Source organism: Roseateles sp. DAIF2 (assembly GCF_015624425.1).
Taxonomy (GTDB): domain Bacteria; phylum Pseudomonadota; class Gammaproteobacteria; order Burkholderiales; family Burkholderiaceae_C; genus Kinneretia.
Genome location: NZ_CP049919.1, coordinates 1,337,770 through 1,392,877, shown reverse-complemented (window position 1 = coordinate 1,392,877; position 55,108 = coordinate 1,337,770). Strand labels below are relative to the sequence as shown.

The 55,108-nt window shown below is 68.7% G+C and carries 54 protein-coding genes and 1 tRNA gene (2 of these 55 running past the window's edge); 30 read left to right on the top strand and 25 right to left on the bottom strand.

Annotation, left to right across the window (positions count from 1 at the left end):
* The 10 genes from G8A07_RS06530 to G8A07_RS06485 all read right to left on the bottom strand — a co-directional run.
* Positions 1 to 526 carry the 5' portion of an SGNH/GDSL hydrolase family protein gene (locus tag G8A07_RS06530; protein ID WP_195796258.1) on the bottom strand. 287 nt of this gene lie to the left of the window's left edge, so 526 of the gene's 813 nt are visible here — the first part of the coding sequence; it begins with the start codon at positions 524 to 526; its stop codon lies off the left edge, out of view.
* Positions 527 to 607: 81 nt separating this feature from the next.
* Positions 608 to 1,054 (bottom strand): GFA family protein, encoded by a 447-nt coding sequence (locus G8A07_RS06525; protein ID WP_195796257.1) that lies wholly within the window; start codon positions 1,052 to 1,054, stop codon positions 608 to 610.
* Between the two features lie 57 nt (positions 1,055 to 1,111).
* A complete protein-coding gene (locus G8A07_RS06520; RefSeq protein ID WP_195796256.1) occupies positions 1,112 to 1,588 on the bottom strand; it encodes a GyrI-like domain-containing protein in 477 nt (158 codons plus the stop codon).
* A 77-nt stretch (positions 1,589 to 1,665) separates the two neighbouring features.
* A complete protein-coding gene (locus tag G8A07_RS06515) occupies positions 1,666 to 2,067 on the bottom strand; it encodes a hypothetical protein (RefSeq protein WP_195796255.1) in 402 nt (133 codons plus the stop codon).
* 263 nt (positions 2,068 to 2,330) lie between these two features.
* On the bottom strand, positions 2,331 to 2,726 hold the full coding sequence (locus tag G8A07_RS06510; protein WP_195796254.1) for a GFA family protein: 396 nt from the start codon (positions 2,724 to 2,726) through the stop codon (positions 2,331 to 2,333).
* 49 nt (positions 2,727 to 2,775) lie between these two features.
* Positions 2,776 to 3,156 (bottom strand): hypothetical protein, encoded by a 381-nt coding sequence (locus G8A07_RS06505; RefSeq protein WP_195796253.1) that lies wholly within the window; start codon positions 3,154 to 3,156, stop codon positions 2,776 to 2,778.
* 53 nt (positions 3,157 to 3,209) lie between these two features.
* Positions 3,210 to 3,740 (bottom strand): GNAT family N-acetyltransferase, encoded by a 531-nt coding sequence (locus G8A07_RS06500; protein WP_195796252.1) that lies wholly within the window; start codon positions 3,738 to 3,740, stop codon positions 3,210 to 3,212.
* 192 nt (positions 3,741 to 3,932) lie between these two features.
* Positions 3,933 to 5,474 (bottom strand): IS1182 family transposase, encoded by a 1,542-nt coding sequence (locus tag G8A07_RS06495; RefSeq protein ID WP_195794317.1) that lies wholly within the window; start codon positions 5,472 to 5,474, stop codon positions 3,933 to 3,935.
* Positions 5,475 to 5,615: 141 nt separating this feature from the next.
* Entirely contained in the window at positions 5,616 to 5,969 is a 354-nt protein-coding gene (locus G8A07_RS06490) for a DUF2185 domain-containing protein (protein ID WP_195797630.1), read from the bottom strand.
* Positions 5,970 to 6,565: 596 nt separating this feature from the next.
* Positions 6,566 to 9,223: a TonB-dependent receptor gene (locus G8A07_RS06485; protein ID WP_195796251.1), complete on the bottom strand. Its 2,658-nt coding sequence runs from the start codon at positions 9,221 to 9,223 to the stop codon at positions 6,566 to 6,568.
* A gap of 213 nt (positions 9,224 to 9,436) precedes the next feature.
* On the opposite strand from G8A07_RS06485, the gene G8A07_RS06480 reads away from it, so the two are divergent.
* Genes G8A07_RS06480 through G8A07_RS06460 form a run of 5 tightly spaced genes read left to right on the top strand, consistent with a single transcriptional unit; the run spans position 9,437 to position 15,398 of the window.
* Positions 9,437 to 10,774 carry an extracellular solute-binding protein gene (locus G8A07_RS06480; protein ID WP_195796250.1) on the top strand — a complete coding sequence of 446 codons (1,338 nt, stop codon included), beginning with the start codon at positions 9,437 to 9,439 and terminating at the stop codon, positions 10,772 to 10,774.
* A gap of 8 nt (positions 10,775 to 10,782) precedes the next feature.
* On the top strand, positions 10,783 to 11,736 hold the full coding sequence (locus G8A07_RS06475; RefSeq protein ID WP_213086242.1) for a carbohydrate ABC transporter permease: 954 nt from the start codon (positions 10,783 to 10,785) through the stop codon (positions 11,734 to 11,736).
* Positions 11,729 to 12,580 carry a carbohydrate ABC transporter permease gene (locus G8A07_RS06470; RefSeq protein WP_195796248.1) on the top strand — a complete coding sequence of 284 codons (852 nt, stop codon included), beginning with the start codon at positions 11,729 to 11,731 and terminating at the stop codon, positions 12,578 to 12,580. Before G8A07_RS06475 ends, G8A07_RS06470 begins: the two co-directional genes overlap by 8 nt.
* A gap of 6 nt (positions 12,581 to 12,586) precedes the next feature.
* Entirely contained in the window at positions 12,587 to 13,711 is a 1,125-nt protein-coding gene (locus G8A07_RS06465) for an ABC transporter ATP-binding protein (RefSeq protein ID WP_195796247.1), read from the top strand.
* 10 nt (positions 13,712 to 13,721) lie between these two features.
* Complete coding sequence (locus G8A07_RS06460; RefSeq protein WP_195796246.1) at positions 13,722 to 15,398, top strand: glycoside hydrolase family 9 protein; 1,677 nt, start codon at positions 13,722 to 13,724, stop codon at positions 15,396 to 15,398.
* Between the two features lie 15 nt (positions 15,399 to 15,413).
* On the opposite strand, the gene G8A07_RS06455 is transcribed toward G8A07_RS06460, so the two are convergent.
* From G8A07_RS06455 to G8A07_RS06445, 3 genes are read right to left on the bottom strand one after another with little or no spacing between them, the layout of a single operon-like run.
* Complete coding sequence (locus G8A07_RS06455) at positions 15,414 to 16,079, bottom strand: response regulator transcription factor (protein WP_213086241.1); 666 nt, start codon at positions 16,077 to 16,079, stop codon at positions 15,414 to 15,416.
* On the bottom strand, positions 16,055 to 18,028 hold the full coding sequence (locus tag G8A07_RS06450) for a sensor histidine kinase (protein WP_195796245.1): 1,974 nt from the start codon (positions 18,026 to 18,028) through the stop codon (positions 16,055 to 16,057). Before G8A07_RS06450 ends, G8A07_RS06455 begins: the two co-directional genes overlap by 25 nt.
* Positions 18,022 to 18,870: an ROK family protein gene (locus tag G8A07_RS06445; protein ID WP_195796244.1), complete on the bottom strand. Its 849-nt coding sequence runs from the start codon at positions 18,868 to 18,870 to the stop codon at positions 18,022 to 18,024. The genes G8A07_RS06450 and G8A07_RS06445 overlap by 7 nt, the downstream gene beginning before the upstream one ends.
* 155 nt (positions 18,871 to 19,025) lie before the next feature.
* On the opposite strand from G8A07_RS06445, the gene G8A07_RS06440 reads away from it, so the two are divergent.
* From G8A07_RS06440 to G8A07_RS06390, 11 genes are all read left to right on the top strand, one after another.
* Entirely contained in the window at positions 19,026 to 21,071 is a 2,046-nt protein-coding gene (locus tag G8A07_RS06440) for a ribonuclease catalytic domain-containing protein (RefSeq protein ID WP_195796243.1), read from the top strand.
* Positions 21,072 to 21,085: 14 nt separating this feature from the next.
* A complete protein-coding gene (locus tag G8A07_RS06435) occupies positions 21,086 to 21,943 on the top strand; it encodes a TonB family protein (RefSeq protein ID WP_195796242.1) in 858 nt (285 codons plus the stop codon).
* The gene (gene aroE, locus G8A07_RS06430) at positions 21,940 to 22,794 is read left to right on the top strand and encodes a shikimate dehydrogenase (protein WP_195796241.1); all 855 of its coding nucleotides are present in this window, start codon (positions 21,940 to 21,942) and stop codon (positions 22,792 to 22,794) included. The genes G8A07_RS06435 and aroE overlap by 4 nt, the downstream gene beginning before the upstream one ends.
* A complete protein-coding gene (gene mtgA / locus G8A07_RS06425) occupies positions 22,791 to 23,531 on the top strand; it encodes a monofunctional biosynthetic peptidoglycan transglycosylase (protein WP_195796240.1) in 741 nt (246 codons plus the stop codon). Before aroE ends, mtgA begins: the two co-directional genes overlap by 4 nt.
* A gap of 4 nt (positions 23,532 to 23,535) precedes the next feature.
* The gene (locus tag G8A07_RS06420; protein ID WP_195796239.1) at positions 23,536 to 24,156 is read left to right on the top strand and encodes a hypothetical protein; all 621 of its coding nucleotides are present in this window, start codon (positions 23,536 to 23,538) and stop codon (positions 24,154 to 24,156) included.
* Positions 24,156 to 24,677, top strand: coding sequence for a TlpA family protein disulfide reductase (locus G8A07_RS06415; RefSeq protein WP_371816436.1), 522 nt, complete (start codon positions 24,156 to 24,158; stop codon positions 24,675 to 24,677). Before G8A07_RS06420 ends, G8A07_RS06415 begins: the two co-directional genes overlap by 1 nt.
* 136 nt (positions 24,678 to 24,813) lie before the next feature.
* Positions 24,814 to 25,257: a type II 3-dehydroquinate dehydratase gene (aroQ, locus tag G8A07_RS06410; RefSeq protein WP_195796238.1), complete on the top strand. Its 444-nt coding sequence runs from the start codon at positions 24,814 to 24,816 to the stop codon at positions 25,255 to 25,257.
* A 64-nt stretch (positions 25,258 to 25,321) separates the two neighbouring features.
* Positions 25,322 to 25,789, top strand: coding sequence for an acetyl-CoA carboxylase biotin carboxyl carrier protein (accB, locus tag G8A07_RS06405; RefSeq protein WP_195796237.1), 468 nt, complete (start codon positions 25,322 to 25,324; stop codon positions 25,787 to 25,789).
* 9 nt (positions 25,790 to 25,798) lie between these two features.
* Entirely contained in the window at positions 25,799 to 27,148 is a 1,350-nt protein-coding gene (gene accC, locus G8A07_RS06400) for an acetyl-CoA carboxylase biotin carboxylase subunit (protein WP_195796236.1), read from the top strand.
* 73 nt (positions 27,149 to 27,221) lie between these two features.
* Positions 27,222 to 28,142 (top strand): 50S ribosomal protein L11 methyltransferase, encoded by a 921-nt coding sequence (gene prmA, locus G8A07_RS06395; protein WP_195796235.1) that lies wholly within the window; start codon positions 27,222 to 27,224, stop codon positions 28,140 to 28,142.
* A 40-nt stretch (positions 28,143 to 28,182) separates the two neighbouring features.
* Positions 28,183 to 29,376 carry a zinc-ribbon and DUF3426 domain-containing protein gene (locus G8A07_RS06390; protein WP_195797627.1) on the top strand — a complete coding sequence of 398 codons (1,194 nt, stop codon included), beginning with the start codon at positions 28,183 to 28,185 and terminating at the stop codon, positions 29,374 to 29,376.
* A 116-nt stretch (positions 29,377 to 29,492) separates the two neighbouring features.
* On the opposite strand, the gene G8A07_RS06385 is transcribed toward G8A07_RS06390, so the two are convergent.
* From G8A07_RS06385 to G8A07_RS06355, 7 genes are all read right to left on the bottom strand, one after another.
* Complete coding sequence (locus G8A07_RS06385; protein WP_195796234.1) at positions 29,493 to 30,110, bottom strand: histone; 618 nt, start codon at positions 30,108 to 30,110, stop codon at positions 29,493 to 29,495.
* Positions 30,111 to 30,331: 221 nt separating this feature from the next.
* Positions 30,332 to 31,495: a ribonucleotide-diphosphate reductase subunit beta gene (locus tag G8A07_RS06380; RefSeq protein ID WP_195796233.1), complete on the bottom strand. Its 1,164-nt coding sequence runs from the start codon at positions 31,493 to 31,495 to the stop codon at positions 30,332 to 30,334.
* Positions 31,496 to 31,750: 255 nt separating this feature from the next.
* Entirely contained in the window at positions 31,751 to 34,660 is a 2,910-nt protein-coding gene (locus tag G8A07_RS06375) for a ribonucleoside-diphosphate reductase subunit alpha (RefSeq protein WP_195796232.1), read from the bottom strand.
* 495 nt (positions 34,661 to 35,155) lie between these two features.
* On the bottom strand, positions 35,156 to 36,706 hold the full coding sequence (locus tag G8A07_RS06370; protein ID WP_195796231.1) for a sigma-54 dependent transcriptional regulator: 1,551 nt from the start codon (positions 36,704 to 36,706) through the stop codon (positions 35,156 to 35,158).
* Positions 36,703 to 38,601: a PAS domain-containing sensor histidine kinase gene (locus tag G8A07_RS06365; protein ID WP_195796230.1), complete on the bottom strand. Its 1,899-nt coding sequence runs from the start codon at positions 38,599 to 38,601 to the stop codon at positions 36,703 to 36,705. The genes G8A07_RS06370 and G8A07_RS06365 overlap by 4 nt, the downstream gene beginning before the upstream one ends.
* Positions 38,598 to 38,858, bottom strand: coding sequence for a PP0621 family protein (locus tag G8A07_RS06360; protein WP_195796229.1), 261 nt, complete (start codon positions 38,856 to 38,858; stop codon positions 38,598 to 38,600). Before G8A07_RS06360 ends, G8A07_RS06365 begins: the two co-directional genes overlap by 4 nt.
* Before the next feature lie 3 nt (positions 38,859 to 38,861).
* Complete coding sequence (locus G8A07_RS06355; protein WP_195796228.1) at positions 38,862 to 39,701, bottom strand: inner membrane protein YpjD; 840 nt, start codon at positions 39,699 to 39,701, stop codon at positions 38,862 to 38,864.
* 46 nt (positions 39,702 to 39,747) lie between these two features.
* Between G8A07_RS06355 and ffh the strand changes: the two genes are divergently transcribed.
* Entirely contained in the window at positions 39,748 to 41,139 is a 1,392-nt protein-coding gene (ffh, locus tag G8A07_RS06350; RefSeq protein ID WP_195796227.1) for a signal recognition particle protein, read from the top strand.
* 4 nt (positions 41,140 to 41,143) lie between these two features.
* Here the strand turns inward: ffh and G8A07_RS06345 are convergent, their stop codons facing one another.
* A complete protein-coding gene (locus G8A07_RS06345; RefSeq protein ID WP_195796226.1) occupies positions 41,144 to 41,746 on the bottom strand; it encodes a LysE family translocator in 603 nt (200 codons plus the stop codon).
* Positions 41,733 to 42,677, bottom strand: coding sequence for an NAD-dependent epimerase/dehydratase family protein (locus tag G8A07_RS06340; RefSeq protein ID WP_195796225.1), 945 nt, complete (start codon positions 42,675 to 42,677; stop codon positions 41,733 to 41,735). Before G8A07_RS06340 ends, G8A07_RS06345 begins: the two co-directional genes overlap by 14 nt.
* Before the next feature lie 97 nt (positions 42,678 to 42,774).
* On the opposite strand from G8A07_RS06340, the gene G8A07_RS06335 reads away from it, so the two are divergent.
* Positions 42,775 to 43,731: a LysR substrate-binding domain-containing protein gene (locus tag G8A07_RS06335; RefSeq protein WP_249937246.1), complete on the top strand. Its 957-nt coding sequence runs from the start codon at positions 42,775 to 42,777 to the stop codon at positions 43,729 to 43,731.
* Here G8A07_RS06335 and ftsY read toward each other — a convergent pair.
* Positions 43,694 to 44,887, bottom strand: a complete 1,194-nt coding sequence (gene ftsY / locus G8A07_RS06330; protein WP_195796224.1) for a signal recognition particle-docking protein FtsY — start codon at positions 44,885 to 44,887, stop codon at positions 43,694 to 43,696. The two genes, G8A07_RS06335 and ftsY, sit on opposite strands and share 38 nt — an antisense overlap.
* A gap of 111 nt (positions 44,888 to 44,998) precedes the next feature.
* Here ftsY and G8A07_RS06325 point away from each other — a divergent pair.
* Positions 44,999 to 45,075 (top strand) — tRNA-Met (locus G8A07_RS06325).
* Between the two features lie 125 nt (positions 45,076 to 45,200).
* On the opposite strand, the gene G8A07_RS06320 is transcribed toward G8A07_RS06325, so the two are convergent.
* Entirely contained in the window at positions 45,201 to 45,491 is a 291-nt protein-coding gene (locus G8A07_RS06320; RefSeq protein WP_195797625.1) for a tyrosine-type recombinase/integrase, read from the bottom strand.
* Here G8A07_RS06320 and G8A07_RS06315 point away from each other — a divergent pair.
* From G8A07_RS06315 to miaB, 5 genes are all read left to right on the top strand, one after another.
* Complete coding sequence (locus G8A07_RS06315; protein WP_195796223.1) at positions 45,479 to 45,976, top strand: alpha/beta fold hydrolase; 498 nt, start codon at positions 45,479 to 45,481, stop codon at positions 45,974 to 45,976. The genes G8A07_RS06320 and G8A07_RS06315 overlap by 13 nt on opposite strands.
* Positions 45,977 to 46,085: 109 nt before the next feature.
* Complete coding sequence (locus G8A07_RS06310; RefSeq protein ID WP_195796222.1) at positions 46,086 to 46,826, top strand: endonuclease/exonuclease/phosphatase family protein; 741 nt, start codon at positions 46,086 to 46,088, stop codon at positions 46,824 to 46,826.
* Entirely contained in the window at positions 46,823 to 48,070 is a 1,248-nt protein-coding gene (gene clsB, locus G8A07_RS06305; RefSeq protein ID WP_195796221.1) for a cardiolipin synthase ClsB, read from the top strand. The genes G8A07_RS06310 and clsB overlap by 4 nt, the downstream gene beginning before the upstream one ends.
* 105 nt (positions 48,071 to 48,175) lie before the next feature.
* Positions 48,176 to 48,571, top strand: coding sequence for a hypothetical protein (locus G8A07_RS06300; protein WP_195796220.1), 396 nt, complete (start codon positions 48,176 to 48,178; stop codon positions 48,569 to 48,571).
* 13 nt (positions 48,572 to 48,584) lie between these two features.
* Entirely contained in the window at positions 48,585 to 49,922 is a 1,338-nt protein-coding gene (gene miaB / locus G8A07_RS06295; RefSeq protein WP_195796219.1) for a tRNA (N6-isopentenyl adenosine(37)-C2)-methylthiotransferase MiaB, read from the top strand.
* Between the two features lie 3 nt (positions 49,923 to 49,925).
* Here the strand turns inward: miaB and G8A07_RS06290 are convergent, their stop codons facing one another.
* The gene (locus G8A07_RS06290) at positions 49,926 to 50,198 is read right to left on the bottom strand and encodes a hypothetical protein (protein ID WP_195796218.1); all 273 of its coding nucleotides are present in this window, start codon (positions 50,196 to 50,198) and stop codon (positions 49,926 to 49,928) included.
* A 124-nt stretch (positions 50,199 to 50,322) separates the two neighbouring features.
* On the opposite strand from G8A07_RS06290, the gene hemA reads away from it, so the two are divergent.
* The 6 genes from hemA to G8A07_RS06260 all read left to right on the top strand — a co-directional run.
* Entirely contained in the window at positions 50,323 to 51,612 is a 1,290-nt protein-coding gene (gene hemA, locus G8A07_RS06285; protein ID WP_195796217.1) for a glutamyl-tRNA reductase, read from the top strand.
* 69 nt (positions 51,613 to 51,681) lie between these two features.
* Positions 51,682 to 52,761 (top strand): peptide chain release factor 1, encoded by a 1,080-nt coding sequence (gene prfA / locus G8A07_RS06280; protein WP_195796216.1) that lies wholly within the window; start codon positions 51,682 to 51,684, stop codon positions 52,759 to 52,761.
* On the top strand, positions 52,761 to 53,591 hold the full coding sequence (gene prmC / locus G8A07_RS06275; RefSeq protein WP_195796215.1) for a peptide chain release factor N(5)-glutamine methyltransferase: 831 nt from the start codon (positions 52,761 to 52,763) through the stop codon (positions 53,589 to 53,591). The genes prfA and prmC overlap by 1 nt, the downstream gene beginning before the upstream one ends.
* A gap of 124 nt (positions 53,592 to 53,715) precedes the next feature.
* Positions 53,716 to 54,360, top strand: a complete 645-nt coding sequence (locus tag G8A07_RS06270) for a hypothetical protein (RefSeq protein WP_195796214.1) — start codon at positions 53,716 to 53,718, stop codon at positions 54,358 to 54,360.
* 103 nt (positions 54,361 to 54,463) lie between these two features.
* Entirely contained in the window at positions 54,464 to 54,778 is a 315-nt protein-coding gene (gene grxD / locus G8A07_RS06265) for a Grx4 family monothiol glutaredoxin (protein WP_195796213.1), read from the top strand.
* A gap of 88 nt (positions 54,779 to 54,866) precedes the next feature.
* Positions 54,867 to 55,108, top strand: the start of a protein-coding gene (locus tag G8A07_RS06260) for a UbiX family flavin prenyltransferase (RefSeq protein WP_195796212.1). It continues 328 nt past the right edge of the window; only the first 242 of its 570 coding nucleotides appear in the window; it begins with the start codon at positions 54,867 to 54,869; its stop codon lies off the right edge, out of view.

The window sequence follows — 55,108 nt, the reverse complement described above, 5'->3', positions numbered from 1 at the left end:
CAGCCGGCAAACTGCGCATTGGCGGCAGACCGGAGACGACCGCGCGGAATGCGCCCGTTCGCTCGCGCACCGCTTGCAGCAGCGAGGCGTAGTCCGCGACAAAGCGCCTCGCGCTGTGCTGCGATGTCACATCGTTCACGCCGAGTGCCGTGACAACGATATCGAACGGATGATGAAGCTCAAACTCGAGCTCGCGCTCATGCGCGCGCAAGAGCCCAGCGGCTTCCCAAGTATTGGCCCCGGACTTGGCCAGCAACTGCCAATGCACGGGGCGGTTCAGCCTGGATGCGACGATCTCCGCCGCCTGATGCGGCATCGCCTCATGCTGCCAGTCGACACCGACGCCGGCGGCCGAGGAATCGCCCACGAAGAGCAGCCTCAGCGGCGCAGCAGCGGTATCGCCAGCAGCACCAAACAATCCCGAACGCGGGCCGGCTGCCTCGGGCAAGCGGAGCGCCGTTCTACGAAGATGCGAGCCCTGCAACAGCAAGGCCGGCGCCAAGGCGATCTTGTAGAGCGTCAACATGGCATACGGCTCGAATGCGATGCCCAGCCAAGTCCAATCAAGGCACGGCCGCCCACCGGGGTAACGCCCCTCGATGGAGCGCTAGGAGGCCAGGGGTTGAACACCGGACTCTCCGCCGAACCGAGGCTGACCAACGCCGATGTCATACCAGGCGGCCTTGTGATCAACGAAGTAATGCGCGCTGGGCGGAGCCAGACTCGAACCCTCAATGGCGCCCGCAGGAACCCCAAGAATCTTTGGTAATCGACCGTCGAACGTGAAGACATGCGAGCCACAAACACGGCAGAAGTGGCGCGTGACCTTGTCGCTCACCTTGAACGCAGTCAGGGGCTCGTTGCCCGACAGGGGAATTGCCTCTCTTGCGAAGCTGGCCCAGGAGGTGAAGGCCGCGCCGCTGAGTCGGCGGCATTGCCCGCAACGGCAATTGACGAAGCTTCCCGGTGCTGCGTTTGCTTGAAGCGTGACCGCGCCGCAGTAGCAGCGGATGGAGAAGACGGTTGATGAAGTAGTAGCAGTGGAGCCGCTCATGATTCGGGGAGTTTCCGCCTATGACGCATGATTTGAGCCAAGCTGCTTGATGAAGCATCAGGTCTCGGCGATAGCCCCGAGAGGCAGATACACGTCCGTCAGCATCTCGTGCTCCTGAACGCCGGGCCCCACATTGACGTAACGAAAGAAGATCGGAAACGCTCCGGCGGTCTCGCCGCTCTGTGGCAACCACACCCGGCCCAGATAGTCGGCGGCCGTGATGTAGCGGCGGGAGCCAGTGTGCCGGGCGACCGCACAGCGAAGGCGCGGAATCACCTTGGCCACAACACCCTCGTCATTGGGTTCGATGTGGCCTGAGTAGGACACGCAGAAGTCCGCGCGGTGCAGCTCGGGCGCGATGCGGCCCGGATCGGTGTAGTGGATGCCGAAGGTACGCCCCTGCTGCGGTGAAATGCCGTTGCGCATGCGCCAGCGGATCAGGCGCTGGGAGGTCTCGTGTTCCAGCTCAGGCGGCCCGCGGTGCTCCACCGCGGCCACTGCGGCCTCCGGGAACTCGACGATCTGGATTTCCATGGAATTCCTTGTGAGGCCTGATTTTGAAACTGAGCCAAGAGCGCGGCCTGCTTATGCGACCCGGATTGAGCGACAGCTTATCCCGCATCTCGTGGCACCCGCACAGCTTGACAAAGTTGCGGCTGGCCCAGTGGACTTGATATCTGCGCATTACCCGCCTCGCTGCTTGCTCTTTTCTTCTTCGAAACGTCGCAGTCAAGCGAGACGCTCGTCGGCATATCGATAAACATCACTATCAGCGCCCCAATCTGCACATCGGCGCCCGGACGACGGATGCAAATGGCAGTGATCTTTCCAGTCTCGGACGCAGGGCTAAGTAGGGACTTGATCAGCGCCGTACGCGAACGCGCTGAAACATGAAAACTCCCATCGATGGCCGAAGTAGCCACTCGATCACCCATCTCAGCGCATGGATCGTTCGTTCCGGGCATCGCACCCAGAAAAACCTCGGCGCCGGCAATCGGCTTTCCGTCGTCCAAGAGCCGCCCCTCAGCGCTCGGTCGTAAGTACTCAATATGCGGCCAGGGCGCGCAAGCTGCCACAGGCGTGAGCGCGACAAGCAACGCTATCCGAACAATGACACTGTGCATATGATGACGACCGCCATCTATCCCCTTGCGTCGTCTCGCCGAGTAGCGAGCCAACAGCTTGTCTACTGATGTGCTGATCATTGAGATGCTTAACGAATTCAACGGCCGCCGAAGGCGGTCCACCGGGATGGCAGGTAGGCTGCTCAGCAGCCTCACGCCATGTGCTCGATGTTCACGGGAAGGCCAACCCAGCCGTGCATGCGCTCCTCGTAGACAGAGAACGTCGGCCCCGGAAAGCCTGGTTCGGCGAAGGCGCCGACAGGGATGACGACGACCCTGGGCATCTCATCGACGGTGTAATAAACGGTGGAACCGCAGTTCGGGCAAAAGCGGAACCGCGCATGCGAGCCCGCATCGCCAACCCGCAGGTACTCGCTGGCCGCGCCGTCAGCGGAAACCTGTTCTTGTGAGAACCTCGCCTGGGCACCGAAGACACTTCCGGTCCTTCGCTGACAGGCCAAGCAATGACAGATGGAGACCCTGGCGGGTTCGCCAAGAACGGTTGCGGTCAGTTGACCGCAAGAGCAAGCGGCGATGCGTGTGTTCATGTAACTTTGCCGATCAACGGCGCCGCTAGGCATCCGTTGGATCCCATGATTAGGAACCGCTCTTCTCTACGATTTCATAGACAACGATCTTTCCAGACGGCTCCCGAAGAGTGAGCTTGTTGGCGGCTACACCAATGAGCGCAATACCTTCAGTGGGTGCGAAGCCCGTCTTGAGGCGATTGTTCTCGATCTTCCAGGTCGTCAGCGGGCCGGTGCAGGTGCCTTCGGTGCAGCTGGTGATTGCCAGGTGACCGCCTTTGCCAAAAAAGAGTCCTACAGACCGATCTTTGGCCTTTGGGCTGACGAGCTGCAGGCGCATGCCTTCCAAGTGAACCGAGGACCAGGGCAGCTCCTTGCTTGAATCGGCGGCGAAGACGTTCGAACCCAATACCAGCATGGCCAGAACGAAAGAACGATTGATGTGTCGCATATTGGAACCTTGGACTTCAGCGGACGCCGGAGGCGACTCACTGGAATGACGGTTTAGACGGCACCGGTCTTCCACCCTCGAACGGCCGTACCTTCGCCGACAGTAGCCGGTGCAGTAAAGCGGAAGTGCTCGCGATCAAGCGTGGACGCGAAGCCAAGATATGTGCCGGCGCATTTGCGCAGTACCGCGAGCGACGCAGCGTTGCCGCGGTGTACGAATGCCGCGACGCTCGGCAGACCAAGCTCGTTGAAGGCAAGGTGAAGCGTAAGGCGTACAAGCTCCGTTGCGTAGCCCAGACCCCATGTCGACGGGTGCAACGCATAGATGACCTCCGGCCCCCATGCGAGGTCTTCGGGATCAACGCCAAGACCGCCCCAACCAATGACACGCTGCTCCGGACTGCGGACTACCCACGGAGCAAACCGGTCAACGGTACGCCGGTTCTCCCAGGCTTGGAGCCGCTCGGTGCATGCCGCGAGAGTCGGTGCCACATACGTGAACTCCATGGCCGCTCGGTCGCCCATAAAGGCGTAGATAGCCGCGGCGTCTTCGCGATTGAAGGGGGCAAGGTGGAGGCGCGACAAGGCGGTGACTCGAGGTGCGGCCTAACGAAGCTGTCCAATAACCCTCTGCCCACGCGTCATGGACTTTGACGAGCGGAACGGGAGCTGGTTCAGCAGAGTTTTCATTCCGGATGATTGTGGCGCCAACTGCGGGCGCCTGTGAGCGCTGCCGAACCCTGCTGATGGGGGATATCACGGCCCTGGCTGTGGCCCTCACCGCCTCCAGCCGCTGTGCGCCAACTTCTCGATGTTGTGCACCAAGCAGAACAACTGCCACTGTGCCCCCACCTTGGCCGCGCCGCGCAGCGTGAAGCGGCTCAGCCGCTTGTTGTGCCGCAGGTTGGCGAACACCGGCTCCACCGTGGCGATGCGCCGGCTGTACAACGCTCGCCCCTGCGGGCTGTCGATGGCCCGGCGCATGCGCTGACTCGGATCGTTCGGGTCGAGCTCTCTGGCGTGGAACAGCGAGACCTTGCGTGCAGCTGTGCGTTCGGGGTGGCGCAGGCACTGGGTGCGCAGCGCGCAGCCTTGGCAATCCTCGGGCCTGGCCTTGAAGTCTTCGCGCCGCTGGCCCTTGCCCACCTGGTAGATCGCCCCGCTGCTGCGCAGCGTCTGGCCGGCCGGGCAGATCGCCGTCCTGGCCTTTGGATCAAATCGGAAGTCGCTCGGCCCGAAGTGCTTGATCGATGGTTTGCCCTGCCCGGTGGCCTGCTTGTCGTAGAGCGGGTCGGGCTGGGCTTTGTGCTGAGCGTGGTCCTTGAAGCGTTCATCGCGCTGGCGCATCTGCGTGTCGGCAATCAGCGCGGGCCTGCCTTGCGCGTGCAGGGCCTGCACGTTGACATCGCTGTGGTAGCCAGCGTCTGCCGTGACGAGTGTCTGCGCGTCAGCGAAGGGCCGTGCCTGCTCCACCATGGGCAGCAGCATGGCCTGCTCCGAGCCGGAGCCAGTGATGTCCGCCGCGATGATGACCTGGTGCCGCGCGTCCACCGCGGCCTGGGCCGCATAGCCCTGGATCACGCCCTTGCTGGTGGCCATCTTGGCGCTGTCAGGATCGGTGATGTTGGTCTTGAGCTCCTGGCCCTTGCGGTTACGCCGCGGCGTCGTGGTGCGCAGGAACTCTCGCGTGCGCTGGGCCTCGCGGCGCAGGGCGTCCACACGCTGCTGGCGGCGCGCCTGCAGTGCTTCATCGCCGGGCGTCCCGGTGCGGCTGTCCTGCGCCTGGTGCAGGCTCACGATCTTCTCGGCCGCCTTCTCCAGCCGGCGCGCCCGGTGGAGCAATTCCGCATGCGTGCCGCTGCGCTCCTTGCTGGCGTTGGCCGGCAGCTTCACGCCGTCGATGGCGAACAGCTCTCGACCGATCAAGCCCTGCGCATCGCAGGTCAGCAGCACCTGATGGAACAGCGCCTTGATCTGCGGCCCCAGGCCGCTGACGAATTTGGCCAGTTGCGCATGGCTGGGGTGGCTGTCCCCGCTGATCGCGATGAACTGGATGTCATGCTCGCAGGCCCGCTCCAGTTGCCGGCTCGACACCAGGCCGCGGCTGTAGCCCAGCAGCACGATCTTGAGCAGCACGCGCGGGTCGTAGGCGCTGGCGCCCACCTCTTCGTTGCGAAAGCGCGCGTCCAGCGCCGAGAGGTCCAGCTCCTCATCCACCAGCAGGTTCAGCGCAAAGGCAAAGCTGCCCGGCACCAGCTGCTCCGACAGCACCACCGGCAGGAACATCGCACCTCGGACCTGAGGCTTGTAGCGCGGCATCCGTGGCCTCCTCTGACTCGGCCTCGATTGCAGCGCCCGGCGCCTGACCGCGCTATTCGGAGACTCCCGCACCGGGGAGATTTTTTACAGCCTCAACGATTGCGTTCAGCCGCGCCGTTGGGAGTCGGCTGGAACTGCGGGTTAGACATCATCTTCGTCATCAGAAGATTCCTGTGCAAAGTCGGCTGTGCCGAGAATGCGGCCGTAGGCCATACCAGCAGGCGCACTAAGGTACGGAATGACAGCAGGGTCGTAATTGCAGATGGTGTTCACGTCATAGATAGCGAAGTTGTCGGGCGTGTCTGCGTACTCTTCCGACTCGTCACCTGCAAAGAACCGCCAACCACTATCGGTTTCGTTGTCTGGTGGCTCACGATACATGTAGCCAACTGGCGCTCCGTCCACCGTGATTCGGTTGGACGCGAAACATCCGCCCATGCCCGAAATGAGTTGCCGAATCTCGCCCCCGATGATCTGAAATAGCTTCGGTTGCATCACGGTAGGCACAGGGCATTGAAAGCTGCAGCGGTGACGAGGTGGGTGGATTGCGCGGCCTTACGCGTCATCGGGCGACAGCCTACGCCTCTTGTCACGGCATGTGTCGCCCTACTACCGACGCTGGCGCGCCAGCCAAGTGCCTGATGGATCATGCTGTTCCGTCCCTATTGCCGTTGATCACGACAACTAAAAATCCGACGAATCCGAAAACTCGTGAACGCCGCCGGGTTCTCTTCTCTTGTTGTGTTGCTGCGCTTCTTTATTGTTGTTGTGCGCGTGCTCCCTATGTTGCCATGGCCCCAGCGCTCCGCCACGGGCCAAACCCCAGCACGTAGCTCCATAGACAGATGCACTCTCGATTTGGCACCAAGCCAACGTCGGTGCTCCTCGACCCGCTCACACCCCATCTCCCCCGACATCGCCTCACCACACAGGTGCCGCTTGTCCACCGCCCCTGTGGACAAGTCGCGGGACAAGCTGAGGTCGGGTGCCGCAAGTGCTTGCCGTGCCAGGACAAAAGCTGGCGTGCCGCAAAAAGCAGCAGCCAGCTAGCAGCATCGAGCGCAAGCCCCAGCGCCCGTTCCGCCCCGCCCTCACAGCGACGCGCGTATCCCCACGAAAATCTGCCGGCCGTTGCTGTAGAAGGCGCGGGGCTGGTCCTTGGTCTCGCCGTAGTACTTCAGGGTCGGGTTGTTCAGGTTCAGCCCGTCGATCTGCAGCGACAGATGCTCGTTGATCTTGTAGTTCAGCGAGGCCGCCAGGTTGCCGACGCCCGCCGCATGCTGGGCGTAGGAGCGGTCCAGGCCCACCAGGTAGTCGGAGCGGTGGGTATAGGCCAGGCGGGCGTTCCAGCGTTCGTTCTCGAAGTAGCCTTCAAGGTTGTAGGTGTGGCGGGACGAGCCCACCATCGCCTGCCCGTCCTGGTCGCGGCCGCGGGCATGGGTGTAGTTGGCGGAGAAGCCGAAGCCGCCGCCCAGGGCCTGCTGCAGGCTGAGCTCCAGGCCCTTGTTCTTCGCCCGCACATTGGTCGGCATCGAGATGCTGAAGGGCTCGATCGCGCCGTTGTGCGAGGGGTTGGGCAGCATCTGGATGCTGGTGCCGTAGCCGACGAAGGAGCCGATGTCCATGTAGAACAGGCCCAGCGACAGCAACGACTTGGGCGCGAAGTACCACTCCAGGGTCGCGTCGTAGTTGTTCGAGCGGATCGGCTTCAGCTCGACATTGCCGCTGTTGCCGGTGTTCGTCAGCGCGTCGATCGAGGTGATGGCGCCGGCCATCGAGCTGTAGTCGGGCCGGGTGATGGTGCGCGCCGCCGACAGGCGCGAGACCAGGTCGGGCGCTAGGTTGAAGCGCAGGCTGGCGCTGGGCAGCGCATCGGTATAGGAGCGCGCATCGGACACCGGCGTGTACTCGTCGGGCTTGCCGTCGCGATCCGGCACCAGGTTGTAGGCGACCTTCTGGCGCGTCTTCACCACCCGCAGGCCGACATTGCCGCGCCATTGCTCGCCGCCCAGATTGGCCATCGCGTAGGCGGCGTGGCTGCGCTCCTTGACCGTGAACTCGCCCCAGCGCTTGGCAAACTGCGGCGTGCCATGGCGGTAGATGTAGTCCTCGATGGTCTGGCGGCTCTGCAGCCACATCGGCGGCATGCCGTCGGCGCCCATCGCGCGGCCGTAGTTGCCGGGATAGCGCGCGCCGTCCCAGGGCGCCAGCTCGGTGCAGACCGGCACGCCGCCCCAGCCGCAGCCGCCGTTCACCGGCTGCTTCAGGTCGCGCAGATGGTCGGCCATGCGCACGCCGAACTTGACCGATTCGAGCAGGCCCAGATCCAGGCCCAGCTCGGCATCGGCCTGGGCGTAATGCTCGCGATCCACCACCTTGACCACCGACCACCAGGCGCCCAGCACCTCGGTGGCGCGGTAGTCGCCGCTGTCGAAGCCGGTGAAGCTCACGCCGGCCGGCCGCTGCAGGCCATGCGTGCGGTAGCTCAGCCCGCCGACCGGCAGCGCCGACTCCAGCCCCAGATCGCCCGGCGTGCTGCCCAGGCCGCGGGTGGTGCCCAGTTTGGCGCTGAGCAGCAGCCGGTCGTTGACGCGCAGCTTGCCGTTGAAGTCCAGGTACCAGGACTTCGAGGCGGCCCCGGGGCGCGCGATGCTGTCCACCGTGCCCGGCGAATGCCCGGCCACCGGGTCGAAGCTGGCCTCGGTCAGCATGTTCCTGACCACCTTGAACTGCGTGGGCACCGCGTTCGCATGGTCGATGTTCAGCATCTCGTCCGGGTTGGCCATGAAGCTATGGTCGAAGTTGACCGCCGACATGCGCGAGTAGAAGCCGTTCAGATCCAGGGTCAGCGCGGCGCTGGGCTTGATCTCGATGTCGAACAGGCCGCCGCGGCGGATGCGCTTCTGGGTGAACAGGTTGTTGTTGATCTGGTTCGGGTAGAGCACGCCGGCCAGCTCCGGATGGGCCTGGGCCGCCGCGCTGTGCGGGTCGATCACGCCGTAGCCGAACACCTCCTGGCCGTCGCGCCGCTCGCTGCGCGATTCGGAGAACAGCTGCACCAGCACGCCGGCATTGCCGGCCGCGTTCTTCCAGTTGAACAGCGCATTGACCTGCGGATCGGTCTTGGCGGCCAGGCTGGAGTACAGGGCCTGGGCCGAGAGCTCGGCGGTGAAGGCGTTCTTGAAGCTCAGCGGGCGGCGCGTCTCGATGTCGACCGCGCCGGCCACGCCGCCCTCCACCAGGTCGGCCTGCGCGCTCTTGTAGACCGTGATGCGGCTGACGATCTCCGAGGGCAGCAGCGAGTAGCTGACACTGCGCCCCATCGCATCGGTCTGGTTCAGCACATACCAGTCGCCGGTGCCGACCGCATGGCCGTTGATCAGGGTCTGCGTCAGGCTGGCGCTGGTGCCGCGGATGCTGACCCGATCGTTCTCCGAGAAGCCCCCCTCGCCGCCGGCGCCCGAGCTGATATTGACGCCGGGGATGCGCTGCACCGCGTCCGCCACGTTCTTGTCGGGCAGCTTGCCGATGTCCTCGGCGGTGATCACCTCGACGATGCCGTCGGCGTTGCGCTTCTGGTTCAGCGAGGCCTCGCGCGAGGCGCGGATGCCGCTGACGACCACCGTGTCCAGCGTGGTCTTGGCCTCCTCCTTGACCGCCGGAGTCTGCGCCCGGGCCTCAGCGGCCAGCAGCAAGTTGAGCGTGAGAAGCGCCGCTGCTGCGGCCACCGGCTTTCTTGTCAGGACCATGTCGGCTCCGTGAAGGTGGATGAATGGGTGGGTAGGTGGATCGGTTGCGCTGCATTGGACGGCAGCCCCGGCGGGCCGACCATTCAGAGAGTTACCTTGTCACCCCCGGAAAACTACCGGGGTGGCGGCGTAGAACCTCGGCTTGTGGCGCGGGCCGCGCTGTCCTGAAATAGCCGGCCAGAACAGCAGCAGGCATTTTTCCCGCATCCACCCATGAGCCCACAGCAGCCGCATCCCCTCCTCTTCCGTCTGGCCCAAGGCCTGCTGGCCACCGGCCTCGCGTTGGGCTCGGCCCGCGCGGCCGAGCTCAACCTCTGGGTGATGTCCACCACCGAGCAGCAGCAGGCCGATATGCGCGAGCTGCTCAAGCCGCACCTGGCCGCCAACCCGGCGCTGCGCGTCAATGTCACGGTGCTGAACTGGGAGTCCGCCTGGGCCAAGGTCACCGCCGCCGCGGCCTCGGGCCAGGGGCCCGACGTGATCGAGCTGGGCAGCACCTGGGTGCCGGCGGTCTCGTCGATGGGCGCGCTGGAAAGCATCGGCGCCCAGCAGCAGCGCGAGCTGGGCGGGGCCCAGGCCTTCATGCCGGTGATGTGGAGCACCACGCACCGCCATGACGACCCGAAGATCTATGCCGTGCCCTGGTATGCCGATGCGCGCGCCGCCTTCTACCGCACCGATGTGTTCAAGAAGGCCGGCGTCGACCCGCGCGACGCCTTCGCCAACTGGGGCAGCTTCAAGCAGGCGATGCAGAAGATCAACGGCACCGAGATCGCCGGCAAGAAGATCGCGGCCCTCGGCTACCCCGGCAAGAACGACTGGAACGTGGTGCACAACATGGCGCCCTGGATCTGGAGCGCGGGCGGCGATTTCCTCAGCGCCGACCGCAAGCGCTCCGCGCTGAACGCCACCGAGGCGGTGCAGGCCATCGTCTACTACACCAGCTTCGCGGCCGAGGGCCTGGTGCCCCGCGGCGCGCTGGAGAAGGATTCCGGCCAGATCGAGTCCGGCTTCTTCAACGGCCAGTACGCGGTGATCTTCACCGGCCCCTGGATCCTCAAGCAGATGGCCACACCCAAGGCCAAGGGCGGCCAGCTCGAGACCCTGGCCGCCAGCAACTTCGCAATCGCCCCCTACCCCGCCGGCCTGAAGGGCAACGCCACCCTGCTGTCGGGCTCCTCGCTGGCCATCATGAAATCCTCCAAGCACAAGGCCGAGGCCTGGAAGCTGCTGAGCTACCTGACCGGGCGCGAGGCGCAGCTGCGATACAGCCAGATGTCCAGCATGCTGCCGACCCGGCTGGACGCGATGGACGACCCGCAGCTCAAGCGCGACCCGCATGTCGCGCAGTTCCTGGCGCTGGCAAAGAACGGGCGCCACTACCCCAGCGTGGCCGGCTGGGGGCCGCTGGAATCGGTCTACCTGAAGAACCTCGGCAGCATGTTCGACATGGTGGGCGGCGTGCGCGGCAAGTATTCGCCGCTGGCCGTCAAGCAGGCGATGGACGCCGCCGCGCTGGAAGCCGACCAGGTGCTGAACGCCGCGCAATGAGCAGCCCCATGCCCCGCGCCGCCGCGCCGCGCCTGCCGCGCCGCCGCCCGGATCCCTTCCCCTACCTGCTGCTGCTGCCGGCCCTGCTGCTGATGGCGGCGGTCAACCTGACGCCGATCCTGCAGGGCTTCTACATGTCGCTGCTGAAACTGAACCAGTTCACGCTGGCCCAGTATCTGGACGCGCCCTTCGTCGGCCTGGACAACTACCGGCGCGTGCTGTTCGACGGCGCCAGCCCGCTGCGCGCCGGCCTCGGCCTGGCGCTGCGCAACACCCTGCTCTACACGGCGGTGGTCTCGCTGTCGGCGATCGCCATCGGCCTGGGCATGGCCCTGCTGATGAACCGCGACTTCCCCGGCCGCAACCTGGCCCGCACCCTGCTGCTGCTGCCCTGGATCGTGCCCTCCTATGTGGTGGGCTCGCTGTGGGGCTTCATGTGGCAGCGCGACGTCGGCATCATCAACACCGTGCTGGTGGACTGGCTGCACCTGCTGGACGAGCGCCCCTTCTGGCTGATCGGCGCGAACAGCTTCTGGGCCATCGTGATCCCCACCGTCTGGCGCACCTGGCCGGTGCTGATGCTGATCTTCCTGGCCGCGCTGCAGTCCATCCCCGAGGACCCCTACGAGGCCGCGACCCTGGACGGCGTCAGCCGCTGGCAGCAATTCCTGCACATCACCCTGCCGCTGCTGAAGCCGGTGATCCTGATCCAGCTGATGTTCCAGATCATCGACAACATCTATTCCTACAACCTGGTCTCGATGATGTTCGGCAACGGCGCCGGCTATCCGGGCGAATGGGCCGACCTGCTGATGCCGCTGCTGACCCGCCAGTCCTTCAGCTACTGGCTGTTCGGCCAGGGCGCGGCGGTGTCCTTCGTGATGATGGCGCTGATGCTGGTCTTCGTCGGCCTGTGGCTGCGCGCCTTCCGCCAGCAGATGAGCGATACCCCCCATGCCTAAGCCCTCGCCGCGCGCGCGCGCCCTGCTCGACCTGCTGACCTGGGCCATCGTCGGGCTCTCGCTGCTGCCGATCGCCTGGATGCTGCTGTCCTCGCTGCGCAACTACAGCGAGATCGCCAACGGCGCCCAGCTCGGCGCCGGCCTCGATCTGCGCTGGCAGAACTACCGCGAGCTCTGGATCCGGGTGGACTTCTTCGGCTTCTTCCGCAACAGCCTGATCATCTGCGGCCTCAGCACCCTGCTGTCGACCGCCTGCGCCGTCTGCGCCGCCTACGCGCTGGCGCGCCTGCGCTTTCGCGGCGGCAATGCCTTCAGCCTGGCCATCACGGTGACCCAGGTGATCCCCGGCATGCTGTTCTTCCTGCCGCTCTACATGCTGTACCGCCAGCTCGGCGAGCGCTACGGCCTGGTGCTGCTGGACAGCATGCAGGGCCTGGTCTTCCTCTATGTGGCGCTGTTCACGCCGGCCAGCATCTGGATCATGCGCGGCTTCTTCGTCGCGATCCCGCGCGAGCTGGAGGACGCCGCCATCATCGACGGCTGCTCGCGCCTGGGCGCCTTCGTGCGCATCGTGCTGCCGCTCAGCGCGCCCGGCATCATCGCCACCGCCACCTTCGTGTTCCTGCTGGCCTGGGACGAGCTGTTCTTCGCCTGGGTGCTGACCAGCAGCGCCGAGGTGCAGACCATCCCGGTCGGCATCCGCCTGTTCGTCAGCCAGTTCCAGCACCGCTACGACCTGATGATGGCCGCCGGGGCCGTCTCCACCCTGCCCGTGCTGCTGGTCTTCTTCGCCGGGCAGCGCTATTTCGTCAAGGGCCTCGCCGCCGGGGCCGTCAAGGGTTGAACCGCCATGAGCGCCGTCACATTGCATCGGATCGAGAAGGACTTCGGCCCCCAGGCTCCCGTCATCAAGGGCGTGGACCTGCAGATCGAGGCGGGCGAGTTCGTCGTCTTCGTCGGGCCCTCGGGCTCGGGCAAGTCCACCCTGCTGCGCATCATCGCCGGCCTGGCGAGCGCCAGCGCCGGCGAGCTGCGCATCGGCGAGCGGCGCGCCAACGAGCTGCCGGCCGCACAGCGCGGCATCGCGATGGTGTTCCAGTCCTACGCGCTCTACCCGCACATGAGCGTGGCCGAGAACATGGGATTTGCGCTGCGCATGGCCGGCGTGCCCAGGGCCGAGGTGCGCGTGCGCGTCGCGCGCTCGGCCGAGGTGCTGCAGATCGCGCATCTGCTGGAGCGCAAGCCCAGGACCCTGTCCGGCGGCCAGCGCCAGCGCGTCGCGATCGGCCGGGCCATCGTGCGCGAACCCCAGGTCTTCCTGTTCGACGAGCCGCTGTCCAACCTGGACGCGGCGCTGCGCCAGGACATGCGGGTCGAGCTGGCCCGGCTGCACCAGCAGCTCGGCGCGACGATGATCTATGTCACCCATGACCAGGTGGAGGCGATGACCCTGGCCAGCCGCATCGTGGTGTTCGACGGCGGCGTGGTGCAGCAGGTCGGCAGCCCGGCCGAGCTCTACGAGCACCCGGCCAATCTCTTCGTCGCCGGCTTCCTGGGCGCGCCGCGCATGAACCTGCTGCCGGGCCGGCTGCTCGCCGCCGATGCGGCGCTGGCCCAGGTCGAGGTCGAGGGCCTCGGCCGCATCGCGGTGGCCGTCGATGCACGGCGCAGCGCGCTCGGCAGCGCCGTGACCCTGGGCCTGCGGCCCGAGCATCTGCGGCTGGCGAGCGCCGATGCGCCCCCGGCAGATGCGGCGCCGACTGCCGGCCGGCTGGACCTGGTCGAGTACCTGGGCGACCACCTGCTGGCCTATGTCTCCCAGCCCGGCCTGCCGCAGCGCCTGTGCGCCAAGCTGAGCCGGCAAGACCTGCCCCCCTGCGCCACCGGCGCGGCGCTGCGCCTGCAGCTGCCGGCCCGCCATGCCCTGCTGTTCGATGCCCAGGGCCTGGCCCATCCCCGCAGCGCCAGCCACTGAGCCGCCAACGATGAAATTCCTGCACAACCACCTGGGCTACGCGCCCGCCGCGCACAAGTGCGCCCTGCTGCAAGCCACCACCTCGCCGGCGACCGAAGACTTCCGGCTGCTGGACCCCGACGGCGGGCAGGCCCGCTGGCGCGGCCGCCTGCAGCCGCTGGGCGGCGTGCCCGGCTGGCGCGACTGGCGGTACTGGGCCGCCGACTTCTCCGAGCTGCAAGCGCCGGGGCGCTACCGCCTGCAGCTGGAGGGGGCCGAGTCGCACTGCATCTCGGCGCCCTTCGCCATCGCCGATTCGATCTACGACGGCCAGCTGCTGTCGGACCTGCTGCATTACTTCAAGTCGCAGCGCTGCACCGGCCTCTTCGACCGGGCCGACCGCGACTGCCCGGTGCTCGGCGAGGCGCAGCGCCTGGACCTGCGCGGCGGCTGGTACGACGCCTCGGGCGATACCTCCAAATACCTCTCGCACCTGTCCTATGCCCAGCACATGAACCCGCAGCAGACGCCGCAGCTGGTGTGGAACCTGCTGGCGGGCCGCGACGCCGCACCCGCCGCGCCGCTGTGGATGGACGAGCGCATGGTCGACGAGGCCCTGCATGGCGCCGATTTCCTGTGCCGCATGCAGCAGCCGGACGGCAGCTTCTGCATGACGGTGTTCGACCGCTGGAGCAAGGACGTGGCGCAGCGCCAGGTCTGCAGCTACAGCACCCAGCAGGGCATCCTGTCGACGCGCTACCGGGCCGGCTTCCGCCAGGGCGCCGGCGCCAGCATCGCGGCGCTGGCGCGCGCCAGCCGGCTGCCGCGCGACGGCGAGTTCGAGCGCGCGCGCTATCTGCAGGCCGCCGAGCTGGGCTTCGCGCATCTGCAGGCGCAGGGCCTCGCCTACCTGGACGATGGCCGCGAGAACATCATCGACGACTATTGCGCGCTGCTGGCCGCCACCGAGCTGCATGCGGCCTCCGGCGCGGCCGGCCATGCCGAGGCCGCCGCGCAGCGCGCGCAGCGCCTGCTGGCGCGCCAGGACGCGGCCGGCTTCTTCTGGGCCGACGACGCGCGCACGCGCAGTTTTTTCCATGCCGCCGAGGCCGGCCTGCCCTATGTGGCGCTGCTGCGCTGGCTGGAAATCTGCCCCGAGGCGCCCGGCGCACCGGCGGCGCGGGCCGGGCTGAGGCGCGGCCTGGCGCAAGAGTTGACCCTGACCCATGAGCAGGGCGTCAATCCTTTCGGCTACCCGCGCCAGTGGGTGCAAATGCCGCAACAGCCCGGCCGGGTGCAGTTCTTCTTCCCGCACGAGAACGAGAGCGGCTATTGGTGGCAGGGCGAGAACGCGCGCCTCGCCTCGCTGGCCGCGGCTGCCCGCTGGGCCGGCAAGACCCTGGATCTGCCGGCGCCGCTGGATGCGCAGGCCGAGCGCTATGCCCAGGATGCGCTGCACTGGATCTTCGGCCGCAACCCCTTCGATGCCTGCATGATGCAGGGCCAGGGCCACAACAACCCGCGCTACGAACCGGGCTACTGGAACGCGCCGGGGGGCGTCTGCAACGGCATCACCGCCGGCCTGGACGACGAGGCCGGCATCGACTTCCGCATGCCCTGGGAGACCGAGCCGCGCCATTCCTGGCGCTGGAGCGAGCAATGGCTGCCGCATGGCGCCTGGCTGTTCCTGGCGCTGGCGCTGCAGTAAGGCGGAGCAAGCAACTCAGACCCGTCGCTGCCACAGGCTGGGCGGGATCTCGCGCAGCTTGGCGGCCAGCTCCATGCCGGTGCGCACATTGAACTTGTGGCAGATGCGCAGGCGGTGCGCCTCCACCGTCTTGGTGCTGATCTGCAGATGGTCGGCGATCTGCTTGCTGAGGTAGCCGGCCACCATCTCGGTCAGCACCTCGCGTTCGCGCGCGGTCAGACCCGCGATCTCGCCGAGCAGGCCGGCGCGCGCCGCATGTTCCTCGCGCGCGCCGCGGTCGACCAGCAGGGCCTTGCCGACCGCGTCGAGCAGGGTGCGCGGATCGGCCGGCTTCTCGAGGAAGTCGCGCGCACCCTGCTGCAGCGCATGCACCACCATCGGGATGTCGCCATGGCCGGTCAGGAACAGCACCGGCGGCAGGTAGGCGCCCAGCTCGCGCGTCTGGCGGCCCAGCTCGGCGAACAGCTCCAGGCCGCTCATGCCGGGGATGCGCACATCGATCACCAGGCAGTGGAAATCCGCGGCCCGGGCCTGCTGCAGGAAATCGCCGGCGCGCTCGAAGGGCTGGGCGCGCCAGCCGCGCGTCTCCAGCAGCAGGCCCAGCGAATGGCGCACCGCCGGATCGTCGTCGATGACGGCCACGCGCGGGTTCATCATCAGGTCGGCAGGGTCGCTGTGCATGTGAGTGGCTCGCTTAAAAGGATGTCGCCCTGCCGCGCCGAGCGCGGCAGCCGGAAGCAAAAGCGCGCGCCGCCGCCGGGATTGGGCTCGGCCCACAGGCGGCCGCCATGGCCCTCGATCACGGTGCGGCAGATCGCCAGGCCCAGGCCCATGCCCTCGCCCTTGGTGGTGTAGAAGGCCTGGAACAGCTGGTCGGGCCGGCTCACGCCCGGGCCGCGGTCGGCCACGCTGACCTGCAGCTCGGGCTCGCCCGGCTCGGCACGGATCTCCAGCACCAGCGCATCGGCGGCCGGCATCTGCTCCAGCGTCGCCAGCGCCTCCAGCGCATTGCGCAGCAGATTGAACAGCACCTGCTCCATCATCACGCCGTCGCAGTCCAGCCGGGCCGGCTCGGCTGGGGGCAGCACGCGCGGCACCACCTGCAGGCGCTGGGCCAGCGGTGCCAGCAGGGCCAGCGGCTCGGCCAGCAGCGCGCTTAACTCATGCGAGCGCACCTCGACCCGGCGCTTGTGGATGAAGTTGCGCAGGCTCTGGATGATCTGGCCGGCGCGGCGCGCCTCCTCGCCGGCGCGGCGCACCGCGTCCTCGATGCGCGGCAGCGGTGCCGGCGACTGGGTCAGCAGGCTGTCCGCCACCGCCACATAGTTGGCCAGCGCGGCCAGCGGCTGGTTCAGCTCATGCGCGATGCCGGAGGCGAACTCCGCCAGGCTGCTCAGCCGCGCGGTGTGCTGCAGCAGATCGTCGCGCTCGCGCGCCGTGTCGGCGGCCTGGCGCTCGGCGCTGATGTCGGTGGCGATGTCCAGCAGCACGGTGGAGCCGTCCACCCATTGCATACTGCGCCGCTCCAGGTGGTACCAGCGCTGCAGCGCCGGGTCGAAGCAGTCCAGCGCGCGCAGCTCCGCGTCCAGCGGCCGCCCCCAGGGCGGCAGCAGGCAGCAGGGCGCCTCGGCGGCGCAGGCGAACACCGTCTCGTGATGCCGGTTGCGAAACAGCAGCCGGCCATCGGCCAGCGCGCTGACCGACACCGCCGACTCCAGGCCCGCCAGCACCGCACGCAGCTGCTCGCGCGAGGCCGACAGCGCGCGCTGCGCGGCCTGGCGCTCGCGCAGCCAGCGGTACAGCACCCACAGCAGCCACAGCACCGCCAGCGCGAACAGCAGGGCCGCGCCGGCCAGCAGGGCCAGCAGGCGCTGACCCTGGCCCGGCTCATGCGGCGCCACCCACAGCGCCAGCCCGCCGGCCTCGGGCCCGAAGCCGATCCGGTGCACCGCCTCCTGCGAGGCGGGCGCATGGCCGTCGCGCGGCGCCAGCCGCTTGTAATGACGGTCGACCAGGCTGAGGTCGTAGCGCTGCACGAACCACCAGGGCACCTCCTGCTCCAGCAGCCGGTCCAGGTCGTAGGTCGCCAGCAGCGCGGCCGGCGCGGCGCCCGGCTCGCCCGGCACCGGCACCGCCAGCACCCACAGCGCCCCGCCCTGCTCGATCACCTGGCTGTAGACCGGCTGCTCCAGGGTCAGGGCCCGCACCACCGCCGATTGAATCAGCGGATCGCTCAGCGGCGGCAGCTGGGCCGGGCGCTCGCGGTACAGCGGCAGCCCGCCCTGGCGCGCGCCCTGCCGGTCGATCGGCTCCACCGCCAGCAGCGCCGGGTTGTCCTTCATCAGCCCGGCGATGCGGGTCTGGAACTCGGCCGCGGCCGCCTCGGACGGCGTGCCCAGGTCATGGGCCCAGTTGCTGAGCATGCGCTCATTGATCTGCAGGGTCTGGGCCAGCGACTGTTCCAGCCAGGTGCGATCCAGCGCGGCGCGGCGCGCCTCGTCCTCGCGCTGCTCGGCCAGCCACCACCAGGCGCCCACCGACAGCAGCAGCAGGCTCGCGGCCACGCCCAGGGCCAGCAGCCAGGCGGGGCGGCGCGGGCCGGCGGCCAGGTCCGCCCCCGGGTTCAGCATCGCGCCAGCTCGGCCGCGCCCACCAGCCCGGCGTCGCCGCCCAGCTCGGCGCGCCGCAGCTCCTGCCGGTACAGCGCCGGCAGCCCATCCAGCGCGCGCTGCAGGCGTTCCAGATAGCCGGGGCGCAGGCCGACCCCGCCACCGAGCGCGGTGCGGGCGATGCCCAGCAGCACCGCCAGATCGCCCAGCTTGCGGGCCAGCTGCGCGATGCCCGCGGCCAGCAGGGCCTCGGCGGCGGCATCGCCGGCATCGGCCGCGTCGAACAGGGCCCGCGCATCGGCGCGGCCGGCCGCGCGCGCCAGCCCGTTCAGGGCCGTGCCGCTGGCCAGGTTCTCCAGGGTCCGGCCGTCCGGCAGCAGGGTCTCGCCCAGCTCGGCGTCCATGCCGTTGCGCGCCTGGTGCAGGCGCCCACCCAGCACCAGGCCGGCGCCAACGCCGGTCGACACGGTGACGAACAGGAACTCGTCGCAGCCCCGGCCGGCGCCATGGCGGTACTCGGCCCAGGCCGCGGCGCGCGCATCGTTGCAGACCCGGACCACGCGGCCCCAGCGCCGCGCCAGCCGCGCCTGCAGCGGATAGTCCGTCCAGCCCGGCAGCAGGGCCGGGTTGTGTGCGCTGACCCGGCCCTCAGCGACCTGGCCGGCGATCGCCACGCCCACCGCGGCATCGGCCGCCGCCGCCGCGGGGGCCTCGCGCAGCAGTTCGTCCATCGTCTCCAGCATCGCCTCGGGGCCGGCCCGGGCAGGCGTCGACCGCTGGGCGCGCCAGTGGATGTCGGTCCCGCTGATGAGGGCGGCACGGCTGACCGTGCCGCCGATGTCCATGGCAATGACGGGCTTCATCAAGAAGGAGGTCCTGTGCTGGAGGCTGCTGCGCGGCCCGCAGGGTGGCACAGAACCATCGGCGCATCACCCCGGGAAAACTACCACAGCCCGTAGCGGTGGCCCCGCGAACCGGCCGGGCGGAAGCGGCCGCGGCTTCGGCGACAATCCGTCCCATGTTTGCCCTGTTCGATGACGCCGGGAAGTTCCTCGCCGGCCGTGTGATGTCCGAAGCCGAAAGCTCGCTGCAGATCGAGCTGGAGTCGGGCAAGCGCGTCAAAGTGAAGGCGGCCAATGTGCTGCTGAAGTTCGACAAGCCCGCGCCCGCCGAGCTGATCGCGGAGGGCCAGCGCCTGGCCCAGGAGATCGACCTGGACCTGGCCTGGGAGTTCGCCCCCGAGACCGAGTTCGGTTTCGCCGAGCTGGCGCGCGACTATTTCGACGCCAAGGCCGGCCTGACGCATCAGGCGGCCGCGCTGTTCCGCCTGTTCGAGGCGCCGCATTACTTCCGCCGCGCCGGCAAGGGCCAGTTCAAGAAGGCGCCGGAGGAGATCGTCAAGGCCGCGCTGCTGGGCATCGAGCGCAAGCGCCAGCAGGCGCTGCAGATCGAGGCCTGGGCCGAGGAACTGGCCCGGGGCGAATGCCCGGCCGCGATCAAGGAGCAGATCTACAAGATCCTGTTCAAGCCGGACAAGAACGGCCCCGAGTACAAGGCCGTGGTCGAGGCGACCAAGCGCGCGCAGAAGGCGCCGCTGGAGCTGCTGCAGGGCGCCGGCGCGATCGGCAGCCCCTACCAGTTCCACTGGAAGCGCTTCCTGTTCGAGAACTTCCCCAAGGGCACCGGCTTCCCCGCGCTGACCGCGCCGGAGATCAAGGACGAGCTGCCGCTGGCCGCGGTGGCCGCCTTCTCGATCGACGATTCGGCCACGACCGAGATCGACGATGCGTTGTCGGTGCAGGGCCTGGGTTCGGGCACCGTCACCTTCGGCGTGCATATCGCCGCGCCGGGCCTCGCGATCCAGCCGGACTCGGCCGTCGACAAGGTCGCGCGCGAGCGCTATTCCACCGTCTACATGCCGGGCTGGAAGCTGACCATGCTGCCGGACGAGGTGGTGCAGACCTACACGCTGATCGAGGGCCGCGACTGCCCGGCCGTGTCGATCTACTTCACGCTCGACGAGGCCACGCTGGAGATCAAGGCCAGCGAGACGAAACTGGAGCGCGTGCCGATCAAGAGCAATCTGCGCCACGACAAGCTGGACGCGGTGATCACCGAGGCCTCGCTGACCGGCGCGGCGCCGGCCGACTATGCCTTCGCCGCCGAGCTGGCCTTCTGCCACCGCCTGGCCCGCGACCTGAAGGCCAAGCGCGAGGTGGTGCGCGGCAAGCCCGAGACCTTCAACCGGCCTGACTACAACTTCCGCCTCGACAACGGAGGCGGCACGCAGGAGCCGGACGGCAGCGAGCAGGTCAGCATCACGACGCGCCAGCGCGGCTCGGCGCTGGACCTGATCGTCGCCGAGGCGATGATCCTGGCCAACTCGACCTGGGGCGGCTGGCTGCACAGCCTGGGCCTGCCCGGCATCTACCGCAGCCAGGCCAGCCTGGCGCCGGGCGTCAAGGTGCGCATGGGCACCAAGGCCCAGCCGCATGCCGGCATGGGCGTGGCGCAATACACCTGGGCCACCTCGCCGCTGCGCCGCTATGTGGACCTGGTGAACCAGTGGCAGATCATCGCCTGCGCGCGCCATGGCCGCACCGCGGCGCTGGTGGCGCCGTTCAAGCCCAAGGACGCGCAGCTGTTCTCGATCATCTCCGGCTTCGACGCCGCCTACTCGGCCTACAACGGCTTCCAGAACGGCATCGAGCGCTTCTGGACCCTACGCTATCTGCAGCAGCAGGGCATCACCGAGCTGGATGCCGCGGTGATGAAGGAGGGCCTGGTGCGCGCCGACACCCTCCCGCTGGTGTTCAAGGCCCTGGGCTGCGAGAGCCTGCCGCGCGGCGCGCATGTAAAAGTGCGCATCACCGGCATCGACGAGATGACCCTGGACCTGCACGCCAGCCTGGTCGCCCGCCTGGATGACCAGCCGGTGGCCGCCGCCGAGGCAACGGAAGAGGACGAGGAGGAGGAGCCGACCGGCGCCCTCACCCTGGCCATCGATCTGTCGCCCGAGGGCGAGGCCGGCGGCACGCCCGCCGCCGACGCGCCGCAGGCCTGACGACCGACGCCACGATGCTGGGCCGGCTCTCCACGCTGCAGATCGCCTTGCTTGCATCGGTGGGCCTGCATGGCGGCCTGCTGATGCTGCGCATCGCCGATCCGGAGGGCTTCAACCGCATCTTCCAGGACACGCCGCTGGAGGTGGTGCTGGTCAACACCAAGGGCAACGAGGCGCCGGCCAAGGCCCAGGCCCTGGCCCAGGCGAACCTGGCCGGCGGTGGCGAGGCCGAGCGCGGCCGCGCCACCTCGCCGCTGCCGCCGGCCCCGCATATCGAGCTGGGCGACACCGCGGAATCTCAGCGCGCCCACATCGCGCAGCTGATGGAGCAGCAGCAGCAACTGCTGGCCCGGGTGCGGCGCGAGCTGGCCCTGCTGCCGCCGCCCGACCCGCGGCGCGACAAGGGCGAGCCCGATGCCCGCGAGCAGGCCGAGAAGCGCCGCCGCCTGGTGCAGCTGATGGCCGAGATCGAGAAGCGCGTCAACGAGGAGAACGCGCGCCCGAAGAAGCGCTACATCAGCCCGGCCACCCGCGAGGTGGTCTATGCCCAGTACTACGACCAGCTGCGCCGTCGCATCGAGGCGCGCGGCACGCGCGACTTCCCCGAATACCAGGGCAAGAAGCTCTATGGCGAGCTGACCCTGAACATCCATGTCGACCACCGCGGCCGCGTGGTCGAGACCGATATCGTGGCCGGCTCCGGCAACACCATCCTGGACCGCCGCGCGATCGCAATCGTGCGCGCCTCCGCCCCCTTCGGCCCCTTCAGCACCGCGATGCGCCAGGGTGCCGAGGTGCTGGTGATCACCTCGCGCTTCCGCTTCACGCGCGAGGACGGGCTCGAAACCACCTTGAGCGCGCAGCAGCCATGACCGATACCTACGTGATCGCCGGCAATCCGGTGGCGCACAGCCGCTCGCCCGAGATCCATGCGATGTTCGCGGCGCAGACCGGCGAGGACCTGGTCTACGAGCGCCTGCTGTGCCCGCTGGACGCCTTCGAGGCCACCTTGCGCGGCTTCGCCGCCGCGGGCGGGCGCGGCTGCAACATCACCGTGCCCTTCAAGTTCGAGGCCCATGCGCTGGCCGCCCGGCTCTCGCCGCGCGCGCGTCTGGCCGGCGCCTGCAATGTGCTGCGCTTCGATACCGAAGCCCAGGGCGGCTGGTTCGGCGACAACAGCGACGGCATCGGCCTGCGGCGCGACATCGAGCGCGTGCGCTCGCTGGGCGGCCAGCGCCTGCTGCTGCTGGGCGCGGGCGGCGCCTCGGCCGGCGTGCTGGGCAGCCTGATCGAGGGCCGGCCGGCCGAGATCACGCTGGCCAACCGCAGCGTCGACAAGGCCCAGGCCCTGGTGGCCGGCCATGCCGCCTTGGCCGCCGAGCAGGGCGTGCGGCTGCGCGCCAGCGCGCTGGACGGCTGCGGCGAGGGCTTCGACATCCTGGTCAACGGCACCAGCGCCAGCCTCGGCGGCGCGGCGGTGCCGGTGGCGGCCAGCGCGCTGCGGCCCGGCGCGCTGGCGCTGGACATGATGTACGGCCCGGCCGCCCAGGGTTTCCTGGACTGGGCCACGGCCCATGGCTTCGAGGGCCGCGACGGCCTGGGCATGCTGGTCGAGCAGGCGGCCGAGGCCTTCTATATATGGCGCGGGGTTCGCCCCGACAGCGCGCCGGTGCTGGCGGCGCTGCGCGCGTCGATCGCGCAGAAGGCGGCGGCGACACCATGATCGGCAAGCTGATGCGCCTGCTGGCCCTGCTGCTGCTGGGCCTGGTGGCGCTGCAACTCTATTTCGCCGGCCGCATCGCGCTGATGAATCTGCTGGCGCCGCAGTCCACCACCTTCCAGCGCTCCGAGATCTGGCGCCTGGCGACCGAGAAGGGCCTGGTCGCCTGGAGCCAGCAATGGGTGGACGAGGATCGCCTTTCAAAGAACCTGCAGCGCGCGGTGATCGCCAGCGAGGACGCCGCCTTCGCCGACCATGGCGGGGTGGACTGGGACGCGATCGAGAAGGCCTGGGAGAAGAACCAGAAGGCCGAGGCGCGCGCCGAGAAGCAGGCCGCGAACCTGCGCCCGGGCCGCGCGGCACCGGTGGCCAAGATCGTCGGCGGCTCGACCATCACCCAGCAGCTGGCCAAGAACCTGTTCCTGTCCGGCGAGCGCAATCTGCTGCGCAAAGGCCAGGAGTTCGCGCTGACCTTTATGCTGGAGGCGCTGCTGGACAAGCGCCGCATCCTGGAGATCTATCTGAACAACGTCGAATGGGGCGAAGGCCTGTTCGGCGCCCAGGCCGCGGCGCGCCATTACTTCCGGATCGACGCCGCGCGCCTGTCGCCCAACCAGGCGGCGCGCCTGGCGGTGATGCTGCCGGCGCCCAAGCGCTTCGAGAAGCGCCCGGCCTCGGGCTATGTGCTGTCGCGCGCCGGCACGATCGAGGCGCGCATGGGTGCGGTCGAGCTACCCTGAACCCATGGACGACACCGACGACCTGAGCCTGGAGATCGCCGCCGCCGCCGCCCGCATCGTGGTGGAGGAAGGCATGGAATACGGCCCGGCCAAGCAGCGCGCGCTGAAGAGCCTGGGCCTGCCCAGGCGCACCGCCCTGCCCGACAACGAGCTGCTGGAGGAACAGGTGCGCGAGTACCTGGCGATCTTCTGCGCCGACACCCAGCCGGGCGAATTACGCACATTGCGCGAACTGGCGGCGCTGTGGATGGAGCGGCTGGCCGAATTCCGCCCGCACCTGTGCGGCGCGGTCTGGCGCGGCACCGCCACCCGGCTCTCGCCGATCCATCTGCAGCTCTACTGCGACGACAGCAAGGCCGCCGAGATCGCGCTGCTGAACTGGCGCATCGACTACGACGTCGGCAGCGCCCCCGGTCCGCGCGGCCAACTGGTCGACCAGCTGCTGCTGGCCGCCCCCAGCCGGGAGTTGGGCGAGACGGTAACGATCGCGCTGACCATCCTGGACCATGACGATCTGCGCGGCGCGCTGAAACCCGATACCCGCGGCCGCAGCGAGCGCGGTGACCTGGCGGCGCTGCGCCGCCTGCTGGACGACAAGACCCCGGCCGAGGGAGGAGAAGCCTGATGATGAAACGCAGAACCTGGGTGATCACGGCCGGCGCTGGCGCGGCGCTGCTGGGCGGCGGCCTGGCCTGGCGGCAACACCGCCCGGCGGCCCTGTCGGAGCCGGCCCAGGCCTTCTGGTCGGCCGCCTTCGAGCGCCCCGAGGGCGGCCAGTTGTCGATGCGCGAGCTGGCCGGCCGGCCGCTGCTGCTGAATTTCTGGGCCACCTGGTGCGCGCCCTGCGTCAAGGAAATGCCCGAACTGGACCAGTTCCAGCGCGAATTCCAGGCCAAGGGCTGGTCGGTGCTGGGCCTGGCGGTGGACTCGGCGGCGCCGGTGCGGGAGTTCCTGAAGAAGCTGCCGGTCGGCTTTCCGATCGCGCTGGCCGGCCTCACCGGACTGGAACTGACGCGAAAATTGGGTAATCTCCAGGGAGGCTTGCCCTTCAGCGTCGCCTTCGACCGCAGCGGAGAGATCAGCTGGCGCAAACTGGGGCCGACCAATCTGGCCGAGTTGCGCCTGCTGGGCGGCACCGGCGGCTGATCCGGCCAGCCCGAAATCACCGGACGGGTCAAGAGATAAATTTTTTGGCAAGTAGCGGGAACTGACCTCAAAAAGCGTAAAGTGCGCCCTTTATCGCTTCTAGTGGCCGCGCTCTAATGAGCCGGGCACGCTGCCGATGCAGATTCTTGTCATTCACGGACCCAACCTCAACCTTCTCGGCACAAGAGAACCCGGGGTCTATGGTTCGCGAACTTTGGCCCAGATCGACGCCGATCTCTCAGAGATGGCGGCAAAAGCCGGTGCCAAGCTGGAATCCTTCCAGAGCAACCATGAAGGTGCCCTGGTCGACCGCATCCAGGCCGCGGGCCGCGACGGCAGCCGCTTCATCATCATCAATCCCGCCGCCTACACCCATACCAGCGTGGCCATGCGCGATGCGCTGGCGGCCGTGGGACTGCCTTTTGTTGAAGTGCACCTGTCCAATATCCACAAGCGCGAGGCATTCCGGCAGCACAGCTATTTCTCCGCGATCGCCGATGGCGTGATCTGCGGGTTGGGCGCCCAGGGCTACACCCTGGCCCTGCACTATGCCTTGAGCCGGCTGGAGCCGGCGCCCTGACCGGACGCGCCGGGTCGCCGCCCACCGAAGAAGCACAACAAACCAATCCCGTTGGAGAAGCCTTATGGATCTGCGCAAGCTCAAGACCCTGATCGACCTGGTGTCCGAGTCGAACATCTCTGAACTTGAAATCACCGAGGCCGATGGCAAGGTGCGCATCGTCAAGTCGGATGGCCAGGTGGCCGTGCCGATGGCCGCCCTGCCCGTGATGGCACCGGCCGCCGCCGCACCCGTCGCCGCCGCGCCGGCCGCTGCTGCCGCCGCACCGGTGGCCGCGCCGGCCCCGGCCGCCGAGACCGGCCATATCGTGAAGTCGCCGATGGTGGGCACCTTCTACCGCGCCTCCAGCCCGAACGCCAAGTCCTTCGCCGAGCTGGGCCAGCAGATCAAGGAAGGCGACGCGATCTGCATCATCGAGGCGATGAAGATCATGAACGAGATCGAGGCCGACAAGACCGGCACGATCACCAAGATCCTGGTCGAGAACGGCCAGCCCGTCGAGTTCGGCCAGGCGCTGTTCGTCATCGAATAAGGCCTCGCCATGTTCAAGAAGATCCTGATCGCGAACCGCGGCGAGATCGCCCTGCGGATCCAGCGCGCCTGCCGCGAGCTGGGCGTGAAGTCCGTGGTGGTCTATTCCGAGGCCGACCGCGACGCCAAGTACGTCAAGCTGGCCGACGAGGCCGTCTGCATCGGCCCGGCGCCCTCGGCCCAAAGCTACCTCAGCATGCCGGCGATCATCGCCACCGCCGAGGTGACCGATGCCGAGGCCATCCACCCCGGCTACGGCTTCCTCAGCGAGAATGCCGACTTCGCCGAGCGCGTCGAGCGCAGCGGCTTCACCTTCATCGGCCCAACCCCGGACAACATCCGCATGATGGGCGACAAGGTCTCGGCCAAGCAGGCGATGATCCGTGCCGGCGTGCCCTGCGTGCCCGGCTCGGAAGGCGCCCTGCCCGACGACCCGAAGGAGATCGTCAAGATCGCCCGCTCGATTGGCTACCCGGTCATCATCAAGGCGGCCGGCGGCGGCGGCGGGCGCGGCATGCGCGTGGTGCACACCGAGGCGGCCCTGGTCAATGCGGTGCAGACCACCAAGGCCGAGGCCGGCGCCGCCTTCGGCAATCCGCAGGTCTATATGGAGAAGTTCCTGGAGAACCCGCGCCATGTGGAGATCCAGGTGCTGGCCGACGGCCACAAGAATGCCGTCTGGCTGGGCGAGCGCGACTGCTCGATGCAGCGCCGCCACCAGAAGATCATCGAGGAAGCGCCGGCGCCGGGCATCCCGCGCCGCGTGATCGAGAAGATCGGCGACCGCTGCTCGGCGGCCTGCAAGAAGATGGGCTACCGCGGCGCCGGCACCTTCGAGTTCCTCTATGAAAACGGCGAGTTCTACTTCATCGAGATGAACACCCGCGTGCAGGTGGAGCATCCGGTGACCGAGATGGTGACCGGCATCGACATCGTCGCGATGCAGATCAAGATCGCCGCCGGCGAGAAGCTGCCGTTCACGCAGCGCCAGATCGAGATGCGCGGCCATGCGATCGAGTGCCGCATCAACGCCGAGGACCCGGTCAAGTTCACGCCCTCGCCCGGCCGCATCACCACCTGGCATGCGCCGGGTGGCCCCGGCGTGCGCGTCGACTCGCATGCCTACACCAACTACTTCGTGCCGCCGAACTACGACTCGATGATCGGCAAGATCATCGTGCACGGCGACACCCGCGAGCAGGCGCTGGCGCGCATGCGCATCGCGCTGTCGGAAATGGTGGTGGAAGGCATCTCGACCAACATCCCGCTGCACCGCGAGCTGATGGCCGATGCCAAGTTCATGGAAGGCGGCACCAGCATCCATTACCTGGAAGGCTGGATGCGCGACCACAAACGCTGAGCCCCGGCTCGGCCACAAGTCCCCGGCGCGGCCCGCAAGCTGCCCCGGGGTTTTGCTTTTGAAGGACATGACGATGAGCAGCAGCAGCAACAAGCTCCATGAACTGATCCTGGTCTGCCGCGAACAGGACGTCGAGATCGTCAGCGACGCGCTGATGGAGATCGAATCGCTGGCCGTCTCGGTCGAGGACGCCGACGCCGACACCGATGCCGAGAAGGCCCTGTTCGGCGAACCGGGCATGCCGGCGCCCAAGGCCGGCTGGGAGCGCTCGGTCGTCAAGGCCCTGTTCTCCAGCGAGGCCGAGGCCACCGAGGCCGCAACCCTGATCCTGGCGCAGGACTGGGCCGAGGACGTGCATGTGCAGACCATCCAGGCCGTCGAGGAGCAGGACTGGGTGCGCCTGACCCAGTCGCAGTTCGCGCCGGTCGAGATCACGCAAGAGTTCTGGATCGTGCCCTCCTGGCACGAGGCGCCGGCCCAGGCCACCAAGATCATGCGCCTGGATCCCGGCCTGGCCTTCGGCACCGGCACGCATCCGACCACGCGCATGTGCCTGCGCTGGATCGCCCACCATCAAGACCTGGCCCCCACCTGGAACCGCGTGCTGGACTACGGCTGCGGCTCGGGCATCCTGGCGATCGGCGCCGCGCTGCATGGCGCGCGCGCCATCGACGCGGTGGACATCGACCCGGCCGCCGTCACCGCCACGGTGGCGAATGCCGAGGCCAACCAGGTCGCGCCGCTGATCCAGGCCGCCCTGCCCGACGGTGCCAAGGGCCAGTACCCGCTGCTGCTGGCCAACATCCTGGCCACGCCGCTGAAGCTGCTGGCGCCGCTGCTGTGTCAACACCTGGCCCCCGGCGCGCATCTGGTGCTGGCCGGCATCCTGGAACGCCAGGCCGACGAGCTGAAGACGGCCTATGCCCCCTGGCTGAAGCTGGAGGTCAGCGACAGCGAGGAAGGCTGGATCCTGATGACGGCGCAACGCGTCTGAGCCTGCAGCGACGGCGATCTCTCATGGCATGATGCCGCCCATGAGTCTCGCCACCCGTTGTACCGCTTGCGGCACCATCTTCCGGGTGGTGCAGGATCAGCTCCGCGTCTCCGAAGGCTGGGTGCGCTGCGGCCGCTGCGCCGAGGTGTTCGACGCCAACGAGCAGCTGTTCGACATCGACCGCGAGATGCCGCCGCCCTGGCCGCCCGCCGGCGCCGCCGATCAGCTGGCCGCGCCCCGACACGAGGAAGAGGCAGCGCTCGCTGCGGCCGCTGACGCGGCGCTCGAACCCGAAGCCCCCGCACCGCGCCCGCCGCATCGCCATGCGGAGGATGAGGAAACCTGGGTGCTACCGCGTACGCCCGACGCCGTCGCCGCGCCACGCGAGGCCATCGCCAGCTTCGAGACTGAGCCCCGGATCGCGCTCGAGACGCCCGCCGCCGCGAGCCACAACACCCTGCGGATCACGCCGGTCGAGCGCGACGACGCGCACGATGAGGCCATACCGCCGCCGCCCGCGCGCAACCCGGCCGCCAGGGACGCCGCGCCGCAGCGCCGCGAGCCCTATTGGTCCGGCGACGAAGCGGCCCCGGCCGAGGAAGAGGACCACCAGGCCGGCTTCAGCGCCAGGGCGCCGGAACCGCAGGCCGCCATCGCGGCCGAGCCGGAGATCGATCTCGAGCCCGCCGCTGCCGCGTCCACCTTCGCCCCGGAGCAGAACCCGACGCCGCCGCAGGCCAGCTTCCTGCGCCAGCCGGCCGCGGCGCGCCCGCGCGTGCGTCTCGCGCTGCTGCTGGCCTCGGCGCTGCTGCTGATCCTGCTGGCACTGCAGCTGACCTGGCAGCTGCGCCATGCGCTGCTGGCGATCTATCCGCCCAGCGCGCCGCTGCTGCGCTCCTTCTGCGAGCTGGGCGGCTGCACCCTGGAACCCTGGCGGCGCATCGATGCGCTGGCGGTCGAGAACAGCAGCCTGACCCAGGCCGGGGCCGGCAACCACTACAAGCTCAGCGTCCATCTGCGCAACAAGGCCGCCTACCCGCTGGCCCTGCCCTGGGTGGACCTGAGCCTGACCGATGCCAGCGGCGCGCTGGTGATGCGCCGCATGCTCAAGCCGGCCGACTTCAACATCGCCAAGGGGAGCATCGGCGGCGATGCCGAGGAAGCGCTGCAGCTGGTCTTCAGCACCGGCAAGCAGAAGATCAGTGGCTACAGCGTGGTGATCTTCCATCCCTGATCTGCTGCCGCGCACCGCGCGCAGCTCGAACCCGCGCGCTGGCATAAAAAAACCCGGCCGAGGCCGGGTTTTCAGTTGGCACATCAGGCCGCGAGGGCCTGTGGCTCTTGCTTCGCTCAGGGCTTATTGCCGGTCGGGAAGGGCCAGGCAGCCTGAGGGCTCAGCGCCGTCTTGGCGGCCGGTGCTGCAGCGGCAGGCTTGGCAGCAGGGGCAGCGGCAGGGGTCGCGGCGGCCTTCTTGGCAGCAGGCTTCTTCGCAGCCTTCTTAGCGGCAGGCTTGGCAGCCGGCTTGGCGGCGGCAGCGGCCTTCTTGGGAGCGGCGGCCTTCTTAGGGGCAGCAGCCTTCTTGGGCGCAGCAGCCTTCTTAGGAGCAGCGGCCTTCTTGGCCGGAGCTGCCTTCTTAGGAGCAGCGGCCTTCTTGGCCGGAGCTGCCTTCTTAGGAGCGGCGGCCTTCTTTGCCGGAGCTGCCTTCTTGGGAGCAGCGGCCTTCTTCGCCGGAGCTGCCTTCTTAGGAGCAGCGGCCTTCTTCGCCGGAGCTGCCTTCTTAGGAGCAGCGGCCTTCTTCGCCGGAGCCGCCTTCTTGGGGGCAGCAGCCTTCTTGGCCGGAGCGGCCTTCTTCGGGGCCGCAGCCTTCTTGGCCGGAGCGGCCTTCTTCGGGGCCGCAGCCTTCTTGGCCGGGGCGGCCTTCTTGGCGGGAGCGGCCTTCTTGGCCGGTGCCTTCTTTGCAGTTGCCATAACTTTCTCCTTGATCAAGTGGAAAGAGCACCGCCTGCAACAGACCGGTCCACTGCAGTGCGGTTATTCACCATCCGAGAGTCACCCAGGAGGAGTGCCCCGGTACGATGAATGGGGTTGCGGCGCCCGGCCTCGGCTTCTTTGGATGGCCAGGGTCTCAAGCACCGCGGATCTTGATCTCTTCTTACAAACTGGAACTGCGCAAGGCACCGTGCCTCACATCAATCCCAGGACAAAGCGCCACCGGACTGGTATTCGATGACGCGGGTTTCAAAGAAATTGCGTTCCTTCTTCAGGTCGATCATTTCGCTCATCCAAGGGAAGGGGTTCTCCTCGTTCGGGAAGAGCTCCTCCAGTCCGATCTGGACGGCGCGACGGTTGGCGATGTAGCGCAGATAGCCCTTGAACATCGACGCGTTCAGGCCCAGCACGCCGCGCGGCATGGTGTCCTCGGCGTAGCGGTACTCCAGTTCGACGGCCTTCAGGAACAGGGCCTTGATCTCGGCCTTGAACTCCGCCGTCCACAGCTGCGGGTTCTCGAGCTTGATCTGGTTGATCAGGTCGATGCCGAAGTTGCAGTGCATCGACTCGTCGCGCAGGATGTACTGGTACTGCTCGGCTGCGCCGGTCATCTTGTTCTGACGACCCATCGCCAGGATCTGCGTGAAGCCGACGTAGAAGAACAAGCCTTCCATCAGGCAGGCGAACACGATCAGGCTCTTCAGCAGCGTCTGGTCGTTGGCCGTGGTGCCGGTGTGGAAGTTCGGGTCCATGATCGCCTCGATGAAGGGGATCAGGAACTCGTCCTTGTCGCGGATCGACTTCACCTCGTTGTAGGCGTTGAAGATCTCGCTCTCGTCCAGGCCCAGTGACTCGACAATGTACTGGTAGGCGTGCGTGTGGATCGCCTCTTCGAAGGCCTGGCGCAGCAGGAACTGGCGGCACTCGGGCGCCGTGATGTGGCGATAGGTGCCCAGCACGATGTTGTTGGCGGCCAGCGAATCGGCGGTGACGAAGAAGCCGAGGTTGCGCTTGATGATGCGGCGCTCGTCCTCGGTCAGACCGTTCGGGTCCTTCCACAGCGCGATGTCGCGGCTCATGTTCACTTCCTGCGGCATCCAGTGATTGGCGCAGGTGGCGAGGTACTTCTCCCAGGCCCACTTGTACTTGAAGGGCACCAGCTGGTTGACGTCGGTCTTGCCATTGATGATGCGCTTGTCGGCCGCGTTGACGCGACGCTCGCTGGCAGCCTGGGCGGAGGACGAAGAAGCCTGGGGAGCGGAGACTGCGGCACGCGCGACCGGCGCGGTGCTCGGTGCTGCGTTCTGGTGGGCGCTGTTAGCGGCGCTTTGAGAGGGTTGACGGTCTTCTTCCCAAACCAACATGGTGGACTTCCTATCGCGTTGAATTATCGGAGTGTTGTGTTCAAACACCAAGGACTTCTTGACATGGCGCAGCACTCGCTGTTGCTGTGCTGCATCGACATCGCGTGTCGCACATCGCCGCGCGCTGCCTCGCGCCAGGTCCTCGGGTCAAGCATTCATCGATGCATCGAATCGAGTTTGCATCGATGAACACTCGCATCGCGAGCATTCGGGTGGGCCCGACCGCGCTCGCGATCGGGCCTTTTCTTCATCGACTTACTGGCAGGCTTCGCAGCCCGGGTCGTCGATCGCGCAGAACTGCACGTCGGTCGCGGGCATCGGCTCGTCGGCCACCACCGGCGCCGCGGCGACCGGTGCTGCGGCCATCAGGGGTGCGCCGCTCGACACCGAGTTCAGCTGGCCGGTCTTGCTGACCGTGCTCTTCTCGGCCGAGGAGGCGCTGATGGTGCGCAGGTAGTAGGTCGTCTTCAGGCCGCGTTGCCAGGCGAGCTTGTAGGTCTCGTCCAGCTTCTTGCCGGAGGCGCCGGCCATGTAGATGTTCAGGCTTTGGGCCTGGTCGATCCACTTCTGGCGGCGTGCGGCGGCCTCGACCAACCACACCGTCTCCACCTCGAAGGCGGTGGCGTACAGGGCCTTCAGCTCCTCGGGCACGCGGTCGATGCGACGCAGCGAACCATCGAAATGCTTCAGGTCCATCACCATCACGTCGTCCCACAGGCCCAGCTTCTTCAGGTCGCGCACCAGCGATTCGTTGATCACGGTGAACTCGCCGGAGAGGTTCGACTTGACCGAGAGGTTGCCGAAGCAGGGCTCGATCGAGGCGTCCACGCCGATGATGTTGGAGATGGTCGCGGTCGGTGCGATCGCCACGCAGTTGCTGTTGCGCATGCCGTCCTTGGCGATCTTGGCGCGCAGCGCGTCCCAGTCCAGCGTGCTGGAGCGGTCCACTTCCACATAGCCGCCGCGGGCCTCGGCCAGCAGGTCCAGCGAGTCGATCGGCAGGATGCCGCGGTCCCACAGCGAACCGCGGTAGCTCGAGTAGCGGCCACGCTCGGCGGCCAGCTCGGTCGAGGCCAGGTAGGCGTAGTAGCAGACGGCTTCCATCGAACGGTCGGCGAACTCCACCGCCTCGTTGGAGGCATAGGGCGTGCGCAGCGCGTACAGCGCGTCCTGGAAGCCCATGATGCCCAGGCCCACCGGACGGTGGCGCAGGTTCGAGTCGCGCGCCTTCTTGACCGCGTAGTAGTTGATGTCGATCACGTTGTCCAGCATGCGCATGGCCGTGGCCACCGTCTTCTTCAGCTTCGCGTGGTCGATCTGGCCGTCCTTCAGGTGCTGGACCAGGTTCACCGAGCCGAGGTTGCAGACCGCGATCTCGTTGTCATTGGTGTTCAGCGTGATCTCGGTGCACAGGTTGGACGAGTGCACCACGCCCACATGCTGCTGCGGCGAGCGCACATTGCAGGCGTCCTTGAAGGTGATCCAGGGATGGCCGGTCTCGAACAGCATCGAGAGCATCTTGCGCCACAGGTCCTTGGCCGGCATGCGCTTGAACAGCTTGATCTCGCCGCGATCGGCCTTGGCCTCGTACTCGACATAGGCCTTCTCGAAGGCCTTGCCGAACAGGTCGTGCAGGTCCGGGCAGGTCGAGGGGCTGAACAGGGTCCAGTCGCCACCATCCATCACACGGCGCATGAACAGATCGGGGATCCAGTTCGCGGTGTTCATGTCATGGGTGCGGCGGCGGTCGTCGCCGGTGTTCTTGCGCAGCTCCAGGAACTCCTCGATGTCCAGGTGCCACGATTCCAGATAGGCGCAGACCGCGCCCTTGCGCTTGCCGCCCTGGTTCACCGCGACGGCGGTGTCGTTGACCACCTTCAGGAACGGGACCACGCCTTGCGACTTGCCGTTGGTGCCCTTGATGTGCGAACCCAGCGCGCGCACCGGGGTCCAGTCGTTGCCCAGACCGCCGGCGAACTTGGACAGCAGCGCGTTTTCCTTCAGCGCCTCGTAGATGCCGTCCAGGTCGTCGGCCACGGTCGTCAGGTAGCAGCTCGACAGCTGCGAGCGGCGCGTGCCCGAGTTGAACAGCGTCGGGGTCGAGCTCATGAAGTCGAAGCTCGACAGCACCTCGTAGAACTCGATCGCGCGCGCTTCGCGGTCGATCTCGTTCAGGGCCAGGCCCATCGCGACGCGCATGAAGAAGGCCTGGGGCATCTCGATGCGCTGGTCGCCGATATGCAGGAAGTAGCGATCGAACAGGGTCTGCAGGCCCAGGTAGTCGAACTGCAGGTCGCGGTCCGCCTTCAGCGCGGCGCCCAGCTTGACCAGGTCGTACTGCTGCAGCTTCTCGTCCAGCAGTTCGGCCTGCACGCCCTTCTTGATATAGCCGGGGAAGTACTCGGCGTAGCGGGTCTGCATCTGCTCCTGCGTCACGTCCTCGCCGAGGATCTCGCGGCGGATCGTGTGCATCAGCAGGCGGGCGGTGGCGCGGGTGTAGCCGGGGTCCTTCTCGATCAGGGTGCGAGCGGCCAGGATGGCGGCCTTGTAGACCTCGTCCATCGGCACGCCGTCGTACAGATTGCGCTTGGTCTCGGCGATGATGGGCTCGGGCTTCACATCGGCGCCCAGGTTGGCGCAGCTGCTCGAGATCAGGGCCGCGAGCTTGGCCAGGTCCAGCGGCACGCGCTGGCCGCCGTCGATCACCGTCAGGCCGGTGTCCTGCACGCCGGCGGCGGTGATGTCCACCTCGCCCTTGGCCAGACGCTCCTGCGCACGGCGCTCGCGGTACAGCACATAGGCGCGCGCCACCTCATGGTGGCCGCCGCGCATCAGGCCCAGCTCGACCTGGTCCTGGATGTCCTCGATATGGAAGGTGCCGCCGGCCGGGCGCGAGCGCAGCAGCGCGCGCACCACGTTCTCGGTCAGGCCGTCCACCGTCTCGCGCACGCTCGCCGAGGCCGCACCGCTGGTGCCATGCACCGCCAGGAAGGCCTTCATCAGCGCCACGGCAATCTTGCTGGGCTCGAAGGACACCACCGCGCCATTGCGACGGATGATCTGATAGGCCTGGTAGACGGACGGTTTACCCGGACCGCCGCTCGCGCCGTGAGCGGGGTTGTGGGCGGCCGCGTCCGATGCGGTGCTGGCGACAACGGTTTGCATAGATGTCCTCGTCTGTGTCTTGTTCAGAAAACGCGGTTCCGGAGCAAGCGGCGCGCTGCCCTGGATTCGCATTCGGTTTTGTTGCTGGCTAGAGGCGACCGGGCGGGCGCGCGACTCAAGTCGCGCACTACCGGCACCCCTCTTTCTGCTGACCTCGTTGCCCACCCGGAGCGCCTGGTCACCGAGGTGAGGGCGCCGGGCGAAACGGCTGCATAGGAGTGAGGCATGTCAGGTCTTGCCGAGGTCAGAAGGATACCACGAGGAACACTATATCTAGCGGACATGGCAGCTTCAAGCACTACCAATAGCGTTCAAACCCCGTTGACCTAGGGATGGGATCGCGCTAGCGATCAACCCAGCGCGGCGCCGGCGGCGGCGCGGCCATGCGACTCGCGCGATGAACAGGGGCCTCGCGCGCGCAAGGCCGCGCCGGCGCTCGCTCGCAGCGCGAAACCGGCCGCCAGGCCGCGCCAATATTGGCGCGGCGTGCGCGGCTCAGGCGCCCTCGCCGTCCGCGCCGGACCCCTCGGTGATGCCCAGGCGCGCCATGCGGTAGCGCATCTGGCGCAAGGAAAGCCCCAGGGAAGCCCCGGCCGCGGTGCGGTTGAAACGGTGTCGTTCCAGAGATCGCAACAGGATGTTGCGCTCCACCTCGTCCAGGTACAGGGCCAGGTCTTGCGGCAACGCCTCTTCTTCCGCCCGCTCGCCGGCGGCCGGCCGCGCCTCGACGGCCGGCTGCGGCGGCTCGGCCGCATCGAGCGCGCCGAGCTGCGAGTCGTCCAGCAGCGCCTCGGGCAGGCCCAGGTCCTCCGCCCCGATGTTCTCGCCGCCCGAAAGCGCCAGCGCGCGGTGCAGCAGGTTCTCCAGCTCGCGCACATTGCCCGGGAAGGCATAGCGCGCCAGCTGCGCCAGCGCCGCCGCGGCCAGACGTGGCGGCGGCGAGACGCCGGCATCGCGCGCGATGCGCTCCAGCACCCGCTCGCTGATCGCGGCCAGGTCCTCGATGCGCTCGCGCAGCGGCGGCACGCGGATCTGGATCACGTTCAGGCGGTAGAACAGATCCTGGCGGAAGCGCCCGGCCGCCACCTCGGCGCCCAGGTCCTTGTGGGTGGCGCTGAGGATGCGCACATTGACCGGAGCCTCGGCCACCGCGCCGACCGGCCGCACCGAGCGCTCCTGGATCGAGCGCAGCAGCTTGCTCTGCATCGCCAGCGGCAGGTCGCCGATCTCGTCCAGGAACAAGGTGCCCTCATGCGCGGCCTGGAAGAAGCCCTCGCGGTCCTCATGTGCGCCGGTGAAGGCGCCCTTGCGGAAGCCGAAGAACTCGGCCTCCAGCAGCTGCTCGGGAATCGCCCCGCAGTTGACCGCAATGAAGGCGCGCTGGCCGCGCGGGCTGGCCTCGTGGATCGAGCGCGCCACCAGCTCCTTGCCGGTGCCGGATTCGCCCTGCAGCAGCACCGGCGCCATGCTGCGCGCCACCTTCTCGATCAAGGCTCGCACCTGCTGCATCGCGGCCGAATCGCCGGCCAGGCGGTGCAGGGCCGCCGGCGCCGGCGCGGCCACCCGGGCGCTGCGCGGGCTCGCCGTGGGGCGCGGCGCCGCCCGCTCGGGCCGCTCGGCCGGCGCGGCAGGAGCAGCGGCTGCCGCCCCGGCCACGGTCGGCGCCGCCGGCGCACGCCCCAGCGCCGAGGCCACGACGCTGCGGAACTGGCGCAGGTCGACCGGCTTGGTCAGGTAGTCGTAGGCGCCGGCCTTCAGCGCCTCGACCGCGTTCTCGGCCGAGCCGAAGGCGGTGATCACCAGCGCCTTCTCGCGCCGCCCGTGGCGCTCCAGCCAGGCCAGCACATCCAGGCCCGAACCGTCGGGCAGGCGCATGTCGGTGATCACGGCGCTGTAGCCGCGCTCGCCCAGCCGCGCGATCGCCTCCTCCACCGAGCCGGCGGTGTCGAGCTCATAGCCCTCGCGCAGCAGGGTCAGCTCATAGAGGGTGCGCAGATCCGGTTCGTCATCGACGACCAGCAGGCTGTAGACGGGTGCTGGGCTCATGGTGCGGGAGGAACGGCATCGGCCGGCAGGCGACGCAGGGTGATGACGAATTCATTGCCGCTGTGGCCGGCGGCGCGCTGGCGCTGGTAGTCGATGCGGCCGCCATAGCGCTCGCACAGCTCGCGACAAATATACAGGCCGAGACCGGAGCCGCGGCTGCGCGTCGAGAAAAAGGGCTCGAACAGATGGCGCTCCACCTCGGGCGGCAGGGCCGGCCCGGCGCTGAACACCGCGAGCTGCACCCATTGCTCGGACTGCGCGCGCAGCCCCAGCTGCACCGAGCCGGGGCCGGGCTCGGCATGGCGCAGCGCGTTGTCCAGCAAATTGACCAGCACCCGGCGCAGATGCTCGGGCTCGAAGGCGACCGGCAAGACCTGGCCCGGCAGGCTCAGCGCCAGCGGCCCGGCGGGGCCGGTGTCCAGCCGGTTGGTGCGCGCCCAGTCCTCGCAGGCCTCGCGCACCAGCGCGTTGGCGTCCAGCGGCTGCGGCTGCGGCAGCACGCCCGGCGCCACCTCCATCACATCGTCGACGATGCGCTTGAGGCGCTGCACATTGGAGGCCACCATCGCGGTCAGGCGGGCCGACTGCGCATTGGCGCCGCAGTCCTCGGCCAGCAGCGCATTGGCCTGGTCGATCGCCGCCAGCGGGTTGCGGATCTCATGCGCGATGCCGGCCGAGATGCGCCCCATCGCAGCCAGCTTCTCCTGCCGGCTGCGCGCCAGCACATTGCGCACGTCCTCGATGAACAGCACGCACAGGTCCTCGCCGCTGCCCTGGGCCTCGCGCCGGCGCGTGAAGCGCATGCGCAGGCGCAGATTGCGTGCCTCACCGCCCTCCAGCTGCAGCGCCACGTCGCGCCCCTCGACCGGCCAGGCGCCCTCGGTGAAGGCGCGCTCGACCGCCGCCACCAGCGGCTCCCAGGCCGGCACGCCGTTCAGCGGAAAGGGCGCGCTGCGCACCATCGCCGCGCCGGACAGCAGGCCGCGCGCGGCCGGGTTGGCGGCGCGCACATGGCCGCGCCGGTCCACCACCAGCACGCCCTCGGCCATCTCCTCGATCACCAGCCGGTTCAGCTGCGCCTGCTGGCGCGCCAGCTCCAGGCTGCCGCGTGCCGCGCGCTCCTCGCGCGCCAGGCGGCTGGCCAGCTCGCTGGCCAGCAGGCCGACGACGAAGAAGCCCACGCCGGCCAGCCCCGCCTGCGTCATGCGCAGGCCCAGCTCGCCGCTGTGCAGCACCGACCAGGCGGCGATGCCCAGGGTCAGCAGCGCCGCCATCGCGGCGGTGGCCAGGGCCAGCAGGCGCGGCGTCAGCACGCCCGCCATCAGCACCGGCATCACCAGCAACGCGCCATAGCTGACGCCGGCGTCGCGATCCAGCGCATGCAGCGCGCCGAACAGCGCCAGGTCCCAGCCGATGCTGAGCCACCACTGCGGGCTGCTGAGCCGCGCAAAGGACTGGGCCGACACGCCGCGCTGCAGCCGCGGCAGCAGCCACAGGGTCAGGGCTTGCGCCGCATAGAGGCCGCACAGGGGCAGCGCCCAGGGCACGCGGGCCGCGCCCAGCAGGCCGCCAAGCAGCTGCATGCCAACCAGGGTCAGGCCCAGCGCGACGCGCGCCGACAGGCAGGCGCGGTACAGGCGCTGGAAGGCGGTGCCGCCGGCATTGGCCAGCCGGCGCGTCTGGCGCGCAAAGAAGAACTGCGACTCGGCGCCCGCGGCGCTGGGCGGCGGCTCGCTGTCCAGCATGGCGGGGTCGGGGCTTTCGGCGGCGCCGCCGAACCAGCTGCTGTGCCCATCGGCGCCACCGGGACCGCGCCGCTCGTGGCGACGCCGCTCGCCGCGGCGGCGGTCGCCCCCGCGGCGCTCCGGCGGCTGCGGGGCCTGCGCCGCGCTCATGAACCGGACCGGGCCTCGAATGCCGAGCGATGCGCGGCGCTGCAGAACAGGCCGCCGCGCCCCGGCAGCGCCTCGCCGCGCGGCACATGCAGGCCGCATTCGAGGCAGGCCACGATGTCCTGCGCGTCGGAGGTCTTGTTGTGCTCGGGCGGCGGCGGGGTCGGGGCCGGCGGCGGCATCTGGCGCGGCCGCGCGCGCTTGAAGCCCAGCATGAAGAACACCAGGCCGACGACGAGAATCAGAAGCAGGTATTTCATCGCTCAGTAGGTGCCGCCGGCACGTTGCAGCAGCACTTCAAGCACGAACCGCGAGCCGGCATAGGCCAGCAACAGCAGCGCGGCGCCCAGGTAGAGCCAGCGCGTCGCGCGCCGGCCGCGCCAGCCGAACACGCGCCGCCCGGTCAGCAGGCCGCTCAGCACCAGCCAGCCCAGCACCGACAGCAGGTTCTTGTGATCCCAGCGCCACAGCGGCGTGAACCACCAGCCCAGCAGCAGCGCCAGCGACAGTACCACCACGCCGGCCGCGACGAACTGGAAGGTCAGCCGCTCCAGCCGCAGCAGCGGCATGCCCAGCGGGGCCAGGCCTTGCCCCGCGCCCGACTTCTTCAGGCGCATCTGGCGCTCGGCCCGGTTCAGCATCACCGCATGCAGCACCGCGGCGCCGAACAGGCCATAGGATGCCAGGCCCAGCACCCAGTGCAGCGGCGCCCAGGGCGAGACCGCGAGCGGGCGGCTTTCGCCCGGATAGGCACAGGCCAGCAGCACGCCGGTCGCGGCCAGCGCCGCCAGCAGGCGACGCGCGCCGGGCAGCGGCACGAAACGGCTCTCCACCATATAGACGGCCAGCACCAGCCAGATCGTCATCGACAGCGCCGGCGCGAAGCCGAAACGCGCGCCGGGCTGCGTCGCGCCGATGCCGGCGATGTCCAGCACCAGGGCCAGCAGATGCATCAGCCAGCCCAGCACCAGCAGGCCGCGCAGCCTTGCGCCATCGCCCTTCTCCGGCGTCAGCGCGACCGCGCCATAGGCCAGCAGGGCGGCCAGACTGCTGGCCGCCAGCAGCATGCCGGGCAGACCCGAGGAGGCGAACGATAAAATCATCGCCACAGTGTAATTTGCGCGCCCGCTTCCCCGTGGCGCCTCCCCCATGGCCTCCACCCTGACCGATCGCCTGAGCCAGCTCGTCAAAACGATGCGCGGCCAGGCCCGCATCACCGAAAGCAATGTGCAGGACATGCTGCGCGAAGTGCGCATGGCCCTGCTGGAGGCCGACGTGGCCCTGCCGGTGGTGCGCGACTTCATCGCCCGCGTCAAGGAGAAGGCGCTCGGCCAGGAGGTGGTCGGCTCGCTGAACCCCGGCCAGGTGCTGGTCTCGGTGGTGCACAAGGAGCTGACCGCGACGATGGGCGAAGGCATCGCCGACATCAACCTGGCCGCGCAGCCGCCGGCGGTGATCCTGATGGCCGGCCTGCAGGGCGCCGGCAAGACCACCACCACCGCCAAGCTGGCCAAGCACCTGATCGAGAAGCGCAAGAAGAAGGTGCTGACGGTCTCGGCCGACGTCTACCGCCCGGCCGCGATCGAGCAGCTGAAGACCGTGACCAAGCAGGCCGGCGGCGAATGGTTCGCCACCAGCGCGGACCAGAAGCCGCACGACATCGCGCTGGCCGCGATCGACTACGCGAAGAAGCATTACTTCGACGTGCTGCTGGTCGACACCGCCGGCCGCCTGGCGATCGACGAGGCCCTGATGGCCGAGATCCGCGACCTGCACGCCACGCTGAATCCGGTCGAGACCCTGTTCGTCGTCGATGCGATGCAGGGCCAGGATGCGATCAACACCGCCAAGGCCTTCAAGGACGCGCTGCCGCTGACCGGCGTGGTGCTGACCAAGCTGGACGGCGACTCGCGCGGCGGCGCGGCGCTGTCGGTGCGCCAGATCACCGGCGCGCCGATCAAGTTCGCCGGCGTGTCCGAGAAGATCGACGGCCTCGAGGTCTTCGACGCCGAACGCCATGCCGGCCGCGTGCTGGGCATGGGCGACATCGTCGCGCTGGTGGAAGAGGTCACCAAGGGCGTCGACATGGCCGCGGCCGAGAAGCTGGCCAACAAGCTGAAGTCCGGCGACGGGTTCGATCTGAACGACTTCCTGGCCCAGATCTCGCAGATGAAGAAGATGGGCGGCCTGTCCGGCCTGATGGACAAGCTGCCGACCCAGATGACCGCCAAGGCCGGCGCCGCCGACATGGACAAGGCCGAGCGCGACATGAAGCGCATGGAGGGCATCCTCAACGCGATGACCGCCAAGGAGCGCCGCCAGCCGAATCTGCTGATGGACGGCAAGAGCAAGGCCAGCCGCAAGCGCCGCATCGCCGCCGGCGCCGGCGTGCAGATCCAGGAGGTCAATCGCCTCTTGAATCAGTTCGACCAGATGCAGGGCATGATGAAGAAGATGAAGGGCGGCGGCCTGATGAAGATGATGAAGAAGATGGGCGGCATGAAGGGCCTGGGCGGCATGATGCCGCCGGGCCTGAAGTAAGCAGTCAGGCCAGCAGCACCAGCAGCGCGCACAGCAGCAGCGCCGCGCCGCTGGCGCGCTGCACCCAGATCGCGCGCCAGCGCAGGCGCCGGCCCAGCGCGCCGGCCGCGCCGATCAGCAGCGCATAGCAGCCCACGTTCAGCAGCTCGAACAGCAGCCCCAACAGCAGGAAGCCGCTCAGCCAGGCGCCGCCCGGCGCGCTGGCCGCGCCGAGGAACAGCGGGAAAAAGGCCGCGAAGAACAGCACCGGCTTTGGATTGACCAGGGTCAGCAGCAGGGCCGCGCGAAAGCCGCCGGCCGCCGGCGCCGCGCGTGCCGGCCCCGGCTCGGCGCGCAGCATGCTCACCCCCATCCAGGCCACATAGGCCGCCCCGCCCCAGCGCAGCAGGCTCAGCAGCAGCGGCCATTGCTGCAGCAGGGCCGACAGGCCCAAGCCCGCCGCGGCGATCAGCAGCAGATCCCCGAGCACCACGCCGGCCACGGCCGCCGCGGCACGCAGGCGCGAGTGGCGCAGCTGGCCCAGCACCATCAGCATGGTCGGCCCCGGCACCACGATCACCAGCAGCGCCGCCGACACAAAGGCGGCCAGGGTCTCAGGCGCGAGCATCGCCAGGCTCCCGCTCCAGCGCCGCGACATGGGCATCGATCAGCGCCTCCAGCCAGGCATCGCTGTGCCCGAAGGTCCAGCCCAGCGCGCGTGCGCGGCCGGTGTCCATCACATGCGGCGCGGCATAGTCGAACTCGGTCGGGCCCGGCGTCGGCTGCGGCCGGGCCAGCGCCTCGTGCCCGAGCCGGCGCGCGATGCGCTGCTGCAGCAGCGGCGCGGACAGCAGACCGTCCGCCGCCACATTGACCGGCCCGCGGAAGTCCTGCGCGCCGGCCCACCACATGAAGTCGACCACGCCCGGCACATCGATGAAGGAGCTCAGGCCGGCCGCCACCGCATGGTGCAGCGGTTCGCCGCGCCAGACCCGCTCGACATGGCGCGCCAGCCGCCCGGTGAAATCCTCCGGCCCGCCCAGCACATGGCCGACGCGAAGGCTGGCCCAGGGCAGATCGGCGCCCTCGCGCGCCAGCACCGCCTCGGCCTGGCGCTTGCCGCGGCCGTAATGGGTCTCGGCGAAGACCGGGTCGGTCCAGGGCAGGCTCGCATCGACCGGTTCCGCCGCCAGCTCCAGGTCGGCCTCCAGATAGGGCCGCAGCACCCGGCCATGCAGGGCCTCGTAGGTCTCGATCGTCGAGGTCATCAGGTAGCGCCCGACCCGGCCGCCGAAGCGCTCGACCGCGATCGCCGCGTCGCCCGGGCTGTAGCACATCTGGTCGTAGACCAGGTCGTAGCGCGCCTCGTCGCCGAAGGCCGCGCGCATCGAGGCCGGGTCGCGCCGGTCCACGCGCAGGCGCCGCACCCGCGCGCCGAAGGGATCGGCCGCGCGGCCGCGGGTCGCCAGCGTGACCTGGTGGCCGGCCTCCAGCAGGCGCTCGACCAGGCGGATGCCGAAGTAGCGCGTGCCGCCGATGACCAAGATGGATTGACTCATGAGATGCTCCGAAACTGACTCGGCGCCAGTCTCTTCCAGCGACCAGACGACGAACAGCGAGAATCGTGAACCCTGAGCGTTAGAAATTCAGACCCTGATGCCACCACCGATGCTGCACAGCCTGTCCGGCCTGCTCGACTTCGAGGCCGCCGCCCGACTCGGCAGCTTCCAGCTCGCCGCGGCCGAGCTGCACAAGACCCGCTCGGCGCTGAGCCAGCAGATCAAGCAGCTGGAGCATTCGCTCGGCCTCCAGCTGTTCGTGCGGCATGCGCGGCATGTGGCGATCACGCCGGCCGGCAGCGAGCTGGCGCAGACCCTGCGGCGCCAGCTCGGCGAGCTGCGTGCGCAGGTGACGACGCTGCGCGCGACGCAAGACCCGGCCCTGTTGCGCGTCTCGACCACCCATTCGCTGGCGATGAAATGGCTGATCCCGCGCCTGCACCGCTTCACCGAGAGCCATCCGGCGGTGGACATCCGGGTCGAGGCCAGCGACCAGCTGGCCGACCTGGCCGGCGGCGGCTGCGATGCGGCGCTGCGTTATCAAGAGGGGGATGAGACCGAGCTGCTGTACCGCGAACAATGGGTGCTGGCGCACAGCCCGGCGCTGGCGCCGGCCGGCCAGCCGCTGAGCGCGCTGCTGCGCCAGCCGCTGCTGCACGAGGGCGACCCCGGGCCCTGGCTGGCGCTGCTGGCGGCCGAGGGCATCAGGACAAGCCCGCATTGGGATTTCTCGCGCAGCTACAGCCATGGCGGCCTGCTGGTGCAGGCGGCAGTGGCGGGGCAAGGCCTGGCCCTGCTGCCCTTCGCGCTGGCCGAGGAGGACCTGGCGCGCGGCCGGCTGCTGCCGGTGGCCGGCGGGCCCTGGTCCAGCGGCTACGGCTACCGGCTGCTGCTCGGCGCCGCGCGCAGCGAGGCCGCGCCGGTGCAGGCCTTCGCGGCCTGGATCCGGGAGGAGCTGGCCGCGACGCAGGCCGTCTGCGCGGCCATGCTGATGAAGAAGAAACGCGGCCCCGCGCTCACTCCAGCAAGGCCTGCGCGAACTCGCGCGCGCTGAAGGTCTGCAGGTCTTCCAGCTTCTCGCCGACGCCGATGAAGTAGACGGGAATCGCGCGCTCGCGCGCGATCGCCGCCAGCACGCCGCCCTTGGCCGTGCCGTCCAGCTTGGTGACGATCAGGCCGGTCAGGCCCAGCGCATCGTCGAAGGCCTTGACCTGGCTCAGCGCGTTCTGGCCGGTGTTGCCGTCCACCACCAGCAGCACCTCGTGCGGCGCACCCTCCTGCGCCTTGGCAATCACGCGCTTGATCTTCTTCAGCTCCTCCATCAGGTGCAGCTGGGTCGGCAGGCGGCCGGCGGTATCGGCGATCACGACATCGCAATCGCGCGCGCGGCCGGCCACCACCGCGTCATAGGTGACGGCCGAGGGATCGCCGCCCTCCTGGCTGACGATCTCGACCCGCGTGCGATCGGCCCAGACCGAGAGCTGCTCGCGCGCCGCGGCACGGAAGGTGTCGGCCGCGGCCAGCAGCACCTTTGCCTCGGCCTCGGCCAGATGGCGGGTCAGCTTGCCGATGCTGGTGGTCTTGCCGGCGCCGTTGACGCCGACCACCATCATCACGGTCGGCGTCTGCGCGCCGACCACCAGCGATTTCTCCAGCGGTTTCAGCAGATCGGTCAGCGCATCGGCCAGCAGGCCGCGCACCGCGGCCGGCTCGGTGAGCTTGGCCTCCTTGACCCGTTTTTTCAGGTCCTCCAGCAGGAACTCGGTCGCCTTGACGCCGGCATCGGCCATCAACAGCGCGGCCTCCAGCTCTTCATACAGCGCATCGTCGATCTGCGTGCCGGTGAAGACCTGGGCGATGCTGGAGCCGGTCTTGCGCAGGCCGGCGCGCAGCTTGTCCAGCCAGCTCTTGCGCGGCGCCGCCTCGGGCACTGGCGCCGGAACCGGCGCCGCCTCCACGACGATCGGCACCGGCGGCGGCGCGCTTGCCTCGACCGCCGGGCTCTGGGGCGCGGGGGGCGCGGGGGGCGCAGGCTGGACGGGCTGCACCGGAGCCGGCGCTTGGACCTGCACCGGCTCGATGGGCGCGGGTGGCAAGGCGGGCGGGCTGGCCGGCAGCGACGGCGGTGCCGCAGGTTCGACGGGGGCCGGCGCCGGAGCACTGCTGTCTCCACCGCCGAAACCTAACTTCTTCTTGAGGAAACTGAACATCTGGAGAGGGGGCTTTGCGAGGGCTGCTGGGGCCGTCGAGTGAAGAAAAACAAAAACTCTTCGGCAATGCTTGCATTGTCCTCCAAAACTTGGCTATACTTATGGGCTTGAGGCGCTTTAGCTCAGCCGGTTAGAGCGACGGAATCATAATCCGCAGGTCCGGGGTTCGAATCCCTGAAGCGCCACCAAATAAAGTCTTTTTGCGACAAGCACTTAGACGACAAAGAAGCCCGCCAAGTGCGGGCTTTTTCTTTGGCGGTGTCAACCGAGTGTCAACGGCAATTTCAGCGGGCACGCCGTGGACGGTCGCAGCTCACGCCGGCGTATTCGCCTCTTCCGCATGGTTGGCTGCACGCCCTTCTGACTTTCGCGCGCGAAAGTTGTCGCTCGACTTCATCAAGGCCAGTGGGTTCAGCGCTTTCGCCTCTTGCAGGTGCTCAGGCGCAAGGTGCGCGTACCGCATCGTCATCGTCAGACTTTGGTGGCCGAGGATTTTCTGCAGGGTGAGGATGTTGCCGCCAGCCATCATGAAGTGGCTCGCGAACGTGTGGCGTAGCGCGTGGGTCACCCTATATCCTCGTCGGACATTCGATGGGCGGGCAATATGCGCAGCTGTTTGCCAAGCTCTATCCGGAGCAGGCGGCTGGCCTGGTGCTGGTGGACGCGCTGCCGCCTGGCGCGCTGAAGCCTCGCGGCGACTATCCCTGGTACACGCGCATGGGGCTGTACCTGTTCGCGTCGGGCCAGGTGCAGCGAGAGCTCCGGCATGCGCCGGCCATCGGCGCGGCACTGCTCTCCCAACCCGGCGTTTTCAGCAAGCCGGTGCTGCGGCTGGTCGCCCAGGCCGATCCGCGCGCCGGCAAGCCCGAAGGCTTGCTGAAGGATCTCTTCAAGGGCGTGATCTACGCCGAGGACTTCGGCGTCTGGACGGCCGATCCCGATGTCGCCGAACGTCGGCTTGATCAGCTCTACCCCCAGTCCACGGTTCAGCGCATCCAGACCCATCACCGAGTGCAGGAAATGGCGCCGGAGCTGGTGCTGGCTGCCATCCGCCAGGTCATCGAACGAGCCGGCAGCACCCGGGATTGAAGCCAGCCTCCCCTTCCCGCCAACACGCCGGAGGCGCGCCGCCGTCCGATGCCGGCATGCGGCGCCGTCCGACACCGCGCCAACGCGCCAGCGTCCAGCATGGTTCACCATGAGCCTGATCACCCTGCTGACCGTCAATCTGCACAAGGGCTTCGGTGTCTTCAACCGGCGCTTCATCCTGCCCGAGCTGCGCGAGGCGGTGCGCAGCGTCTCGGCCGACCTGGTATTCCTGCAGGAGGTGCTGGGCGAGCATGAGCTGCATGCGGCCCGGGTGGCGGGCTGGCCGCAGGCGCCGCATTACGAGTTCCTGGCCGACAGCCTGTGGAGCGACCATGCCTATGGCCGCAACGCGGTGTACCCGCAAGGCCACCATGGCAACGCCCTGCTGTCCAAGTTCCCGATCCGGCAGCATGCCAACCACGACGTCTCGGTCGCCGGGCCGGAACGGCGCGGCCTGCTGCACAGCGTGCTGGCCCTGCCCGACGGGCGCGAGCTGCATGCGATCTGCGTGCACCTGGGGCTGCGCGAGGCGCATCGCCAGCAGCAGCTGCGCGCCCTGTGCCGGCTGGTCGCGCAACTGCCCGCCGACTGCCCGCTGGTGGTAGCCGGCGACTTCAACGACTGGCGCGAGCGCGCGCACCGCCTGCTGCGCCGCCATGCAGGCCTGCGCGAGGTCTTCGTGCAGAGCCAGGGCCGCGCGGCGCGCAGCTTCCCGGCGCGCTGGCCGCTGCTGCGGCTGGACCGCATCTATGTGCGCGGCGTCGCGGTGCAGCGCCCGCTCCTGCTGCCGCGCCGGCCCTGGTCCCATCTGTCGGACCATGCGCCGCTGGCCGCGGAGATCCGGCTATGAAAAAACGCGACGACGAGCAAGGCTGGGTCGGCGGCAACCGTCTGCAGCTGCTGGAGAACGGCGAGCAGTTCTTCCCCGCGGTGTTCGCCGCGATCGAGGCGGCCGAGCGCGAGGTGCTGATCGAGACCTTCATCCTGTTCGAGGACAAGGTCGGCCTGGCGCTGCATGCGGTGCTGTTGGCGGCGGCGCGGCGTGGCATCCGCGTCGAGCTCACGGTGGACGGCTTCGGCTCGCCCGAGCTTTCCGAGGCCTTCGTGTGCGGTCTGACCGAGGCCGGCGTGCGCCTGCATGTGTTCGATCCGCCGCCGCGCCTGCTGTCGCGCCGGCTACGGCCGTTCCGCCGCCTGCACCGCAAGCTCGTCGTGGTGGACGGCCGCATCGGCTTCATCGGCGGCATCAACTTCTCGGCCGATCATCTGAGCGACTACGGCCCCGAGGCCAAGCAGGACTATGCGCTGCGGGCCGAGGGCCCGGTGGTGGCGCAGCTGCACCGCGCGGCGCAGCGGCTGATCGCACCGGCCCAAACGCCGACTCCCCTGCCCCCGCCTCCGATAGGCCAGGCCGAGGCCCTGCTCGCGACGCGTGACAACCACCGCCACCGCGACGACATCGAGCGCTTCTACCGCCGCGCCCTGCACGCCGCGCGGCATGAGGTGATCATCGCCAACGCCTATTTCTTCCCCGGCTACCGGCTGCTGAAGAGCCTGCAGCGCGCGGCCCGGCGCGGCGTGCGGGTGCACCTGATCCTGCAGGGCCGGCCCGACATCCCCTGGGCCACCTGGGCGGCGCGCATGGTCTACCACCGGCTGATCCGCGCCGGCGTCTGCATCCACGAATACCGCGAGCGCCCACTGCATGGCAAGGTGGCCCTGGTGGACGAGGAATGGGCGACGGTCGGCTCCAGCAATCTCGACCCCCTGAGCCTGGCGCTGAACCTGGAGGCCAATCTGATGGTGCGCGACCGCGCCTTCAACGCCGCGCTGCGCGCCCGGCTGCTGCCGCTGATGCGCGAGCACTGCCGGCGCGTCGAGCTGGAGCAGACGCCGGCGCGGCGCTGGTGGTGGCCGCTGGGCGTGGGCGCGCTGGCCTTCCATGTGCTGCGGCATTTCCCGCGCTGGGCCGCGCGGCTGCCGGCGCGCGCGCAGGGCCGGCGAGAGCTCGGTGCTGGTGCGCGCACCGAGCAGCCCGCCCAGGCCTGGCAATGGCGGGCCGGCGAGCAGGCGCCCGGCCCGGCCGGGCGATAGTCGTCTAAAATTGCGGCCTTCCCCGAATCGCTGACGGCCTGAGGCATACATATCCCTTGGGCCGTTTGTCTTTCGCCCCCTCAACGCAGCCACTGGACACATACCATGTACCGCTGTGCCTCGTCTCTCCTTGCCGCCTGCGCCGCGGCGCTCGTCTGCAGCCTGCCGGCCCAGGCCCAGGTGCACCGTTCCTTCCCCGCCACCGCGCTGCGCGGCGAGCTGGTCGTGCAGCAGGCCCCGCTGGTCAGCCTGAACGACAAGCCGGCCAAGCTGGCCCCCGGCGCGCGCCTGCGCGGCGACACCCATCTGCTGCTGCAGCCCGCCAGCGTGATCGGCCAGAAGTTGATCGTGCATTACACCGTCGAGCCCTCGACCGGCATGCTGATGGATGTCTGGGTGCTGAACCCCGCCGAGCTGGCCAACAAGCCCTGGCCCACCACCCCCGAAGAGGGCGCGACCTGGCTGTTCCAGCCCGGCACCCAGACCTGGACCAAGCGCTGAAGGAAAGACGACGATGAAAAAGGTGTACATCAAGACCTTCGGCTGCCAGATGAACGAGTACGACTCGGACAAGATGGCCGATGTGCTCGGCGCCGCCGAGGGCTACGAGAAGACCGAGGACCCGGAGCAGGCCGACCTGATCCTGTTCAACACCTGCTCGGTGCGCGAGAAGGCGCAGGAGAAAGTGTTCAGCGACCTGGGCCGGGTCAAGCATCTGAAAGAGAAAGGCGTGATGATCGGCGTCGGCGGCTGCGTGGCCAGCCAGGAAGGCGCGGCCATCATCGAACGCGCGCCCTATGTGGACGTGGTGTTCGGCCCGCAGACCCTGCACCGCCTGCCCAAGATGCTGGAGGCGCGCCAGGCCCTGCGCCGCCCGCAGGTCGACATCTCCTTCCCCGAGATCGAGAAGTTCGACAACCTGCCGCCGGCCAAGGTCGAGGGTGCGTCGGCCTTCGTCTCGATCATGGAAGGCTGCTCCAAGTACTGCAGCTACTGCGTCGTGCCCTACACGCGCGGCGAGGAGATGTCGCGCCCCTTCGAGGATGTGCTGACCGAGATCGCCGGCTTGGCCGACCAGGGCGTGATGGAGATCAACCTGCTGGGCCAGAACGTCAATGCCTACCGCGGCAAGATGGGCAATACCAGCGAGCATGCCGACCTGGCCCTGCTGCTGGAATACGCGGCCGAGATCCCCGGCATCGAGCGCCTGCGCTTCACCACCAGCCACCCCAACGAGTTCAGCCCGCGCCTGATCGAGACCTATGGCAAGGTGCCCCAGTTGGTGAACCACCTGCACCTGCCGGTGCAGCATGGCAGCGACCGCATCCTGATGGCGATGAAGCGCGGCTACACCGCGCTGGAGTTTAAGAGCATCGTGCGCAAGCTGCGCGCGATCCGGCCGGACATCCGCATCGCCAGCGACTTCATCGTCGGCTTCCCCGGCGAGACCGAGGAGGATCATGCCAAGCTGATGAAGCTGGTGCGCGATGTCGGCTTCGACGCGTCCTTCAGCTTCATCTTCAGCCCGCGCCCCGGCACGCCGGCCGCGAACCTGGAGGACCTGACCCCGCACGAGGCCAAGGTCAAGCGCCTGCAGGAGCTGCAGGCCGAGATCGAAGCCAACGCGGTGCGCATCAGCGAGACCATGGTCGGCACGACCCAGCGCATCTTGGTCACCGGCAATGCCCGCAAGGATCCGAGCGAGCTGATGGGCCGCACCGAGTGCAACCGCATCGTCAACTTCAAGGGCGCGCCGCGCCTGATGAACCAGCTGATCGACGTCACGATCACCCAGGCCTTCGCGCATTCACTGCGCGCCGAGGTGGTGGTGAACGAGAGCGTCAGCGCCTGATCGTCAACGCTTCAAGCTGAGCAGCCATTGCGGCAGCGCAATGGCGATGATCATCAATCCATAGCCAGCCATCTTGCCGTCCCGGCCCAGCAGGGCCAGGGCGGCCAAGAGGCCCAGCGAGCCGCCGACCCCGCCCCACAGCGCCAGCCCGCGCCAGGGCTTGGCTTTCAGCTCCGTGCGCCACAGCAGCTTGAGCCCGGCCGCCATCAGCGCGGCCACCACCCAGGCCGGGGCGAAGAAATTGCACAGATGCCAGAGGAAATCCAGGGCGCTCAAGATCGATGGGACTCGGTGGGTTCGTCGGGGCGTGCGCGGTTTTTCTTGATGCGCATCAATCGCATGTGCGGGGAATGACGGCCCCGGCTGCACGCGAACAAGACACAAATTTTATAATTCCTTCATGAGCGTCTTCGCCCTCGGCCTGAACCACAACTCCGCGCCCCTGGATCTGCGCGGCCGTTTTGCGTTCTCGCTGGAGCAGCTGGCGCCCACCCTGCTGGGTTTTCGCGAGCAGCTGCAGGGCCCCCGCAAGGCCGGCCCCGAGGCCGCGCTGATCTCCACCTGCAACCGCACCGAGCTCTATGTCGCCGGCCATGCCGAGATGGTGCGCCCGGCGGTCGACTGGCTGGCCCGGGTCGGCGGGGTCGGCAGCAGCGCCCTGCTGGACCATGCCTATGTGATGGAGGACAGCGCCGCAGCGCGCCATGCCTTCCGCGTCGCCAGCGGGCTGGATTCGATGGTGCTGGGCGAGCCGCAGATCCTCGGCCAGATGAAGCAGGCCGTGCGCGAGGCCGACCAGGCCGGCACGCTCGGCACCACCCTGCACCAGCTGTTCCAGCGCAGCTTCTCGGTGGCCAAGGAGGTGCGCAGCTCGACCGAGATCGGCTCGCATTCGATCAGCATGGCCGCCGCCTCGGTGCGCCTGGCCTCGCAGCTGTTCGAGGACCTCAGCAAGATCAAGGTGTTGTTCATCGGCGCCGGCGAGATGATCGAGCTGGTCTCCACCCATTTCGCCGCCAAGACGCCGCGCCACATGGCCATCGCCAACCGCACCTTGGAGCGCGGCGAGAAGCTGGCCGGCCGCCTGTCGGCCGAGGCGGTGCGCCTGGCCGACCTGCCGCAGCGCCTGCATGAATTCGACGCGGTGATTTCCTGCACCGCCTCCAGCCTGCCGCTGATCGGCCTGGGCGCCGTCGAGCGCGCGCTGAAGGCGCGCAAGCACCGCCCGATGTTCATGGTCGACCTGGCCGTGCCGCGCGACATCGAGCCCGAGGTCGCGCAGCTGGACGATGTCTATCTCTACACCGTCGACGACCTCTCCACCCTCGTGCGCAGCGCCGGCGAGAAGCGCCAGGCCGCGGTCGAGCAGGCCGAGGCCATCGTCGAGGCCGGCGTGCAGAGCTTTGTGCACTGGCTGGGCCAGCGCCACACGGTGCCACTGATCCAGGCCCTGAACGCGCAGGCCGACGATTGGCGCGCCAACGAGATCGCCCGCGCCCGCAAGCTGCTGGCGCGCGGCGAGGATGTCGAGGCGGTGCTGGACGCGCTGTCGCGCGGCCTGACCCAGAAGATGCTGCATGGCGCGCTGGCCGAGCTGCATGCCAGCGAGGGCGAGCAGCGCATGCAGCTGGCCCAGACCGTCTCGCGCCTGTTCCTGCGCAACAGTTCACGCAACCCGGCCGAGCATTAGCGGCGCTGAAGTCGCCCCGGTCCTGGCTCAGCCTCGCCGGCCCTTCAGCCTGATTGCCGCTATTGCCCCATGAAAGATTCCCTGCGCCAGCAGTTCGAACGCCTGGCCTTCCGCCTGACGGAACTCGACACCATCCTGGCCGACGGCGCCGTCGCCGCCGACATGAAGCGCTACCGCGCGCTGACCAAGGAGCAGGCCGAAGCCAGCGGCCTGGTCGGCAACTACCGTCGCTACCAGCAGCGCGAGGCGGATCTCGCCGCCGCGCGCGAGCTGCTCGACGATCCCGACATGGCCGAGATGGCGCGCGAGGAGATCGCCGCCGCCGAGGCCGACATCGCCCGCCTGCACGAGGAGCTGCAGCTGGCCCTGATCCCCAAGGACCCGGACGACGAACGCCCGGCCTTCCTGGAAATCCGCGCCGGCACCGGCGGCGACGAATCGGCCCTGTTCGCCGGCGACCTGGCGCGCATGTACCTGCGCTTCGCCGAGCGCCAGGGCTGGAAGAGCGAGATCCTGTCGGAGAACGCCTCCGACCTGGGCGGCTACAAGGAACTGGTCGTGCGCCTGGACGGCGATGGCGTCTACGGGCGCCTGAAGTTCGAGTCCGGCGGTCACCGCGTGCAGCGCGTGCCGGCGACCGAGAGCCAGGGCCGCATCCACACCAGCGCCTGCACGGTCGCGGTGATGCCCGAGCCCGACGAGGCCGAGGAGATCCAGCTGAACCCGGCCGAGCTGCGGATCGACACCTTCCGCGCCAGTGGTGCCGGCGGCCAGCACGTCAACAAGACCGACAGCGCGATCCGCATCACCCATCTGCCCACGGGTCTCGTGGCCGAATGCCAGGACGACCGCAGCCAGCACCGCAACAAGGCCAAGGCCATGGCCGTGCTGGCCGCGCGCCTGCGCGACAAGGACAAGAACGAGCGCGCCGCCAAGGAGGCCGCCCAGCGCAAGAGCCTGATCGGCAGCGGCGACCGCAGCGATCGCATCCGCACCTACAACTTCCCGCAGGGGCGCCTCACCGACCACCGCATCAACCTGACGCTCTACAAGCTGGACCAGATCATGAACGGCGATCTGGACGATGTGCTGGCCGGCCTGCAGTCGGCCCAGGCCGCCGAGCAGTTGGCCGGCCTGGAAGGCCGCTGATGAACGTCGCCCAGGCGCTGGCCGAGGCGCGCGCGCGCGGCCTGGACCGGCTGGAGGGCCAGCTGCTGCTGGGCGCGCTGCTGAATGTCGAACGCGGCTGGCTAATCAGCCACGACGATGCCAAGCTGACGGCCGAGCAGGCTGCGCGCTTCGCCGACTGGCTGGCGCAGCGCCTGCAGGATGTGCCGCTGGCCTATCTGGTCGGCAGCAAGGAATTCCACGGCCTCACGCTGCGGGTCGATGCCCATACCCTGGTGCCGCGGCCCGATACCGAGGTGCTGGTCGACTGGGCGCTGGAGCTGCTGCCCGGCCTGGGCGCGGCACCTCGCGCGGTGGACCTGGGCACCGGCAGCGGCGCGATCGCGCTGGCGATCAAGCATCGTTTTGCGGCGGCCACGGTCAGCGCCGTCGACCTGAGCCCCGGCGCGCTGGCGATGGCCCAGGCCAATGCCCGGCGGCTGGCGCTGGACGTCGAATTCCTGGCCGGCGACTGGTGGCAGCCGCTGGCCGGCCGGCGCTTCGAGCTGATCGTCAGCAACCCACCCTATATCGCCGGCGACGACCCGCACCTGCCGGCGCTGCGTCACGAGCCGCGCTCGGCGCTGACGCCCGAGGGCGATGGGCTGGCCGCGCTGCGCATCCTGGTCGAGGGCGCGCCGGCGCATCTGGCGAGCGGCGGCTGGCTGCTGCTGGAGCATGGCTATGACCAGGCCGGGGCGGTCACCGCCCTGCTGAGCGCCCGGGGCTTCACCGAGGTCGCCAACCGCCGCGACCTGGGCGAGCAGCCGCGCGTCAGCGGCGGCCGCTGGCCGGGCGGCCCGGCTGCCTAAAAAGCCACATCTGCCCCCCGAATCTCGCCCAGTTTCACTCCCACGGCCCGCGCCGGCGGAGGTAGTATGGGTCGCATCCGGGTCCGCGGTCGCGGCCCGGGCCGCCGCTCATCAGGAGGTTGCCATGCGTACCGCAGCTCGGGTTCCGCTCTCCTCTCTCAGCACTCGCCGCAACCTCGGCGCCCTGATGCTGTTGAGCCTGCTGGCGGGCGGCCTGTACCAGCAAGCACGGGCCGAGGGCCTGCAGCTGGCGCCGCTGGAAACCAAGTCGCTGCGCTGGCAGACGCGCGTGCAGCTGAGCAGCTTGGACGACCGCAGCGGCGGCCACAGCCTGCTGAGCGCCAATCTGCTGGGCGACTATTACCTGACCAGCTCGGCCCCGAACGCCAACTTCCAGGGAGGGCTGCGCACCACCGGCGGCCTGCTGGTCGGCTCCGCGGCCATGACCGAAAGTAGCGGCGGCCTGGCCTTGCGCCCGCCGACCAGCCGCGGCCTGGCGATCGGCCAGCGCCATCTCAGCAGCTTCGGCCCCACCCTGCCGGCCACCGATGGCGGGCTCAGCACCCGGCCCTATCTGGGCATCGGCTACACCGGCCAGTCCCTGCGCGGAGGCTGGGGCTTCAGCGCCGACCTCGGCCTGGTCAAGTCCGGCAGCCGCGACGAGCTGCGCCTGGGTCGCGGCCCGCAAGGCGCGCAGAGCCTGGAGGAGCTGCTGCTCGACATGCGCTTTCGCCCGGTGCTGCAGCTGGGCCTGAACTACAGCTTCTGAGCCCGCGCAAAGCCCCGGCGCGACGCGCCGCCCGGCCCTGGCCGATAATCGCGGCATGGGCGCCGGGCGAACGGTGCCGCGATCAATCCATGGGGTACAGACAATGAGCGACAACGTCCAGCAACGCATCGACGACCTGGTCAAGAGCAACCGGGTGGTCCTGTTCATGAAGGGCACGGCCCAGTTCCCGATGTGCGGCTTCTCCGGCCGCGCGATCCAGATCCTGAAGGCCTGCGGCGTCTCCGACCTGAAGACCTTCAATGTGCTGGAAGACGAGGCGGTGCGCCAGGGCATCAAGGACTACGCCAACTGGCCGACGATCCCGCAGCTCTACATCAACGGCGAATTCGTCGGCGGCTCGGACATCATGATGGAGATGTACCAGGCCGGCGAGCTGCAGCAAGTGCTCGCCGCTTGATGGCACGGGCCGAGCGCCGGGCCGCTCCCAAGCCGGCCCGCATCCCCTCGGGGGATCGTTCAAGGTACTCCTTGAACGAGGGGCTCCAATGACTCAGCGACTCGTCGTGGGCATCACCGGCGCGACCGGTGCGGCCTACGGCCTGCGCCTGCTGCGCCGCGGCCGCGAGCTGGGGCTGGAGACGCACCTGATCGTCACGCCGGCCGGCGTGCTGAACGTGCACCATGAGCTGGGCCTGAGCCGCCAGGCGCTGGAGGCCGAGGCCAGCTTCAGCCATGCGCCCGGCGATGTCGGCGCCTGCGTGGCCAGCGGCAGCTTTGCCACCGCCGC

Excerpts from the sequence above, each read along its gene's own strand:
- G8A07_RS06390 (WP_195797627.1), top strand. The coding sequence starts at position 28,183 with ATGAGTCTCGCCACCCGTTGTACCGCTTGCGGCACCATCTTCCGGGTG.
- G8A07_RS06505 (WP_195796253.1), bottom strand. The coding sequence starts at position 3,156 with ATGCGACACATCAATCGTTCTTTCGTTCTGGCCATGCTGGTATTGGGT.
- prmA (WP_195796235.1), top strand. The coding sequence starts at position 27,222 with ATGAGCAGCAGCAGCAACAAGCTCCATGAACTGATCCTGGTCTGCCGC.
- G8A07_RS06520 (WP_195796256.1), bottom strand. The coding sequence starts at position 1,588 with ATGGAAATCCAGATCGTCGAGTTCCCGGAGGCCGCAGTGGCCGCGGTG.
- clsB (WP_195796221.1), top strand. The coding sequence starts at position 46,823 with ATGAAAAAACGCGACGACGAGCAAGGCTGGGTCGGCGGCAACCGTCTG.
- G8A07_RS06460 (WP_195796246.1), top strand. The coding sequence starts at position 13,722 with ATGAAATTCCTGCACAACCACCTGGGCTACGCGCCCGCCGCGCACAAG.
- G8A07_RS06490 (WP_195797630.1), bottom strand. The coding sequence starts at position 5,969 with ATGCAACCGAAGCTATTTCAGATCATCGGGGGCGAGATTCGGCAACTC.
- G8A07_RS06465 (WP_195796247.1), top strand. The coding sequence starts at position 12,587 with ATGAGCGCCGTCACATTGCATCGGATCGAGAAGGACTTCGGCCCCCAG.
- aroQ (WP_195796238.1), top strand. The coding sequence starts at position 24,814 with ATGCAGATTCTTGTCATTCACGGACCCAACCTCAACCTTCTCGGCACA.
- G8A07_RS06315 (WP_195796223.1), top strand. The coding sequence starts at position 45,479 with ATGGGCGGGCAATATGCGCAGCTGTTTGCCAAGCTCTATCCGGAGCAG.
- miaB (WP_195796219.1), top strand. The coding sequence starts at position 48,585 with ATGAAAAAGGTGTACATCAAGACCTTCGGCTGCCAGATGAACGAGTAC.
- G8A07_RS06370 (WP_195796231.1), bottom strand. The coding sequence starts at position 36,706 with ATGAGCCCAGCACCCGTCTACAGCCTGCTGGTCGTCGATGACGAACCG.
- G8A07_RS06270 (WP_195796214.1), top strand. The coding sequence starts at position 53,716 with ATGCGTACCGCAGCTCGGGTTCCGCTCTCCTCTCTCAGCACTCGCCGC.
- G8A07_RS06415 (WP_371816436.1), top strand. The coding sequence starts at position 24,156 with ATGATGAAACGCAGAACCTGGGTGATCACGGCCGGCGCTGGCGCGGCG.
- G8A07_RS06455 (WP_213086241.1), bottom strand. The coding sequence starts at position 16,079 with ATGCACAGCGACCCTGCCGACCTGATGATGAACCCGCGCGTGGCCGTC.
- G8A07_RS06345 (WP_195796226.1), bottom strand. The coding sequence starts at position 41,746 with ATGCTCGCGCCTGAGACCCTGGCCGCCTTTGTGTCGGCGGCGCTGCTG.
- G8A07_RS06385 (WP_195796234.1), bottom strand. The coding sequence starts at position 30,110 with ATGGCAACTGCAAAGAAGGCACCGGCCAAGAAGGCCGCTCCCGCCAAG.
- G8A07_RS06510 (WP_195796254.1), bottom strand. The coding sequence starts at position 2,726 with ATGAACACACGCATCGCCGCTTGCTCTTGCGGTCAACTGACCGCAACC.
- hemA (WP_195796217.1), top strand. The coding sequence starts at position 50,323 with ATGAGCGTCTTCGCCCTCGGCCTGAACCACAACTCCGCGCCCCTGGAT.
- G8A07_RS06355 (WP_195796228.1), bottom strand. The coding sequence starts at position 39,701 with ATGATTTTATCGTTCGCCTCCTCGGGTCTGCCCGGCATGCTGCTGGCG.
- G8A07_RS06340 (WP_195796225.1), bottom strand. The coding sequence starts at position 42,677 with ATGAGTCAATCCATCTTGGTCATCGGCGGCACGCGCTACTTCGGCATC.
- prmC (WP_195796215.1), top strand. The coding sequence starts at position 52,761 with ATGAACGTCGCCCAGGCGCTGGCCGAGGCGCGCGCGCGCGGCCTGGAC.
- G8A07_RS06470 (WP_195796248.1), top strand. The coding sequence starts at position 11,729 with ATGCCTAAGCCCTCGCCGCGCGCGCGCGCCCTGCTCGACCTGCTGACC.
- grxD (WP_195796213.1), top strand. The coding sequence starts at position 54,464 with ATGAGCGACAACGTCCAGCAACGCATCGACGACCTGGTCAAGAGCAAC.
- G8A07_RS06525 (WP_195796257.1), bottom strand. The coding sequence starts at position 1,054 with ATGAGCGGCTCCACTGCTACTACTTCATCAACCGTCTTCTCCATCCGC.
- G8A07_RS06475 (WP_213086242.1), top strand. The coding sequence starts at position 10,783 with ATGCCCCGCGCCGCCGCGCCGCGCCTGCCGCGCCGCCGCCCGGATCCC.
- prfA (WP_195796216.1), top strand. The coding sequence starts at position 51,682 with ATGAAAGATTCCCTGCGCCAGCAGTTCGAACGCCTGGCCTTCCGCCTG.
- G8A07_RS06375 (WP_195796232.1), bottom strand. The coding sequence starts at position 34,660 with ATGCAAACCGTTGTCGCCAGCACCGCATCGGACGCGGCCGCCCACAAC.
- G8A07_RS06435 (WP_195796242.1), top strand. The coding sequence starts at position 21,086 with ATGCTGGGCCGGCTCTCCACGCTGCAGATCGCCTTGCTTGCATCGGTG.
- accB (WP_195796237.1), top strand. The coding sequence starts at position 25,322 with ATGGATCTGCGCAAGCTCAAGACCCTGATCGACCTGGTGTCCGAGTCG.
- G8A07_RS06450 (WP_195796245.1), bottom strand. The coding sequence starts at position 18,028 with ATGCTGAACCCGGGGGCGGACCTGGCCGCCGGCCCGCGCCGCCCCGCC.
- G8A07_RS06495 (WP_195794317.1), bottom strand. The coding sequence starts at position 5,474 with ATGCCGCGCTACAAGCCTCAGGTCCGAGGTGCGATGTTCCTGCCGGTG.
- G8A07_RS06300 (WP_195796220.1), top strand. The coding sequence starts at position 48,176 with ATGTACCGCTGTGCCTCGTCTCTCCTTGCCGCCTGCGCCGCGGCGCTC.
- accC (WP_195796236.1), top strand. The coding sequence starts at position 25,799 with ATGTTCAAGAAGATCCTGATCGCGAACCGCGGCGAGATCGCCCTGCGG.
- G8A07_RS06480 (WP_195796250.1), top strand. The coding sequence starts at position 9,437 with ATGAGCCCACAGCAGCCGCATCCCCTCCTCTTCCGTCTGGCCCAAGGC.
- G8A07_RS06380 (WP_195796233.1), bottom strand. The coding sequence starts at position 31,495 with ATGTTGGTTTGGGAAGAAGACCGTCAACCCTCTCAAAGCGCCGCTAAC.
- mtgA (WP_195796240.1), top strand. The coding sequence starts at position 22,791 with ATGATCGGCAAGCTGATGCGCCTGCTGGCCCTGCTGCTGCTGGGCCTG.
- ftsY (WP_195796224.1), bottom strand. The coding sequence starts at position 44,887 with ATGTTCAGTTTCCTCAAGAAGAAGTTAGGTTTCGGCGGTGGAGACAGC.
- ffh (WP_195796227.1), top strand. The coding sequence starts at position 39,748 with ATGGCCTCCACCCTGACCGATCGCCTGAGCCAGCTCGTCAAAACGATG.
- G8A07_RS06420 (WP_195796239.1), top strand. The coding sequence starts at position 23,536 with ATGGACGACACCGACGACCTGAGCCTGGAGATCGCCGCCGCCGCCGCC.
- G8A07_RS06360 (WP_195796229.1), bottom strand. The coding sequence starts at position 38,858 with ATGAAATACCTGCTTCTGATTCTCGTCGTCGGCCTGGTGTTCTTCATG.
- G8A07_RS06445 (WP_195796244.1), bottom strand. The coding sequence starts at position 18,870 with ATGAAGCCCGTCATTGCCATGGACATCGGCGGCACGGTCAGCCGTGCC.
- G8A07_RS06335 (WP_249937246.1), top strand. The coding sequence starts at position 42,775 with ATGCCACCACCGATGCTGCACAGCCTGTCCGGCCTGCTCGACTTCGAG.
- G8A07_RS06485 (WP_195796251.1), bottom strand. The coding sequence starts at position 9,223 with ATGGTCCTGACAAGAAAGCCGGTGGCCGCAGCAGCGGCGCTTCTCACG.
- aroE (WP_195796241.1), top strand. The coding sequence starts at position 21,940 with ATGACCGATACCTACGTGATCGCCGGCAATCCGGTGGCGCACAGCCGC.
- G8A07_RS06440 (WP_195796243.1), top strand. The coding sequence starts at position 19,026 with ATGTTTGCCCTGTTCGATGACGCCGGGAAGTTCCTCGCCGGCCGTGTG.
- G8A07_RS06310 (WP_195796222.1), top strand. The coding sequence starts at position 46,086 with ATGAGCCTGATCACCCTGCTGACCGTCAATCTGCACAAGGGCTTCGGT.
- G8A07_RS06365 (WP_195796230.1), bottom strand. The coding sequence starts at position 38,601 with ATGAGCGCGGCGCAGGCCCCGCAGCCGCCGGAGCGCCGCGGGGGCGAC.